Source organism: Arthrobacter sp. CG_A4, assembly GCF_035985125.1.
Classification (GTDB): Bacteria; Actinomycetota; Actinomycetes; order Actinomycetales; family Micrococcaceae; genus Arthrobacter.
The window spans coordinates 1-57,671 of sequence record NZ_JAXCID010000012.1; the positions used below are offsets into that span (position 1 = coordinate 1).

General features: G+C 68.2%; 43 protein-coding genes and 1 pseudogene (1 of these 44 running past the window's edge). 33 read left to right on the plus strand and 11 right to left on the minus strand.

Annotated features, from left to right (window positions below):
• A partial coding sequence (locus RCH07_RS07090; protein WP_326966760.1) for an HNH endonuclease occupies nt 1-923 on the plus strand: 923 nt, incomplete at its 5' end.
• 273 nt (nt 924-1,196) lie between these two features.
• Here the strand turns inward: RCH07_RS07090 and RCH07_RS07095 are convergent.
• The 3 genes from RCH07_RS07095 to RCH07_RS07105 form a co-directional block, all read right to left on the minus strand.
• Entirely contained in the window at nt 1,197-3,749 is a 2,553-nt protein-coding gene (locus RCH07_RS07095; RefSeq protein WP_326966761.1) for an MMPL family transporter, read from the minus strand.
• 1 nt (nt 3,750) lies between these two features.
• The gene (locus RCH07_RS07100) at nt 3,751-4,446 is read right to left on the minus strand and encodes a TetR/AcrR family transcriptional regulator (protein WP_326966831.1); all 696 of its coding nucleotides are present in this window, start codon (nt 4,444-4,446) and stop codon (nt 3,751-3,753) included.
• Between the two features lie 258 nt (nt 4,447-4,704).
• Nucleotides 4,705-5,157: a YbjQ family protein gene (locus RCH07_RS07105; protein ID WP_326966762.1), complete on the minus strand. Its 453-nt coding sequence runs from the start codon at nt 5,155-5,157 to the stop codon at nt 4,705-4,707.
• A 272-nt stretch (nt 5,158-5,429) separates the two neighbouring features.
• On the opposite strand from RCH07_RS07105, the gene RCH07_RS07110 reads away from it, so the two are divergent.
• Nucleotides 5,430-6,008 (plus strand): hypothetical protein, encoded by a 579-nt coding sequence (locus tag RCH07_RS07110; RefSeq protein ID WP_326966763.1) that lies wholly within the window; start codon nt 5,430-5,432, stop codon nt 6,006-6,008.
• A 92-nt stretch (nt 6,009-6,100) separates the two neighbouring features.
• Here RCH07_RS07110 and RCH07_RS07115 read toward each other — a convergent pair whose 3' ends face one another.
• From RCH07_RS07115 to RCH07_RS07130, 4 genes are all read right to left on the minus strand, one after another.
• A complete protein-coding gene (locus tag RCH07_RS07115; RefSeq protein WP_326966764.1) occupies nt 6,101-7,594 on the minus strand; it encodes a dicarboxylate/amino acid:cation symporter in 1,494 nt (497 codons plus the stop codon).
• Nucleotides 7,595-7,872: 278 nt separating this feature from the next.
• Entirely contained in the window at nt 7,873-9,567 is a 1,695-nt protein-coding gene (locus tag RCH07_RS07120; RefSeq protein ID WP_326966765.1) for a DUF885 domain-containing protein, read from the minus strand.
• 81 nt (nt 9,568-9,648) lie between these two features.
• Complete coding sequence (locus RCH07_RS07125; RefSeq protein ID WP_326966766.1) at nt 9,649-9,900, minus strand: acyl-CoA carboxylase subunit epsilon; 252 nt, start codon at nt 9,898-9,900, stop codon at nt 9,649-9,651.
• Nucleotides 9,897-11,480 (minus strand): acyl-CoA carboxylase subunit beta, encoded by a 1,584-nt coding sequence (locus tag RCH07_RS07130; RefSeq protein ID WP_326966767.1) that lies wholly within the window; start codon nt 11,478-11,480, stop codon nt 9,897-9,899. The genes RCH07_RS07125 and RCH07_RS07130 overlap by 4 nt, the downstream gene beginning before the upstream one ends.
• Nucleotides 11,481-11,826: 346 nt before the next feature.
• Here RCH07_RS07130 and RCH07_RS07135 point away from each other — a divergent pair, with 346 nt between their 5' ends.
• From RCH07_RS07135 to RCH07_RS07150, 4 genes are all read left to right on the plus strand, one after another.
• A complete protein-coding gene (locus RCH07_RS07135) occupies nt 11,827-12,732 on the plus strand; it encodes an SDR family oxidoreductase (RefSeq protein WP_326966768.1) in 906 nt (301 codons plus the stop codon).
• A gap of 73 nt (nt 12,733-12,805) precedes the next feature.
• Nucleotides 12,806-13,774: a biotin--[acetyl-CoA-carboxylase] ligase gene (locus RCH07_RS07140; RefSeq protein ID WP_326966769.1), complete on the plus strand. Its 969-nt coding sequence runs from the start codon at nt 12,806-12,808 to the stop codon at nt 13,772-13,774.
• Nucleotides 13,767-14,363 carry a PH domain-containing protein gene (locus RCH07_RS07145; protein WP_326966770.1) on the plus strand — a complete coding sequence of 199 codons (597 nt, stop codon included), beginning with the start codon at nt 13,767-13,769 and terminating at the stop codon, nt 14,361-14,363. The genes RCH07_RS07140 and RCH07_RS07145 overlap by 8 nt, the downstream gene beginning before the upstream one ends.
• Complete coding sequence (locus RCH07_RS07150; RefSeq protein ID WP_326966771.1) at nt 14,353-15,702, plus strand: adenylate/guanylate cyclase domain-containing protein; 1,350 nt, start codon at nt 14,353-14,355, stop codon at nt 15,700-15,702. Before RCH07_RS07145 ends, RCH07_RS07150 begins: the two co-directional genes overlap by 11 nt.
• 306 nt (nt 15,703-16,008) lie before the next feature.
• Here the strand turns inward: RCH07_RS07150 and RCH07_RS07155 are convergent, their stop codons facing one another.
• From RCH07_RS07155 to RCH07_RS07165, 3 genes are all read right to left on the minus strand, one after another.
• A complete protein-coding gene (locus tag RCH07_RS07155; protein WP_326966832.1) occupies nt 16,009-16,653 on the minus strand; it encodes a GOLPH3/VPS74 family protein in 645 nt (214 codons plus the stop codon).
• On the minus strand, nt 16,538-17,056 hold the full coding sequence (locus RCH07_RS07160) for a serine hydrolase (protein WP_326966772.1): 519 nt from the start codon (nt 17,054-17,056) through the stop codon (nt 16,538-16,540). The genes RCH07_RS07155 and RCH07_RS07160 overlap by 116 nt, the downstream gene beginning before the upstream one ends.
• 428 nt (nt 17,057-17,484) lie before the next feature.
• A complete protein-coding gene (locus RCH07_RS07165) occupies nt 17,485-18,297 on the minus strand; it encodes a MerR family transcriptional regulator (RefSeq protein WP_326966773.1) in 813 nt (270 codons plus the stop codon).
• 407 nt (nt 18,298-18,704) lie between these two features.
• On the opposite strand from RCH07_RS07165, the gene RCH07_RS07170 reads away from it, so the two are divergent.
• From RCH07_RS07170 to arsA, 12 genes and pseudogenes are all read left to right on the plus strand, one after another.
• Nucleotides 18,705-24,773 (plus strand): Ig-like domain-containing protein, encoded by a 6,069-nt coding sequence (locus tag RCH07_RS07170; protein WP_442784784.1) that lies wholly within the window; start codon nt 18,705-18,707, stop codon nt 24,771-24,773.
• Nucleotides 24,774-24,861: 88 nt separating this feature from the next.
• Nucleotides 24,862-25,833, plus strand: coding sequence for an AAA family ATPase (locus RCH07_RS07175; protein WP_326966774.1), 972 nt, complete (start codon nt 24,862-24,864; stop codon nt 25,831-25,833).
• A gap of 73 nt (nt 25,834-25,906) precedes the next feature.
• Nucleotides 25,907-27,238 (plus strand): DUF58 domain-containing protein, encoded by a 1,332-nt coding sequence (locus tag RCH07_RS07180; protein WP_326966775.1) that lies wholly within the window; start codon nt 25,907-25,909, stop codon nt 27,236-27,238.
• Nucleotides 27,235-29,856: a transglutaminase family protein gene (locus RCH07_RS07185; RefSeq protein ID WP_326966776.1), complete on the plus strand. Its 2,622-nt coding sequence runs from the start codon at nt 27,235-27,237 to the stop codon at nt 29,854-29,856. Before RCH07_RS07180 ends, RCH07_RS07185 begins: the two co-directional genes overlap by 4 nt.
• Nucleotides 29,853-31,436, plus strand: coding sequence for an RDD family protein (locus RCH07_RS07190; RefSeq protein ID WP_326966777.1), 1,584 nt, complete (start codon nt 29,853-29,855; stop codon nt 31,434-31,436). Before RCH07_RS07185 ends, RCH07_RS07190 begins: the two co-directional genes overlap by 4 nt.
• Nucleotides 31,433-32,312, plus strand: a pseudogene (locus RCH07_RS07195) (PP2C family protein-serine/threonine phosphatase); the annotation flags it as partial. The gene RCH07_RS07190 and the pseudogene RCH07_RS07195, both read left to right, overlap by 4 nt.
• A gap of 246 nt (nt 32,313-32,558) precedes the next feature.
• On the plus strand, nt 32,559-34,283 hold the full coding sequence (locus tag RCH07_RS07200) for an FHA domain-containing protein (RefSeq protein WP_326966778.1): 1,725 nt from the start codon (nt 32,559-32,561) through the stop codon (nt 34,281-34,283).
• Nucleotides 34,280-35,929, plus strand: a complete 1,650-nt coding sequence (locus RCH07_RS07205) for a serine/threonine-protein kinase (protein ID WP_326966779.1) — start codon at nt 34,280-34,282, stop codon at nt 35,927-35,929. The genes RCH07_RS07200 and RCH07_RS07205 overlap by 4 nt, the downstream gene beginning before the upstream one ends.
• Before the next feature lie 25 nt (nt 35,930-35,954).
• Nucleotides 35,955-36,689 (plus strand): hypothetical protein, encoded by a 735-nt coding sequence (locus RCH07_RS07210; protein WP_326966780.1) that lies wholly within the window; start codon nt 35,955-35,957, stop codon nt 36,687-36,689.
• Nucleotides 36,686-41,131, plus strand: a complete 4,446-nt coding sequence (locus tag RCH07_RS07215; protein WP_326966781.1) for an FtsK/SpoIIIE domain-containing protein — start codon at nt 36,686-36,688, stop codon at nt 41,129-41,131. The genes RCH07_RS07210 and RCH07_RS07215 overlap by 4 nt, the downstream gene beginning before the upstream one ends.
• A gap of 93 nt (nt 41,132-41,224) precedes the next feature.
• On the plus strand, nt 41,225-41,617 hold the full coding sequence (gene arsD / locus RCH07_RS07220) for an arsenite efflux transporter metallochaperone ArsD (protein WP_326966782.1): 393 nt from the start codon (nt 41,225-41,227) through the stop codon (nt 41,615-41,617).
• Between the two features lie 7 nt (nt 41,618-41,624).
• On the plus strand, nt 41,625-43,388 hold the full coding sequence (gene arsA, locus RCH07_RS07225) for an arsenical pump-driving ATPase (RefSeq protein ID WP_326966783.1): 1,764 nt from the start codon (nt 41,625-41,627) through the stop codon (nt 43,386-43,388).
• A gap of 30 nt (nt 43,389-43,418) precedes the next feature.
• On the opposite strand, the gene RCH07_RS07230 is transcribed toward arsA, so the two are convergent.
• Nucleotides 43,419-43,769, minus strand: coding sequence for an ArsR/SmtB family transcription factor (locus RCH07_RS07230; RefSeq protein WP_326966784.1), 351 nt, complete (start codon nt 43,767-43,769; stop codon nt 43,419-43,421).
• A 109-nt stretch (nt 43,770-43,878) separates the two neighbouring features.
• Between RCH07_RS07230 and arsB the strand changes: the two genes are divergently transcribed.
• The 15 genes from arsB to gatB form a co-directional block, all read left to right on the plus strand.
• Entirely contained in the window at nt 43,879-44,976 is a 1,098-nt protein-coding gene (arsB, locus tag RCH07_RS07235) for an ACR3 family arsenite efflux transporter (protein ID WP_326966785.1), read from the plus strand.
• Between the two features lie 34 nt (nt 44,977-45,010).
• Entirely contained in the window at nt 45,011-45,433 is a 423-nt protein-coding gene (locus RCH07_RS07240) for an arsenate reductase ArsC (protein ID WP_326966786.1), read from the plus strand.
• Between the two features lie 10 nt (nt 45,434-45,443).
• Nucleotides 45,444-46,451, plus strand: coding sequence for a thioredoxin-disulfide reductase (trxB, locus tag RCH07_RS07245; RefSeq protein WP_326966787.1), 1,008 nt, complete (start codon nt 45,444-45,446; stop codon nt 46,449-46,451).
• Nucleotides 46,452-46,519: 68 nt separating this feature from the next.
• Nucleotides 46,520-47,845: an FAD-dependent oxidoreductase gene (locus tag RCH07_RS07250; RefSeq protein ID WP_326966788.1), complete on the plus strand. Its 1,326-nt coding sequence runs from the start codon at nt 46,520-46,522 to the stop codon at nt 47,843-47,845.
• A 1-nt stretch (nt 47,846) separates the two neighbouring features.
• Entirely contained in the window at nt 47,847-48,524 is a 678-nt protein-coding gene (locus RCH07_RS07255; RefSeq protein WP_326966789.1) for an arsenate reductase ArsC, read from the plus strand.
• On the plus strand, nt 48,521-48,943 hold the full coding sequence (locus RCH07_RS07260; RefSeq protein WP_326966790.1) for an arsenate-mycothiol transferase ArsC: 423 nt from the start codon (nt 48,521-48,523) through the stop codon (nt 48,941-48,943). The genes RCH07_RS07255 and RCH07_RS07260 overlap by 4 nt, the downstream gene beginning before the upstream one ends.
• Before the next feature lie 501 nt (nt 48,944-49,444).
• Nucleotides 49,445-49,708, plus strand: coding sequence for a hypothetical protein (locus tag RCH07_RS07265; protein ID WP_326966791.1), 264 nt, complete (start codon nt 49,445-49,447; stop codon nt 49,706-49,708).
• 119 nt (nt 49,709-49,827) lie between these two features.
• Nucleotides 49,828-52,206, plus strand: coding sequence for an NAD-dependent DNA ligase LigA (gene ligA, locus RCH07_RS07270; protein WP_326966792.1), 2,379 nt, complete (start codon nt 49,828-49,830; stop codon nt 52,204-52,206).
• Nucleotides 52,203-53,051 carry an inositol monophosphatase family protein gene (locus tag RCH07_RS07275; protein WP_326966793.1) on the plus strand — a complete coding sequence of 283 codons (849 nt, stop codon included), beginning with the start codon at nt 52,203-52,205 and terminating at the stop codon, nt 53,049-53,051. The genes ligA and RCH07_RS07275 overlap by 4 nt, the downstream gene beginning before the upstream one ends.
• Nucleotides 53,052-53,160: 109 nt before the next feature.
• Nucleotides 53,161-53,664 carry a GNAT family N-acetyltransferase gene (locus tag RCH07_RS07280; RefSeq protein ID WP_326966794.1) on the plus strand — a complete coding sequence of 168 codons (504 nt, stop codon included), beginning with the start codon at nt 53,161-53,163 and terminating at the stop codon, nt 53,662-53,664.
• 49 nt (nt 53,665-53,713) lie between these two features.
• Entirely contained in the window at nt 53,714-54,451 is a 738-nt protein-coding gene (locus tag RCH07_RS07285; RefSeq protein WP_442784788.1) for a formylglycine-generating enzyme family protein, read from the plus strand.
• Nucleotides 54,452-54,628: 177 nt separating this feature from the next.
• Nucleotides 54,629-55,150, plus strand: coding sequence for a hypothetical protein (locus tag RCH07_RS07290; protein ID WP_326966796.1), 522 nt, complete (start codon nt 54,629-54,631; stop codon nt 55,148-55,150).
• A gap of 223 nt (nt 55,151-55,373) precedes the next feature.
• A complete protein-coding gene (gatC, locus tag RCH07_RS07295) occupies nt 55,374-55,670 on the plus strand; it encodes an Asp-tRNA(Asn)/Glu-tRNA(Gln) amidotransferase subunit GatC (protein WP_326966797.1) in 297 nt (98 codons plus the stop codon).
• 4 nt (nt 55,671-55,674) lie between these two features.
• The gene (gene gatA / locus RCH07_RS07300; protein ID WP_326966798.1) at nt 55,675-57,228 is read left to right on the plus strand and encodes an Asp-tRNA(Asn)/Glu-tRNA(Gln) amidotransferase subunit GatA; all 1,554 of its coding nucleotides are present in this window, start codon (nt 55,675-55,677) and stop codon (nt 57,226-57,228) included.
• Nucleotides 57,228-57,671: the beginning of an Asp-tRNA(Asn)/Glu-tRNA(Gln) amidotransferase subunit GatB gene (gatB, locus tag RCH07_RS07305; protein WP_326966799.1), read on the plus strand. 1,062 nt of this gene lie beyond the right edge of the window; the window shows 444 of its 1,506 coding nt (coding positions 1-444); the start codon lies at nt 57,228-57,230; its stop codon lies beyond the right edge, outside the window. Before gatA ends, gatB begins: the two co-directional genes overlap by 1 nt.

Genomic DNA, 57,671 nt, shown 5'->3' on the forward strand with positions numbered 1-57,671 from the left:
GCGTCGCCGTGTACACCGCCCTGACCCGGCACGCCGACACCCTGCGCGCCGCCGGGGACCCCCGCACCAAGGGCCAGCTCATGGCCGACGGCCTCGTCGAACGCACCACCGGCACCCCCGGCGGGATCACCGGAATCGAACTCCAGCTCATCATGACCGACCGCACCCTCCTCCAGAGCGACTCCGAACCCGCACGCCTCCCCGGCTACGGCATCGTCCCCGCCGGCTGGGCACGAAACATCCTCACCCACACCCCCAAAGGAAAACACCCGGTCAACGATGACGCGGCGTTCAACCTCTTCCTCCGCCGGCTCTACACCGCCCCCGGCACCGGGGACCTGATCGGCATGGACTCCCGCGCCCGGCTCTTCCCAACCGGGCTCCGCCGCTTCCTCCAGACCCGCGACGACACCTGCCGCACCCCCTACTGCGACGCCCCCATCCGCCACTACGACCACATCATCCCCTGGCACCACGGCGGCACCACCACCCGGACCAACGGCGCAGGACTCTGCGAAGCCTGCAACCACACCAAAGAAAACCCCGGCTGGACCGCCAAACCCCGCCCCGGGCCCGACGCCGCCTCCCACCACAGGCACACCATCGACCTCACCACCCCCACCGGCCACACCTACCACTCCACCGCCCCACCACTCCCAGGAACAGCACTCCCAGGAACACCACTCCCGGAAACACCGCCGCCGGGAATGAAGCTGCCGGGAACAGATCTGAACCGGACGAAGGCAGTGCGGGGGACGAAGGTGCCGGGAACGAAGGTGCGGAGATCAGGTCTGGGCCGAACGTCACCGGACCCGCCCCCGCCCCGCCGCCGCCGCCGCCGTCGCAACCACCACCGCCAACACAGCCAACGGGCCGAGATCCTCCGGAGCGCCAGCCGGGGCCGACAACAGCCTGACCACTGACGCCCCCAAACGCCCCGCCAGCAGCAACGCCAACAGCAACGCGGGGTCATATACGGCCCATGATCGGGTGCCGGATGGGCCGTATGTGACCCCGCGTTGCAGTCAGAAGCTTGTCCTCGCGCCGCAACCCTGCTGCCGCAACCCTGCTGCCGTCGTGCGGGTCCGGACGCAAGAAATCGTCGCCGTCGAACGCCTCAAGACGCAGGAAGCCGCCCGCTGATCAAAGTAATCAGCGGGCGGCTTGGAAAATCGGCGCGGGGGAGCCTGCGGCTGTCAGCGCGCAGTGGCCCCGGCGACCCCAGCCGGTTCGGCTGCGGAGCCTATACCCGTCGTCGCCCCCGGCTTGCGGAGCTGGGCACCTTCGACGTCCACGTCCGGCAGGAACCGGTCCAGCCAGCGCGGGAGCCACCAGGCCTTCTCGCCGAGCAGGTACATAACGGCCGGAACGATCGTCATCCGCACCACAAACGCGTCGATCAGCACGCCGAAGGCCATCGCGAAGCCCAGCGGCCGGACCATGTTCAGGTGCGAGAAGATGAAGCCCGAGAACACGCTGACCATGATGATCGCTGCCGCGGTGACCACCGCGGAGGCGTGGCTGAAGCCGGAGCGAACCGCGTGCTTGGCCGGTTCGCCGTGCATATACGCCTCACGCATGCCGGAGGCGATGAACACCTGGTAGTCCATGGCCAGGCCGAACAGCACACCGATCAGAATGATCGGCAGGAAGCTCAGCACGGCCCCCGGGTTCTCGACGCCGAAGATGGCCCCGAGCCAGCCCCACTGGTAAACCGCGACGACGGCGCCGAACGCGGCGGCGAGTGACAGCAGGAAGCCGCCGGTCGCCAGCAGCGGCACCCAGATGGAGCGGAACACGAGCAGCAGCAGGATCAGGGAGAGCCCCACCACAATCGCCAGGTACGGCGGCAGGGCGTCGCCGAGCTTGGTGGAGACGTCCACGTTGCCGGCAGTCTGGCCGGTGAGGCCGATGCTGACCCCGGTGGCGTCCTTGATCTGGCCCTTTTCGGCGCGCAGCTCGGAGACCACCTGGACGGTGCTGGCACTGGCGGGGCCTTCCTTCGGGATGACCTGGAACACTGCGGTGCGGCGGTCCGCGCTCACGGCCAGCGGGACGGCGGTGGCGACGTTCTTGGTGTCCCGGAGAATGTCGGCGACGTCGAGCTGTTTGGCCTGGGCCCCGGCTTCGCTGAGGCCGGACGGGAGGTCACCGACCACGATGATCGGTCCGGTCATGCCCTCGCCGAAGCTGCGCTTCGTGACGTCGTACGCCTTGAAGGCCTGCGAGGCGACCGGCTCGGAGCTGGCGTCCGGCAGCGCGAGCCGGAGCTGGCTGGCGGGCAGTGCCACGATGCCGAGTAATAGGACGCCGGCCAGCAGGGCCAGGACGGGGTGTCGCGTGACGAGTCCGCCCCAGCCGTGGCTGCCGCGGTACTCGTCCTTGGCCCGGTCCTCGGTCTCGTGGCCGGGGGCTGCGTTGTGCTTTTCGGCCTTGGCCCAGGCCCGTTTGGAGATGAGCCTCCGGCCCATGAGGGACAGGACAGCCGGCGTCAAAGTCAGGGCGACGACGACGGCGACAGCCACCGTGGCGGCCGCCGACAGGCCCATCACGGCCAGGAACGGCAGCCCCGGGACCACCAGGGCAGCCAGGGCGATGATAACCGTCAGGCCGGCGAAGAGCACGGCATTGCCGGAGGTGCCGGTGGCCAGCGCCACGGACTCCTCGGGATCCATGCCGCTGAGCAGCTGGCCGCGGTGCCGGTTGACGATGAACAACGAGTAGTCGATTCCGACCGCCAGGCCGAGCATCAGCGCCAGCATCGGGGAGATGGAGCTCATGTCGACGGCGCCGCTGAGGGCAAAGGTGCCGCCGACGCCGACGGCCACGCCGACGATCGCCATCAGCAGGGGAAGCCCGGCCGCAATCAGGGTGCCGAGCATGATGATCAGGACCAGGGCTGCGACGGCGATGCCGATGATCTCGGCGGCACCGAAGAGCTCGGAAATGTCCTCACTGATTTCTTTGCTGGGCAGGGCAGTGACGTTCGCGGAAGAGACTTCCTTGACGATGTCCTGGACTTCCTGGCGGACTGCGGGTTCGAGACCGTTGATGGAGGTCTTGAACTGGACCTGCGCGATGGCGGCCTTACCGTCCTCGGAGACGAAACGCAGCCCCGTCGAGGCCTCCAGCTGACGCTTGCCGAGTGCCATTTTCGTGGCGCCAGCCGCGAGGTCCTGGGTGCCGGCGTCGAGCTTTGCCTGACCTTCGGCGAGGGCCGCCTTCTGCTGGCCGAGCTGAGCGTCGACGGCGGCGGGCGACATCCCGGCGTCGGTCATCTGCTGTTCCGCGGCGGTCAGCCGGGCCTTGCCGGCCGCAAGCTCCGCGGCCGACTGGTCCAGCCGGGCCTTGCCGGCGGCTGCCTGCTGTTCACCGGCGGCAAGATCCGTGGCGGCCTTGTCCAGGCGGGCCTGGGTTTCGAAGGGATCAACCGTTCCCTGCACGTCCGGGAGTGCCTTGAGCTTGGCCAGGGCGGCGGACACGGCGTCCCTGCCGGCCTGGCTGAACTGGGCCTCGTCGGCTTCAAAGACAACGCTCGCGGAGCCGCCGGAAGAGGAAGGAAGCTCCTTCTTGAGCTTGTCCGCCATCTGCTGGGTCTCGGTGCCCGGGATCTGGAAGTTGTTGGAGAGTGTGCCGTGGAAGGCCACTGCCGCGCCGCCGACGGCCACCATAACGGCGAGCCACAGGGAGATCACGAGCCAGCGGTGTCGATAAGAGAATTTGCCGAGGCGGTAGAGCATCAGTGCCATGTCAGTGCCGTTCTGGGGAAGTAGTGGCCGGGGTGACCGGGGGAGCCGGGGCGGCGTCGGGGCTGGCGAAACCGGAGCCGAGGAGACTCATGGAATCGATGAGGAGTTGGCGCAGGGTGGCGAGGGAGCCGGCGGTGAGGTCGCCGCCGCAGCGGGCCAGCCAGAGATCCATGGCGGCCCGCCCGCACGCGATGACGGAGCCGGCCAGGGCGCGGAGGTAAAGTTCATCGATTTCCGTGCCCGGCGCGAAGCGTTCGCGGGCGGCCTCGATGATCTGTTCGGTGCAGTGGTCCCACGCCTCCAGCTCGGAGCGGCCCAGCTGGGGGTTGGCCTGGCCCAGGCTGTACAGCTCGGCGATCGGGGCTACAGCCATCGGTTCGGCGAGTTCAACGAGAGCCGCCCGGGCGGATTCCATAAAGGATTCGCCGGCCGGGCGCAGCCGGAACTGCTGCAGCGCGTTGTCCAGGAAACCGTGGGTCACCGAGGCGATGGCTGCTTCGGTGCTGCCGAAGTAGTTGAAGAAGGTGCGGCGGGAAATGCCGGCGGCGTCGGCGATGTCCTCGACCGTGAAGTTGCCGGGTCCGTTGGACCGGAGAAGAGTTAGGGCTGCGTCTGTGATGGCCTCGCGGGTGGCCGCTTTGTTGAGCTCACGGCGCGACGGTCCCTCGGGCTGGGCAGCGGGTGGGGCTCCGGGCAGGGCGCCGGGCGGGGTGTTGGACGGTGCCCCGGGCGGGATATTGAACGGTGCCCCGGACGGCACGTCGGGGACCGGGGGCGCGGATGCGCGGGGGGAAGAGGATATGGGCACGTATTTACACTACGTGCATTTTTGCACACAGGGCAACTTTTTCGCCGGGGGTAAAAACTGAGGGCAGACGCGGAGGGCAGACGCGGATACTGAGCGCCGGAGGGAAACTGCCGGGAGCAGACGTGGGGAGCAGACGCGGAGGGCAAATCAGGACAGCGGATCCGGCCGCAGATCAGCCCTAGCCTGGTCCGCCCCTGGCCCCGGACCGCGGCCGGAACCTGTGCCCGCCGCGGACTTCGTCAGGAAGACTGACTGTCCAGTGGCGCCCGGTTGGTTTTCCGCGAGCGGGATGGCGAAGACGGCCGTGCCGTAAGCACAGACCTCGGTCCAGGTGGTCCCCAGCTGCGAGCTGTCGAAGCGCATGGCAACGATGGCATTTGCCCCCCGCTGCTCCGCCTCGGTGACCATCCGGGCCATGACCTGTTGCCTGCTCTCATAGAGCATGCGGGTCATCTCCGGCAATTCCCCGCCGCCGATCGAACGGAAGCCGGCCATCACCTGCCCGCCGATGTCCCGGGCGCGGACAGTAAGCCCCATCACCTCGCCGAAAACGGCGTCGATCCGGTGGCCGGGGATGTCGTTGGAGGTTACGATCAGCATGACCCGAGCCTACCCACTCGCCGGCCCGCTGGGCCGAACACCATGCGGTAAATTGCCGCCCGTGAATCCGCCGTGAACCCGCCGGAACCAGTCCGGAAGCCGCCGGGAATCCGCCGTGAATCCGCCGTGAATCCACCCGGAACCTTTCACAGGAAGATGAAAGGTTCCGAACAGCTCCGCACGAACTCCGCGCAGCAGACTTGGACCACGTCTTGAAAGAGACCAACCACCACGACGGAGCCGTCACGCACGGCAGATCCAGGAGACATCAGATGTCACGTACGAAGAGAATCACGCTCGGCATGTCGGCCGCTGCACTGGCACTTGGCGCCGGCCTTGGGGTCACCGGGATGGCGTCCGCGGCCACCACTCCGAGCCCCAGCCCCAGTTCCACCGCTTCGCCGGACAGCTCCACCGGCTCCACACCCGGTGACGGCCAGGGCATGCGCGGCGGCCACGGACATAAGGGCGGGGAACGCGGCGGCCCCGGCGGCGTCCGGGCCGCCGAGCTGGCCACCAAACTCGGCGTGGACGAGGCCAAGCTGACCGAAGCACTCAAGGCATTCCGCGATGCCAACAAGCCGGCCACCCCGCCGGCTGACGGCACCAGGCCGGACCGTGCAGCCAGGGATGCGGCCCTCGCCAAATCGCTCGCATCCTCGCTGGGCATCGAGGAGTCCAAGGTCACCGCGGCTCTTGAGGAACTCCGCACCGCGGCCCAGACGGAACGTGCCGCCGCGCTGAAGACCAGGCTGGACAAGGCCGTCACCGACGGCACGCTGACCCAGTCGGAGGCCGACGCCGTCACCAAGGCCGTCGAAAAGGGCGTCATCGGCGGCGGCAGACACTAGGCCCGGCTTCATAGCCGGCGCAGAAAGAAGTCCCCGGGGGTTCCCGGGGACTTCTTCCGTGTGGTGTGTCAGGCTGGTGCGTCAGGCGAGGGCTATGCCTTGGCGGCGGCCAGTTCGCGGCCTTCGGGCGTCGCTCCGGCAGACGCAGCAGGCGCGGCAGTTGCGGGAGCGGAGGCAGCCGAGGGGTCGACGGCGGTGGTGCCGTCGTCGTCCGCGGTGTCGTCACTGAAAGGGTCACCGGTGCGCGGCGCGTTGTACAGCGACTCGTCCAGGATGCCATGGCGCTTGGCCACGATGGTGGGAACCAGGGCCTGCCCGGCCACGTTGACCGCAGTGCGGCCCATGTCCAGGATCGGGTCAATGGCCAGCAGGAGGCCGACGCCGGCCAGCGGCAGGCCCAGCGTGGAGAGCGTCAGGGTCAGCATCACGACTGCGCCGGTGGTGCCGGCGGTCGCGGCGGAGCCCAGCACGGAGACGAGGGCAATCAGCAGGTACTGGGTGAAGTCGAGCTGGATGCCGAAGAACTGGGCCACGAAGATGGCCGAGATGGCCGGGTAGATCGCGGCGCAGCCGTCCATCTTGGTGGTGGCCCCCAGCGGCACGGCGAACGAGGCGTAGGCGCGGGGGACGCCGAGGCTGCGCTCGGTCACGCGCTGGGTCAGCGGCAGGGTGCCCACCGAGGAGCGGGAGACGAAGGCCAGCTGAACGGCGGGCCAGACGCCGGAAAAGTACTGCCTGACGGACAGGCCGTGGGCGCGGACCAGGACCGGGTAGACCACGAACAGCACCAAGGCCAGGCCCACATAGATGGCGAAGGTGAACTTGCCGAGCGAGCCGATGGTGTCCCAGCCGTAGATCGCCACGGCGTTGCCGATCAGGCCGACGGTGCCGAGCGGGGCAATCCGGATGATCCACCAGAGGACCTTCTGGATCACGGCGAGGGCGGAGGCGTTGAGGTTCAGGAACGGCTCGGCGGCCTTGCCCACCTTCAGCGCTGCGATGCCGACGGCGATCGCGATCACCAGGATCTGGAGCACGTTGAAGCTCACGGCGGTGGTGGCGACGCCCTCGGTAACGGTGGTGGTGGCGCCGAGGCCCAGGAAGTTCTTCGGGAACAGGCCGGTCAGGAAGGCCCACCAGTCGCCGGACTTGCCGGCGTACTTGGCGTCCTGGCTGATGCCGGTGTTGGCGCCGGGCTGCAGCAGCACGCCCAGTCCGATGCCGATCAGGACGGCGATCAAGGAGGTGATGGCGAACCAGAGCAGCGTGTTCCAGGCCAGCCGGGCGGCATTGGAGACCGCGCGGAGGTTGGAGATGGAGCTGATGACGGCGGTGAAGATCAGCGGCACGACGGCGGTCTGCAGCAGGGAGACGTAGCTCGAGCCGATGGTCTGCAGCGTGGCGCCGAGGGCGTTGGGGCTCGCCTTGGTGCTGCCCGTGTACTTGGCCAGCAGGCCGAGTCCCAGGCCAACGATCAGGGCGGCGATGATCTGGAAGCCGAACGAGCCGGCCCACTTGGGCAGCTGGAAGCCGGGCTTCCCGGCGGGTGCGGGGGTGTTTCTCTGAGTGCTTGTCTGAGTGCTCACCAGAACACGCTAGGACCGGGCCGCCTAGCACGACGAACGGATGTTGAGAAATATGACGGGGCAGGATTTTATGTCGGGTCGCACAGTCCCGGGAAATACGCCGGAAGACTACCCGTTTGTGAAGTTATTCCAGCCCCCGGTGTGGCGATTGTCTCTTGAGGCGAGGCCCGGAGGCCGGGCATCCACGGCCCGGGGGAGCCCGCCGAGGTGAGACTTCGCGCCCATGTGCCGGGGCACGATGGGCGCGAAGTCTTACCTCGGCGAAGGGGATCGAGGGCCTACTCCAGCAGCGCGCGCTTGAGCGTGTCGAGGCCTACGGAGCCGATGTTGAGGGCCTTGGTGTGGAAGGCCTTCAGGTCGAAGCCGGGGCGGGATTCGAGCTCGGCGCGGATCTGCTCCCAGAGCCGCTGGCCCACCTTGTACGACGGCGCCTGGCCCGGCCAGCCGAGGTAACGGGTGAACTCGAATTTGAGCTGGCCTTCGCTGATCGCGAGGTTCTGCTTCAGGAACTCGTAGCCCTTGTCCGGGGTCCAGGTGCCGGAGCCCCAGCGCTCGGGCACCGCCAGCTCCAGGTGGACGCCGATGTCGAACACCACGCGGGCAGCCCGCATCCGTTGCATGTCCAGCATGCCCATGTGGTCACCCGGGTCCTTGAGGTAGCCCAGTTCCTGCATAAGCTTCTCCGCGTATAGCGCCCAGCCTTCGCCGTGCCCGGACGTCCAGCATGCGTTGCGGCGCCAGTTGTTGAGCAGCTCGCGGCGGTAGGTGGCGGTGGCGACCTGCAGGTGGTGGCCGGGGACCCCCTCGTGGAACACCGTGGTGGTCTCGGACCAGGTGGTGAAGGTGTCCTCGCCCGGCGGCACGGACCACCACATGCGGCCCGGCCGGCTGAAGTCGTCCGAGGGGCCGGTGTAGTAGATGCCGCCTTCCTGGGTGGGCGCGATCTTGCACTCCAGCGTCTTCATCACATCGGGGATGTCGAAGTGCACCCCGGCCAGCTCGGCCACAGCCTTGTCGGAGAGCTGCTGCATCCAGGCCCGGAGGGCGTCGGTGCCCTTGAGCTGGCGGGCGGGATCGCTGTTCAGGATCTCCTTGGCTTCCTCCACCGAAGCGCCGGGACGGATCTCGCCGGCCACGCGCTCCTGCTCGGCGATCAGGCGGTCCAGTTCCTGCACACCCCAGGCGTAGGTTTCCTCAAGGTCCACGGTGGCGCCGAGGAAGTCGCGGGAGGCCAGCGCGTAGCGCTCGCGGCCCACGGCGTCCTTTTCCGGGGCAGCCTGCAACAGCTCGGACTCCAGGAAGCCGGCGAGCCGGGAGTACGCAACCCGGGCGGCGGCAGCACCGGCGTCGAGCCTGGACTGCACCTCCGCCGGAAGCGGCCCGTCCGAGGTTTTTGCCTCGGCGGCCAGTTTCGCGAAGAAGCCGTCGTCCGCGGCGTGGTTGGTGGCCTGTTCGATCACGATCGACACCTGGCGGGCCGCGGCAATCCGGCCGTCCTTACGGGCCGAACGCAGCGACTCGATGTAGCCGTCGAGCGCGGACTGGACGTTCCGCGCGCGGCCCGCGATGTGGTCCCAATGCCCGGCGGTGTCCGTCGGCATGAGGTCGAAGATCGCGCGGATCTCCTGGGCGGGGGAGGCGATGTTGTTCAGCTGGGCCGCGTCCCAGCCCGATCCGTGGATTTCCAGCTGCAGGCCCAGGCGTTCGCGCATAGCGTCGAGGGTGACGGCGTCGACGTCGTCCGCCGGCTCCAGCCCGTCCAGCGCGGCCAGCGCCCCGCGCGCGGCGACGGCGAATTCCTCTTGTCCGGCGGGGGAGAAGTCCTGGTATTCGGTTTCGTGGCCGGGGAGCCCCAGCTCGGTGGCGAAGCTCGGATTGAGCCGGATCAGGGTGTCCGTGTAGGCATCGGCGACCGCGTCGATGGCCGTCTTCGGGCGCACAGGGGCAGTATTTTCAGTGGTTTCGGTAGTCACCCGAAAAAGACTAGCCGGGCGGCGCCGGATATGAAAGGGTTACTGAACTTTTCCCGCGGGACCCCCCGGACGCCGTGAAGCCTAGCCGCGGCTGCGCTTCCACGAGCCGGGGCCGGGCTTCGGCGCCAGCTGCAGTTGCTGCCGCCGGATCCAGTGCCGCGCTCCCGGCTTCTGGGGACTGGCGGGTTCGCCGCTGCCCAGGGCGAGGACGACGGCGGTCAGCGCCGCCAGTTCCTCCGCCGTCGGTTCGCCCTTGACGACAGAGAGCAGGATTTCGCCAGACGGCGCGGCCGGCTCCGCCCCCGGGGTGTCGACGGGCTCAGTGGAGGTCACAGCGGGATGTTTCCGTGCTTCTTGGCGGGCAGGCTGGCGCGCTTGTCGCGCAGGGCGCGCAGGCCCTTGATGATCTGCACCCGGGTCTCGGACGGGGCAATAACCGCATCCACGTAACCGAGCTGGGCGGCCTGGTAGGGGTTGAGGAGCTCATCCTCGTACTGCCGGATGACCTCGGAGCGCTTCGCCTCGACGTCGCCGCCGGACTCCGCCACCGCGGCGAGTTCGCGGCGGTACAGGATATTGACCGCGCCCTGGGCACCCATGACGCCGATCTGCGCGGTGGGCCAGGCCAAGTTGAGGTCGGCGCCGAGCTTTTTGGAGCCCATCACGATGTACGCTCCGCCATAGGCCTTGCGGGTGATGACAGTCAGCTTCGGCACGGTGGCCTCGGCGTAGGCGTAGAGCAGCTTCGCGCCGCGTCGGATGATGCCCTGGAACTCCTGGTCCTTGCCCGGCAGGAAACCCGGCACGTCCACCAGCGTGATGATGGGGACGTTGAAGGCGTCGCAGTGCCGCACGAAGCGGGCGGCCTTTTCCGACGCGGCGATGTCCAGGGTGCCGGCGAACTGGATCGGCTGGTTGGCCACGATGCCCACGGTGTGCCCCTCGATCCGGCCATAGCCGATCATCACGTTCGGGGCATAGAGGGACTGCATCTCAAGGAAGTGGGCGTCGTCCACGATCTGCCCGATGACCGTGCGCATGTCGTAGGGCTGGTTGGCGGAGTCCGGGATCAGCGTGTCAAGGGCGAGGTCGTCGTCGTCGAGCTCCAGCTCCTGGGTATGCTCCAGCACCGGAGCCTCGGCGAGGTTGTTGGAGGGCAGGAAGTCGAGCAGCTCGCGGACGAACTCGATCGCGTCGGCTTCGTCGGAGGCGAGGTAGGTGGAGGTACCCGTGTTCGCGTTGTGCTGGCGTGCGCCGCCGAGGGTCTCCATGTCCACGTCCTCGCCCGTGACGGTTTTGATGACGTCCGGGCCGGTGATGAACATGTGCGAGGTCTTGTCCACCATGACCACATAGTCGGTCAGGGCGGGGGAGTAGGCCGCGCCGCCGGCGGAGGGGCCCATGATGAGGGAAATCTGCGGGACCACTCCGGAGGCGTGGACGTTATTGCGGAAGATATCCGCGAACATCGCGAGCGAGGCTACGCCTTCCTGGATGCGGGCGCCGCCGCCGTCGAGGATGCCCACCACGGGGCAGCCGTTGCGAAGCGCGAATTCCTGGACCTTGACAATCTTCTCGCCGTTGACCTGGCTCAGCGAGCCGCCGTAAACCGAGAAGTCCTGGCTGTACACGGCCACCGGGCGGCCGTCGACGGTGCCGTAGCCGGAGACCAGGCCGTCGCCGAGCGGCTTCTTCTTCTCCATCCCAAACGCGGTGGAGCGGTGCACGGCCAGCGCGTCGAATTCGACGAAAGATCCGGCATCCAGCAGCAGGCCGATGCGCTCGCGGGCCGTGTTCTTGCCGCGTGAGTGCTGCTTCTCGATCGCTTCCGGGCCGGAGGGCTGCTCAGCACGGGACTGGCGGTCGCGGAAGTCTGCAATCTTTCCCGCAGTCGTGGTCAGATCGTGGCTCATCAAGTGTCTCCGGCTCTGTCGCTGATTGTCCTGGGCTGGTACTTCTGAGGTTCGCTGGCCCTGTCCCGCGTGGCGGTTTAGCTGGAATCCACAAAAGCAAGGCCTTGATGGCAAGTCTAATGACGCTATTGGCCCATACCGCTGTAGAAAACCTACAATATTCGCGCCGAGTCTCGCCGTGACCGCGATGGGCGGAAGTGTAGTTCGGTGGTGCTAGCTCGTGTGCAGAGTGGTGGTGCAAGCCCGTGCGGTGGGTGGCGGCGTAGCCCGTGCGGTGGATGGCTGAGTAACCCGTGGCGGTGAGAAATGTTACTCGTCGGTAACATGAGTCCGCTAGAGTGTGTCCATGACTTCGAGCAATGATGCTGCGGGCACCGCCCCTTCCTCCCAGCAACCAGGGCCGTACCAGGCGGCCGGTTCCCTCCATGGCCGCACCATCCTCATCTCCGGGGGAAGCCGCGGGATCGGACTGGCGATTGCCACCCGGGCCGCGCGCGATGGCGCCAATATCGTCCTGATGGCCAAGACCGGCCAGCCGAACGCCAGGCTGGAAGGAACGGTCTACTCCGCCGCCGAGCAGATTGAGGCGGCCGGCGGCCAGGCACTGCCGCTGGTAGGGGATGTGCGCAACGACGACGACGTGGCCGGCGCGGTTGCCGCCGCGATGGAACGCTTCGGCGGGATCGACATCGTCATCAACAATGCCTCCGCGATCGATCTGTCCACGACGGACGCAGTGGACATGAAACGCTACGACCTGATGCAGGACATCAACGTCCGCGGCACCTTCCTGCTCTCCAAGCTCGCCCTGCCGGCACTGCGTGAATCCGACGCCGGTCAGATCCTGACACTGTCCCCGCCGCTGAATCTGGACCCCAAATGGGCCGGCCTGCACCTGGCATACACCATGGCCAAGTACGGCATGAGCCTGACCACCCTTGGCCTCGCCGAGGAACTCAAGGTCGACGGCATCAACGTCAACTCGCTGTGGCCCTGCACCCTGGTCAACACGGCCGCCATCCGGAACATGCCGGGCGGGGACATGATGGTCAAGGGCGCCCGCGGCCCCGAGATCATGGCGGACGCCGCGCATGCCGTGCTGACCGCCAGCAACGCGATCCCCGAATCGGGCAGCTGGAGCGGAAACTTCTACACCGACGAGCAGGTCCTGGCCGCAGCCGGCGTCACCGACTTCACCCCCTACAGCCTGGGCGCCCCGGAGAACCGGCTGGTGCCTGACATTTTCCTCTGAGTCTCCTGCGGATCGGGGCGCCCGGCCCACCCGGCCGGGACTACCGGAGCCGTGACTCGGTAGGATTCAAAGCATGGAAGCCGCGCAGGTAACACCGGAACGTCCGCCCCTTGACCTGAATGCCCTCAGCGATGAGGTGTTTCTCTCCGCCAACGGCATTCCGCGGCTCACAGTGGTGGAGACCACCGGATCCACCAACGCGGATCTGCTGCGTGGGGTTACCGAGGACCCCCGCGCGTACCCGGACCTCACCGTGCTCGCCGCCGAATACCAGAACGCAGCCCGCGGCCGGCTGGACCGCCGCTGGGAAGCGCCGGCGCGCAGCTCCGTCTCCGTCTCGCTGGTGCTCCGGCCGCTCAATGCCGAAGGCCGGCCGCTGCCCACGCAGAGCTATTCCTGGCTTTCGCTACTCGCGGCGCTTGCCCTGCGCGAGGCGCTTCTGGAGACGGCAGGCCTCCCGGCCGAGCTCAAATGGCCCAACGACGTGCTGGTCCGCGGCAAAAAGATCGCCGGAATCCTCGCCCAGCTTGGACCGCTGGAGGGCGGCGCCGTACCGCCCATCGTGCTGGGCACCGGCCTGAACGTGACGCTCACCGCGGCCGAACTGCCGGTACCCACCGCCACTTCCGTGCTCCTGGAACATCCGACGACGGCGGACCGGACCGCGCTGCTGAAGAGCTACCTCTCCCGTTTCGCCACGCTCTACCGCAGTTTCTGCAACGCCGACGGCGACCCCACCGCGGGGATGGCCGGCGGCCCCTCGCTGCACAAGCGCGTCGAGCATCTGCTGACGACGCTCGGCAAGCAGGTGCGCGCCCAGCTTCCCGGCGACCATGAAATCATCGGCCACGCCACGCGCCTGGACGATTACGGCTCCCTCATGGTGGTAGACGCCGCGGGCCACGAACATGTGGTGACCGCCGGCGACGTGGTGCACCTGCGCCCCTGGACCCCGCCGGGTGACAGCGCCGCCACGGGCAGTAGCGGTGGCAACAGCGCCGGCAGCCAGACTCCAGACGGCGCCGAAAGCGGCTATGCGTAAAGAGCTCCTCCCGGGCGAGCAGGTGATTGTGGTGACCCGGCCGCAGCCCCGGACCCTGATTGTCCCGGCGCTGCTGTTCATCGTTGTTCCCGCCCTGGCCGCCTATGCCTGCGCCTGGATTGTGAAGGGCGGCCCCGCCAAGCTGGTCCCGCTCATCACGAAGGAGTGGACGCCGTGGCTGATCGGAGCCTGCGTGGCTCTGGCAGCCTGGGTGCTGCTGGGTTACTGCCTGCCGCGGGCCATGACCTGGCACGCCACCCGGTACACACTGACCAGCCAACGATTAGTTGCCCGATACGGCATGTTAAGGCGTCGCGATCAGCAGATTTCGCTGGCCGCGGTCCGGAACGTGGACATCCACCAGTCGTTGCTCCAACGGGTAATGCGCTCCGGGAATATATCCTTGGATACCGGGTACCCCGCCGGGACGGTGGTCCCCGACGTCCCGGAAGCCGCGACGTTCCGAAACTTCATCCTTGACGCCGTCGATGACCTCCCGCAGGAGGCCCGGGGAGCCGAGGGCATAGTGCACAACCCCGATGCGGCGTGGCCGTGGGAGACGAGAGAAGGTGGAAGAGATGAGCGCTGAGAACGTCCACCATAGGACCGGTCTCCTGGCCGAAGAACCGTCGCAGGTTCCGGACGCCGTCGTCGAGACCGCCAGCCTCGAAGCAGCCGTCCTCGACTCCGTGGCCGCCTCCGCGGCTGCGGCAGAGTCCATGGCCGGGACCGGGAGCGCCGCCGAACCGGGCCCGCCGCCGGATGTGGAACCCGCTGCCCACTCCGCCGACGCCGTTGGGACGGACTTGGAGCCGTCCGACGCCGACGCCGACGCCGGCGATGCGGCGCAACCGGTTCCCGCCGTCGTGCCCCCCACCGGGACGATGTCGGCCGAACGCTTTGCGTTGAGGGCCCTCGAGCACCGGCTGCTGGGCGGGGAGCGCAAGCTTCGCCGCCGCGAAGTGGCCGCCGGTGCGGGGCTGTCCCTGCTGTCGGCCCGGAAACTGTGGCGGGCCCTGGGCTTTCCGAACATCGGCGATGAGGACGTTGCCTTCACCGAACGGGACCAGGCCGCGCTGAATACCGTGGTGGGCCCGGTCCGTGCCGGCAAGCTCACCGAGGAAGCCGCGATTTCCGTCACCCGCGCCATCGGCCAGATGACGGACCGCATGGTGGTGTGGCAGATCGAGGCCCTTGTGGAGGACATGGTCCACCAGCAGGGCGTCACCGACGCCGAGGCCCGCAAGCGGCTGGTCAGCGAGCTGCCGACGCTGGTGGACGCGCTCGAGGAAATCCTGGTCTACTCCTGGCGCCGCCAGCTCAACGCCGGGGTCCAGCGCCTGGCCGTGCGCGCCGAGGCCGGTCTGGCGTCCAGCGAGGAAGGCCGCGAGGGGGACGAGGACGACGCCCCACTGCCGCTGGCACGGGCTGTGGGCTTTGCGGACCTGGTCTCCTACACCAGCCTGTCGCGCCGGATGAACGAGAAGACGCTCGCCCAGCTGGTGCAGCGCTTCGAGAACACGTGCGCCGAGATCATCTCGGTCGGCGGCGGACGCCTCGTAAAAACGGTGGGCGACGAAGTCCTCTACATCGCCGAGACGCCGGCGGCCGGTGCCGAGATCTCGCTGGCCCTGTGCCAGGCCTTCACCGAGGACGAGATCCTCCCCGAGGCCCGCGTCGCGATGGTCTGGGGCCGCATCCTCTCGCGCTTGGGTGACATTTACGGCCCCACCGTGAACCTGGCCGCGCGGCTCACCGCCTTGGCCGATCCGGGGACGGTGCTGGTGGACTCGATGACCGCCGCCGCGCTGGAAAAGGACGAACGCTTCGTCCTGCTGCCGCGACCGGCGGAGGACGTCCGCGGCTTCGGCGAAATCCATCCGGTCCAGCTCCTGCGCGGCAGCGGCCGCGGCCTGGTCCTGGACTAGCCGCCCGGGTGTAACGGTCTGGCCGTGCTGTGGAAGTTTGCGCACGCCGAATCCTGCTCCTGCTTGGGTGAACTCCGTGTGTCTCGCTGGTCCCGCGTCGATAGCAGGCAGTGGCGACAAACCGGCGGTAAGCAGCGCCGTTGCCGCCCTGGCTCCGATTGCGGCAACCACTTGTCGTGGAGTGAGCATGGAGGTTCCTCACACTGAATGCCTTGTTGGGACGGTTTCGGGGGTGTCATAGGTCTGCAGCTGGCGCAGTCAGGCTGGAATCATCATGTCGGGCCGGCAATCGACTGGTGATAGGCGTCAGTTTCTCAAATTGATTGCGGTTGAGATGGCGATCGCGCTCCCGGCGGAGGCCGCAGCAGCAGCGCGGTTCATCGCGAGACTGACTGCCTCGGCTGCCCAGTTGCCGCTCTCAAGTTCCTTGCCGCGCGTGTAGACGTTGCCTGACCACGTGATGCGCGGATCGAATTGAGGCAGCGTGCCAGTCGACGACAAAAGTGCAGCCAGAGCGGCGGTGCGGGCGTCCGTTTCCGCACCATCCTCGAGCACGGCACGCATCGACTCCAACAAGGCGGCTTCGTACTGCGGGTTGTCCGCGGGCATCCTCATTGTGGGAAAAAGCCCCAGAAAGCGCTTGGGCTCACGTCGGAGGAAGGCACGGCCGAGGAGCCGGTCGAGAACCTGCCCGCGGAGGTCGCACTTTCCGCATAGCCCCTCCGCTGACGAGCACGGAGCGCGAGATCGCCTTGGGCCTCGAAATGCTCGACCAGGCGATCGGGGAGGTCGTTGCGGGACGCTGACGGACGGGTTCGGAACGCTCTCTGTACAGCTAGGCCGGACGTCCGCGCAATTCGGCAGCGAACGGCTGGTGGAAGCCGGTCCGGTGACGTCGTTTCGGATTGCCCCGGCACCGCCAGAAGTGTCGGCGACCCCGCCCCCATCCAGCGGGTGCTCCTGCGCGGATCAGGGTGTCGCCGGTGGCGTTCCCGCTCATCCACTCTACGAGGGTGTCGCGCTCACGATTGTTGAGTACATCCCCGCTAGGGATCACTTCAAGATTTGCGGTGAACGCTGCCGGGGTAGTGGTATCCGCTGTGCTCCCGGGACTGATCTCATTCAGCGCGGACTCGACGTTGACGGGGTCCGTCGGGTCATCACCGATCTGACGCAGCGCGGTGCCCAGCGCCCGCGGACCCCCGAGCTTCTCCAGCAGCAGGTTCAGCGCGGTGTTGTCGCTTTCGCGGACCGCCGCCTCTGCGAGCTGGTCCGAAGTCAGACCGGTCCCGACGTGCTCGCTGGTCACCGGCGAGTATCCCGCGGCGCGCAGGTGGTCCTCGGTCCAGTGCACTCACGTCGCTCGCTCCCCGGGGGTGATGGTCCTGAGAAGTGTCGCCGCGGCGAGGCACTTAATGGTCGAGGCGTACCCGAACCGCTCATCGGCGCGATACTCGAGCGTTCGATCGGTGCCGGAGCGACGGCCCCCCGGGTGGTGGAGAGGGTGCGCATTGATGCTCCTGAGTTGAGAGATGCGGATTGGCTCATGTCGAGCACCTGCAGGGGCGGGGTTACATGCTGCAGCGCGCGTCGACGGGTGCCGTGATATCGATGCGGTCAGCGTATTGCTGCCCCTGGCCGAGCGTCAGGCCGCGCCCGCCGCCGCGATGATTAGTGGCTGCAGGAATTCGGGTACCTGCCCTACGAGGTCATGGAATCCGGCGATCAGATTGCTGATGGGGTTGGGCATTCGTGCCCCGGGCGTGCTGGTGGCGGTTGGTGTCAGTCCTCGCGTGGGGCGGGCAGGGCGGCGTCGAGCGCGGTTTCCAGGGCATTGAGCTGCTCGGTCGCCCCTGTGTTGATGAGGTGCGCGCGGTACATTACCTCCAGCTGGGCCGGGTTATAAAGATCCCGCAGCGCCGCCACCATCGTGTTTTCGGCGAAAGCGGCGCCCCGCGGCGCTTTAGAACCGGGATCCCGGAGCAGCGGGTACTCTTCGTGGCTTCGGTTTATCACCGGGGCGAGAAGCTCGCCGAGCCGCCGGCGGGTGGCGCGGTCAGCGTCGGCCGAGAGCTTCTGGAACTCGTCGTCCGCGCCTGTCCGCGGCTCATTTTGGATCATCCGCTTCAGTTCGTTCGTGGTCGATTCGTCGAAGACTCGTGAGTAGATCATGACGAGCGACCGGTCGGCGTCGGAAAGCTCACCCGCGACCTCGCTGAATCCTGCTGGCAATTCGGCCGGGGCGCGATGCCGAAGTATCAGGGCGAGTTCGCCGCGGATCCGCTGCAGCCGCCCGACCGTGGCCTCGAGTTCAGCATCCAACACACGGATCGCCTCGTCGGCGCGACCCAATGACGCGATTTGCGCGAGCGGCACACCCAGCTCGACGAGCCGTGTGATCTGCAGCAGGCGCAGGAGGTGCGCAACCTGGTACTGCTTGTACCCGTTCGTCCTGCGCTCGGGCTCGTCGAGGAGACCGAACTTGTGGTAATGCCGGACGGCTTTGATGGTGGTGCCCGCGAGATCCGCAAGCTGGCTGGTGCTCCACGCCATGATTTGTTCCTCTCGATCAATCGGCGAACGGCCGATATCCATGATCCAAGACCATGCCCTCGGGGCACAGTCCAGCCGTTCGCTCGGACATCGCTCGACACCAGCAATTCCGGGGATTGACCCGGCCCCAGGGCATGGTGTCTACTCCGTCGGAACGTCAACTACAACTATGCAGACTCGGTGCCTAGGAGAAATCAGTGAGATCACGTCGAGCCCGGTCGATACTCGTGGTGGTGGCAGCGCCGCTGCTAATGGTGGGATAAAGGTGTCCCGACACCGCAGTAGGCAATCGGCGGGGAGTCCTCCCCATCGCGCGGTCCCGGAACATTCGGTAGGCTGTCGCGGGGAGTGGGCGGCCTTGTCTCGGGCCTGCCGGGGGAAACACGATGCAATGTTGAGGGAAATCTGAAGCTGTGGGACGTCTGTTTGGCACGTTGGGGAAGCCGGGATTGACGAAACGGCGCAAAAAGCTCATCACCGGTACCGCCATCGCCTCCGTGGCGGCGGTGCTCATCACCGGCGCCATCATCTACCCGGGGTTCAAGACCACCGAGGTGGAGTTGAACGACGGCGGCGTGTGGGTGGTCTCTAAGTCCAAGAATGCGGTGGGCCGGCTGAACTATCCCTCCCGCGTCCTGGACGGTGCCGTCACGCCGGCGAGCTCCACCTTTGACGTGCTCCAGGACGCCGGGACCGTGTTTGTTGACGACAGCTCCGGGTCCACCCTGAACCAGGTGTCGGCAGCCCAGATGCGGCTGGGCGGGGACAAGAAACTTCCCGGCTCGGCGGAGGTGAGCTTCGGCTCGAAGGTCATTTCCCTGACGGATGCGGCCAAGGGCACGGTGTGGGCACTCTCGCCCGCCACGGTCAACGGCTTCGACGAGGAAAATTCCGAGCCGGTCCTGAAAGGCTCGGAGGGGACCGTCTCGGCGGTGGGGTCTGATGACCGGATCTACAGCGCGGATCCGAAAACCGGACAGATCACGGTGACCTCGGTGGACGCCGACGGCACGGCCAAAGAGACGAAAGCCAGCACCTGGGACGGGCTTAAGGGCACCGGGGATCTGCAGCTGGCCGTCGTGGGGGACCAGCCGGTGGTGCTCGACGCCGGCCGGGGGAAGTTGTTCCTGCCCGGCGGCCGGGAACTGGCCCTGGCCGACGCCCGCGAAGCGAAGCTGCAGCTCTCCGGCCCGGCGGCGGACGCCGTCGCGATTGCCACACCCAAAGCGCTGTTGAAACAGCCGCTGGACGGTTCGACGGCGAAGACCGTCACCTTCGGCGGGCAGGGTGTTCCCGCGGCGCCGGTGCAGCTGGGCGGCTGCATCCACGCGGCGTGGTCCGGGGCAAACAAGTATGTCCGCGATTGTGTAAATGACGCGGATGATAAGACCGTCGCGGTTCCCAAGGCGTCCGCGTCGCCGTCGTACGCTTTCCGGGTCAACCGGGACCTAGTGGTCCTCAACGACGTGAACTCCGGCAACGTGTGGCTGGTCAACCAGAACATGCAGCTGGTCAACAACTGGGACGACGTTGTCCCGCCCAAGAACCAGTCCAATGATCAGGACCAGGAGTCGGCGGACAACAACACCATCAACATCCTGCCGGACCGCACCAAACCGAACCGGCCGCCGGAAACCAAGCCCGACGCCGTCGGCGTCCGCCCGGGACGCACCACCATCCTGTCCGTCCTGGACAACGACTCGGACCCCGACGGCGACGTCCTCACGGCCGGCGTCGGCAACGCCGGCCCGAAGGCGGGCAGCCTCGAAAATATCTACGGCGGCACGGCCTTCCAGATCACCGTGCCGGCGGAGGCCAAGCCCGGCACCGAAACCTTTGCCTACAACGCCGCCGACGGCCGCGGCCTCACCGCCGCAGGCAGCATCACGCTCAATGTGGTGGGCCCCGACGAGAATAAGCCGCCGCTGTTCAAACGCGGCGACCCCACCACCATGCTGGTGGAGCAGGGCAAGTCCGTCAGCCAGAACATCCTCACCGACTGGACCGACCCCGACGGCGACGACCTGGTGCTGATGGACGCCAAGGCCGACAATGACCAGGACCAGGTCAAAATCCGCCGCGACGGGCTCCTCACCTACCAGGACTCCGGTGCCGCGCCGGGCAAGAAATCCGTCACCGTGTCCGTCTGGGACGGCCGCGCCACCACCACCGGCAAGGTTGTGGTGAACGTGCAGCCGCCCGGCGCCCTGCAACCGGTGGTCAATGCGGACCACGTGACCGCCGTGGCGGGCCAGGACCTGGTGATCGCTCCGCTGAAGAACGACGTCGATCCCAACGGCGGCGCGCTGCGCCTCGCCCAGGTGGAAGCGGCCGGCACGGCGCAGCTGGGCCCGGTGACCGACGGCGGCACGTTCACTTTCCGCAGCGACACCCCCGGCCCCGTCTACCTGACGTACATCGCCAGCAACGGCCCGCAAAGCAGCCAGGGCCTGATCCGGGTGGACGTCGAATCCGGCAAGGACACCGGCAACCCGGTCGCCGTACACGATGTGGCCCTCCTGCCGGTGGGCGGCAGTGTCCTGCTGGACCCGCTGGCCAACGACTCCGATCCCTCCGGGGGTGTGCTGGTCCTGCAGTCCGTGCAGCTCCAGGAAAACTCCACCGCCTCGGTCAGCGTGATCGATCACAGCGTCCTGCGGATCACCGATGTGGTGGGCACCAAGGACCCGTTCACCTTCCGCTACACCATGTCCAACGGCACCAAGTCGGCCACCGGCAGCGTCTCGGTGGTCCCTGTCCCGGCCCCCGCCGTCGTCGAGGCCCCGCAGCCCAAACCGGACGAGGTGAATGTGCGGGTCAACGACGTGGTCACCATCCCGGTGCTGGCCAACGATACCCATCCGCAGGGCGAGAAACTGACCGTTGACCCGGTGCTCCCGCAGGGCGTTCCGGCGGCCGACGGCAAGAGCTTCGTCTCCGAAGACTCGCTCCGCTTCATCGCCGGCCCGGTCCCCAAGACGGTCCGCGCCATCTACAACGCGGTGGACCCGCAGGGGCAGAAGAGCGCGGCGGCCGTCACCATCCACATCCTGCCGCTGGAAGGCGCCGAGAACTCCCGGCCGCAGCCAAAAAACCTCACGGCGCGGGTGGTGGCCGCCGGTTCCGTGCGGATCCCGGTGGAACTGGACGGGATCGACCCTGACGGCGACTCGGTCCAGCTGACCGGCATCGACAGCACGCCCGCGCTGGGCACCGCCACCGTGGGCAGCAATTTCATCGACTTCACCGCCGCCGGCGACGGCGCAGGCACGGACACCTTCCGCTACAAGGTGGTGGACCGGCAGGGCGCCGTCAACACCGGCACCGTGACCGTGGGCATCGCCCCGCGCGGGGACACAAACCAAAAGCCCACCCCGGTGGACGACGAGGTCAAGGTTCGGCCGGGCCGCCAGATCGCCGTCGATGCGACCGGCAACGACACCGATCCAGACGGCGACCCCATCCGGATCCTCGGCGACGGCATCGAGGCTGCCGCCGGACTCCAGGCCGCCGTCAGCAAACAAAGCGGCCGCATCATCCTGCAGGCGCCGGGCGAGGAAGGCACCGTTAACGTCCGCTACACCGTGGCCGATGACCGGGGCGCCACGGCCCAGGCCGCCATCGCCGTCAAAGTGCAGCAGGACGTGCCGCTGCTGGCCCCGATCGCCCGGGACGACCGGGTGACGTCGGCGCAGACCCTCGGCAGGACCGCCGTCGACGTGCCCGTGCTCAAGAACGACGAGGACCCCGACGGCGTGGGCGAAAACCTCAAGATCGCCACCGAAGCCAAGACCGCCCGGCCCGGTACCGAGGGCACCATGATCGTGGAGCTGACTGAACAGCCGCAGCTCATCCCTTACACCGCGGAAGACGTGGACGGGCAGAAGTCCACCGCGATCATCTGGGTCCCGGGACTGGGGCAGCAGGTGCCCACCCTGGCCAAGGACGAGGTCATCGAGGTGGTGGCCGGAAAGTCCGTCACCGTGGACCTCAAGGAATGGGTCAAGGTCCGCGACGGACGCTCGCCCCGCCTGACCCAGACGGACCGGATCAAACTGATCGGCGCCGACGGATCGGACCCGGTGGCCAACAACGGCTCCGCGCTGAAGTACACCGCGGGCAAGGACTACGTGGGCCCGGGCTCGCTCAGCTTCGAAGTCACGGACGGCTCAGGCCCGGACGATCCCGCCGGCCTCAAGGCGACCCTGAGCATCCGCACCAAGGTGTTGCCGGACCCCAACCGGAACAACCCGCCCGTGTTGCTGGGCAGCCAGGTGGAGGTACCCAAGTGGGACTCCACCACCACCGACCTGGCCCGGCTCACCACGGACCCGGACGACGGCGATCTGGACCGGATGAAGTACGAGCTGGTGGGCAATGTCCCCGCAGGGTTCGACGCGGGCCTTGACGGAAAGACGCTGAAGGCCTCGGCGAAGGACGGCACCGCCGCCGGAACCACCGGCGCCGTCCAGGTCAAGGCCAAAGACCCGCGGGGGCTGGAGGCGACTGCCACCTACCAGCTGGCCGTGACGGCCTCCAACCGGCCCAAGCCGGTGGCCAACGACGACCTGGAACCCAACGCCGCCGCCGGCAAGCCCGTCACCGTCCGGGTGCTGGTGAACGACGCCAACCCGTTCCCGGATTCAGCGCTGAAGATCATCTCCGCCGTCACCGAGACGGGCCAGGGGAGCGCAGCGGTCAACGGCGACGCCGTGACGGTAACCCCCGCTGCGGGCTTCTCCGGAACCCTGATTGTTGCGTACACGGTTTCCGACAAGACCGCGGAATCCTCCCGTTACGCGACGGCCCGGGTCCGGCTGACGGTCAAGGACAAGCCCCTTGCTCCGGCCACACCCCAGGCGCAGAGCGTGGGGGACCGGACCGCCCTGCTGAACTGGAGTGCCCCGGCGGACCGCGGCTCCCCGATCACCAGGTACACGGTCTACGGCGAAGGCGGCTACCGCCAGGACTGCCCGGCCAACTCGTGCACCCTCAACGGGCTGAGCAACAACGCCAAGTACCACTTCCAGGTCACCGCCAGCAACGAGTTCGGCGAATCGGAGCGCTCCCCGGCCTCGGCCGAGGTGCGCCCGGATGTCAAGCCGGACACCCCGGCTGCGGCGGCATTGAAGTTCGGCGACCAGCAGCTCACGGTCACGTGGGTGGCCCCGGCGTCCAAGGGCTCGCCCGTGAAGAGCTATGACCTGGAGATCTCGCCGGCTCCGGCCGGGCAGAACGCCCAGGTCCAGAACCTCACCGCGGTGAGCTACGCCTGGAAGGGCCTCAGGAACGGCGTGGCCTACAAGGTCCGCGTCCTGGCCCGGAACGACGCGAAGGATCCGTCCGAATGGAGCGCCTACTCGGCCGCGGAAATTCCGGCCGGGGTGCCGGTGACCCCGGCGGCGCCCAGCGCCAGCGGGGCAGGTTCCGTGGGCGCGCAGAGCCAGCTCAAGGTTTCCTGGCCGGCGCCGAACAACAACGGCGACGCCATCTCGGCGTACACCCTGACCACGTTGCGCGGCGGGGCCGCCGTGGGGAGCCAGCAGGTTTCCGGCACCTCGCAAAACGTCACGGTGGACAACTCCGAGGCGGACTACACGTTCACCGTCTCGGCCACCAACAAGGCCGGCACGTCCGGCGTGAGTCCGCAGTCCGCGCGGATCCGGGCAGCAGGCAAGCCCGGCACCGTCACGAGCGGGACCGTAACGGCGCCGGGAAGCAACGGTCAGCTGACCGTGACGTTTACGCCGCTCACCCCGGCCCAGCGCAACGGCTCCCAGGATACGGAGATCAGCTACCGCTGGTCCACGGCCCATGGCTCGGGCCCGATCAACGCCGGCGGCGGCACCATCACCGGCCAGCCGAACGGCCAGAACGTCACCGTCAACATCATTGCCACCTCCACGAAGAACAACGTGGCCGGCGACGGGAAGGCGATCGGGTCGGCCGTGCCCTATGGCCCGCCGGAAGCGCCCAGGGTCACCGGCGGTACCTCCGGCGTAGGGGACGGCCAGGTGCACTGGACCTGGACGGAGCCGAATGCCAACGGGCGGCCAATTAACCGGTACGAAGTGAATTACGACAACACCGGCTGGACGAGCGTCGGCCTGGACCGCCGCTACGACCGCAACGCTGGCGGCTGGAGCCAGGACCACAGCTTGAAGGTCCGCGCCTGCAACGGTACGGACGGGATCAAGGATTGCAGCGGTAACGATACCGCCACGGCCCGTTCCGGGGCAGATCCCACACCGCCGCTGTCCCAGATCCAGGTGGAAGCCTCCACCGTCCGGACGTGCCCCGGCCAGCCGGGCGTCAGGGATTCCTACAGCGACGGCCCGCCCAAGGATTGCGGCGCCGGCTGGGTGGAACGGACCGAGGGCAGGCTCAACATCAACTGCACCAAGGACATCTACAACAACGGCACCCCCTGGTACCGCGTGACTCAGGGCAGCCACCCGGGCTGGTTCGTCAAGTCCACCACAGTGGATCTTTACGGAACGCGGCCCGGCGGCTGCTGATGTCAGCCCTCCCCACAACACCGGACATCGCGGCCCCCCGGCGGCGGCGCACTAAGAACCTTCACCAGAAACAGAACAGGACCACCCCATGACCATGACCACCGAACAGGCCGAATGGTTTTCCGGCACCTTCGAGAAACTCGTCGACAACGTGGGCCAGGCCGTGCTCGGCAAGGCCCATGTCATCCGGTTGACCTTCATGGCGATGCTGGCCGAGGGTCATGTCCTCTTCGAGGACGCACCGGGCACCGGCAAGACCTCGCTGGCGCGCGCCCTCGCCGCGACTGTGCAGGGCTCCAACAACCGCATCCAGTTCACCCCGGACCTGCTGCCCTCGGACGTCACGGGCGTGACTATCTATGACCAGAAGACGCAGAAGTTCGAGTTCCACAAGGGCCCCATCTTCAACAACATCGTCCTAGCCGACGAAATCAACCGTGCCTCGCCCAAGACCCAGTCGGCGCTGCTGGAGGTCATGGAGGAATCCCGCGTCACGGTGGACGGCACCACCTACGAGGCGGGCCGGCCTTTTATGGTGATGGCCACCCAGAACCCGATCGAGCAGGCCGGCACCTACCGGCTGCCCGAGGCCCAGCTGGACCGCTTCCTGATCAAAACCTCCATCGGCTATCCGGACCACGCCTCCACCGTGCAGCTGCTCGGCGGCGCCAACCTCAAGGACCGGTCCAAGGACATTACCGCCGTCATCACCACCCAGGCGATCGCGGACATGGCGGACCTCGCCGCCACCGTGCACGTGGATACCGCCGTGCTGGAATACATCTCCCGGCTTTGCGAAGAGACCCGCAGCGCCCCGGAAACCCGCCTCGGCGTCTCGGTCCGCGGCGCCCTCGCCATGGTCCGCGCCGCCAAGGTCTGGGCCGCCAGCCAGGGCCGCAACTTCGTCCTGCCGGACGACATCAAGGACATCGCCGCCGTTCTCTGGACGCACCGCCTGGTGATAGACCCGGAAGCGGAGTTCGCCGGCGCCACCGCCGACGCCGTGCTGACCCGCGTCATGGCCGACGTCGCCGCGCCGCAGCAGCGCGCTTCCGTGTAGCCGGATCCCCACCGGCCACCGGCTCCGTCGGCACCGCGGCACCCACGATTCCCAGCACGAACGAAGGCACCCAATGTCCACCAGCACTCCGTTGACCCGGCTGGCTGACCGCCTGAAACGTCCCTTCCACCGGGACGGCAGGCCCACCCGGCTGCATCCCGCCTCCCTCTGGTCCGAGGCCGGCAGCACCGCCGGCCTCGCCCTGGCGCCCGCCTGGGGCGCGGTCCGTGGTCTCTGGCTGCGGTACGCGTGGCCGGTGCTGGCGGTGGTCAGTGTCCTGGGCTGGTCCGTGCTGGCCGCGTCGATCCTGCTCTGGACGGTGGGCCAGGCTTTCGGCTGGCAGGAAGCCAAGGCCGCCGCGATCGCCGCCTTTGTGCTGTTCGTCCTCGCCGTCGGCTTCATCCTGGGCCGCTCCTCCTACGGCGTGGTCCTGGACCTGGCCCGCACCCGCGTAGCAGTGGGGGACAGCGCCGTCGGAAGCATCGCCGTCGCCAACACCTCCGAGCGCCCGCTGCTTCCCGCTGACCTTGAGCTTCCCGTCGGGGGGAGCACCGCCGTGTTCCACCTGCCCCGGATGAAACCGCAGCAGGTCCACGAGGACCTGTTTACCATCCCCACCGCACGCCGCGCCGTGATCGTGGTGGGCCCCGTCCGCTCCGTCCGCGCGGATCCGCTGCACCTGCTCCGCCGCCAGGTCCTGTGGACCGAACCGGAGGACCTTTTTGTGCACCCCAGGACCGTGGCGCTGGCCGGTTCGGCCGCCGGGTTCATCCGCGACCTCGAGGGTATGCCCACCACCGAGCTCTCCAGCGCGGACGTGTCCTTCCACGCACTGCGCGACTACGTTCCGGGCGATGACCGGCGGCACATCCACTGGAAGACCACGGCCCGGACCAACAAGCTGATGGTCCGCCAGTTTGAGGAAACCCGCCGCGCCCACCTCGCCATCTCGCTGTCCATCAACACGGACGAATACGCCTCGGAACAGGAATTCGAGCTGGCTATCTGCGCCGCCGCCTCGATCGGACGGCAGGCCATCCGGGAACAACGCGACCTCGACGTGCTGACCCAGAAAGGCCCGCTGCGCTGCGAAACCGGCCGCAACCTACTCGATGACATGACCCGGATCGTCGGGGCGCCGATGCGTAAGACCGCCGTCGACCTTGCCCGGACGCTCGCGGACACCGTCCCCAACGCCTCCGTGGTGTTCCTTGTGGTGGGCAGCAACATCACCCCCGGCCAGCTGCGCTCCGCCTCGGCCTCGGTGCCGGTCGGAGTGCGCAGCCTGGCCGTCCGGCTCGAGCTCGGCGCCGCGCCGGCCCGGGCCAACATCGGCGACCTGACCGTACTGACCCTCGGCGACCTGTCGGACCTGGCGATCGTGCTGCGGAAGGCGGCCGCATGAGCACGGCACCCCGGACCTCCCGGCGTGCCGCCAGAGGTGCCGCCGCCGGCAATCTCCAACCGACGCCTTCCGGCTTCGCGGACGGCCAGCCGCTCTGGCATAGCGCGCTCGACGCCGGCGCCCTCACCCTGCTGCTGGGCCTCGGCGTGCTCGGATTCAGCCTCAGCTTCGGCGGCGACCCCTACTATCTGATCGCGGGCTTCGGCGGCATCCTGCTGGGCCTGGCCGTCGCCGCGGCCAACGTGCACTTCCGCCTGGGCCTGCTCATCACCAGCGCCCTGGCCCTCGGCGCCTACCTCGTCCTCGGCACAGCCCTGGCCGTCCCGGACGCGTCGATCGCGGGCGTGCTGCCCACGCTCGACTCGCTGCGCACCCTCCTGCTGGGCGTGGTGCTCGCGTGGAAGGACATGCTCACCGTGGGTGTGCCGGTGGGGACCGCCGGCGGCACCCTGATTGTGCCGTTCCTGAGCTCGCTCATCACCGCCCTCGCCGCCGGACTGCTGATCTGGCGGCTCAAGAACCCGTACTGGCCGCTGCTGCCGGTGCTGGTCCTGTTCGTCACCGGCATCGCCTTCAGCACCAACGCAGGCTTCCTGACGGTGGAACGGGGCATCTCGCTCACCGTCGTCGCGATCGCCTGGGCCACGTTCCGCCGTGACGTGCTCCGCCGCAGCGACACCCGCAAGGTCTCCGTCAACCGGCTGGAGGCGGACCAGGCCACGGCCCGCGCGGCGAAGCTCCGCCGGCTGGGGACAGCCGCAGCGGTGATCGCGGCCGCCGTCGGGATCACCGCCGTCGCCTCCCCGCTGGTCACCGCCGGGGATGACCGCCGGGTGCTGCGCAACACGATTGTCCCGCCGTTCGATCCCAAGGACTACGTCACCCCGCTGGCGAGCTTCCGCACGTTCGTCAAGGACCAGAAGGATGACAGCCTGTTCGTAGTGAAGGGCCTGCCCAAGGACGCCCGGGTGCGCCTCGCAGCCCTTGATTCCTTCAACGGGACCAACTACAACATGGACCCGAACGGCTCCGGCAGCTTCAGCAAGGTGGGAGACGCGAAGTCCATCAACACGCCCGCGGACTCCACCGGGATTGTGCAGAGCACCAACTACGCCCTCGACATTACGATCGAGGACTACCAGGGCTACTTCCTTCCCGGCGGCAGCAGGACCACCGGAATCAGTTTCGCCCGCGACGGATCGGGCGCCGCCGCGGGGCTGTACTTCAACGCCGGAACGGACACCGCCGTGACCACCAAGGGACTCGCCAAAGGCGATTCCTACCGGGTCCAGGTGGCCGACCCCGCCAGGCTGGGCCACGGACAGCTCACCCAGTACGACTTCGCCAGGCTGTCCCTCCCGGACCCGGCCGAGGTCCCGCCCGTGATCGGTGCCCAGGCCAATGACCTTGCCGCCGACGCGCCCACCGCGATCGACCGGGTGCGCCAGGTTGAGGCGCATTTCCAGAAAAAGGGCGCCTTCAGCAACGGCCTGATAGCCGACGGCCAGCTGCCCAGCGTCTCCGGCCACGGCGCCAACCGCATCCGCAGCCTGCTCACGGCCAAGCAGATGCTCGGCGACGACGAACAGTACGCCGTCGCGATGTCGCTGATGCTGCGCCACCTGGGCATCCCGTCGCGTGTGGTGATGGGCTTCTACCCGGATCCGAAGAGCCCGGAAAACGGCGCCGGCGAGGTAAAGATGACCGGCAAGGACGTCCACGCCTGGGTGGAAGTGGCGTTCGAACGCGTGGGCTGGGTGTCTTTCGACCCCACACCGCCCAAGGACAACGTGCCCATCCCGCCGGATCCGGAGAACAAGTCCAAGCCCAAGCCGCAGGTGCTGCAGCCGCCGCCCCCGCCGCAGGAACCCGCGGACCTCCCGCCGGATTCCGCGCCGGATGCGCTGGACGCCGACGAGAAGAAGAACAACCCCTGGCTGTTCTGGGGTCCTCTCCTCGCGGCGATCGGCTTCGCGCTGATCCCCGTGGCGATCCTGGCGCTGCCGCTGCTGCTGATCGCGCTGCTCAAATCACGGCGCCGGAAGGCCCGCTTCAGCGACGGCCACCCGGCCCAGCGGGTGGGCGGCGGCTGGAACGAGGTTCTCAGCCTGGCCACCGACCTCGGCGCCGGGATGGACCAGCGCGCCACCCGGCGCGAGTCCGCCGCCGTCCTCGCGGATGCGTTCCCGGCGACGCAAGGCACCACCACTCTGCTGGCCCGCCGTGCCGACGCCGCGATCTTCGGCGCCGGCCAGCCGAGCGAGGACGAGGTGACGCAGTACTGGGAGATCGTGGACGGCTCGCTCAAGGAGATGACCGGGACGCTTGGTTTCTGGGGCCGGCAGCGGGCCCGGTTCTCGCCGCGCTCCCTGCTGGCCGATGGCCGGGCCGCGCTCAAACGGCGCGGACTCCGGCCCGTGCTGCCCGGCCGGAGACGATCCGCGGCGCCGTCGGGCGAGCCCGCTGGTACCGTGCCCGCCGGTACGGGGACTGCCGGTAGAGTGTCCGCCGGTAGAGTGGAGACCGATCCGGTGCCGGCGGCCCGCATCAATGCCGCCGCCGCCGCTGCTGCAGCCGCCGCCAGCCAGACCGCCAGGAAGAACCGCAACGAGCCATGACCGACGACGCCGAGCGCTGCCCGCGCTGTCAGCAGCCGCTCCGGCCGGGAGCCGCCTTCTGCACCTCCTGCGGTGCGCCCCTGAGCAACCGCTCCGCGCGGAGTTCCCGGAACGCGCGGGACCTTCCCCAGCCGCAGGGTGCAGACACGACTGCTGAAGGGGCCGCGGGCGGCGGGAACCCCGGCGTCGGGCGCTCCGGCCCGATCCCCGGTAGTATCCCCGTAACGCAGGGCCCGGTCACGGGCCATGGACAAGGGGGAGGTCCTTTGATGCCAAGCAGGCTTGAGCTGGTTCCCGCCGACACCGGAAAACGGTTCGGTGCCGCGGTGCTGGACTGGCTGCCGGCCCTGGTGGTGCTCACGGTGCTGTTTGCGAGCGGATTCGCCGGCATCACCCGCAGCCAAAGCGGCGGCATGATCGTGTACGACACGTCCGCCGTCGTGCTTCTGGGCGGCATCGGCGTGGGGCTGACCCTCGTGTACATCGGCGTCCTCGCGATGCTCGAAGCCCGTTCCGGCGTGACCCCCGGCAACCGCCTGATGGGGATCCGCAGCACCGATGCCGACGGCGACGCCCCCGGCGGGGGAGCCGTCTTCCTGCGCGGCCTCATCACCGGCGCCGGCATCCTGCTGGCCGTCGTCGCGGCCGCCATTCTGGTTGTTTTCCAGTGGTTCGGCGTCGCCTTGGTGGTGCTGGGACCGCTGCTGGTCCTTGGCTCGGCGTGGGCCGTCCTTGTGGTGCTGTCCAGCGCGTGGGACCGCAACGGCAAACTCCGCGGCTGGCACGACACCGCCGCCAAGACCCTCGTCTTTAACGTGGTGGCCGGCCGCAATCCGATCACCACCGGCGGCATCCAGGGCCCGTACAGCTTCGCGCCCCTTGACCTCCCGGCGGTCCAGCAGGTCGCCTCGCCGCTCGCGGGCGCCGGGCTCCGGAACGGCGGCGCCCGTGGGAACGGCGGCGGTCTTGGGAGCGGCGCCGGGCCAAACAACAGTGCTGCGCCGGGCGCTGCCGTGCACAACCCCAACCAGTGGCAGCCGCCCGCGGCACCGCAGCCGATCACCGCGCAGCCGATCACCGTGCAGCCGATCACCGCGCAGCCGGTTGCGGCGCAGCCCGCGCCCGTCGCCTTCCAGCCTGCCTCCTTCGCTCCTCCCACGCAGCCGGCTGCGCTTCCGCCGGCAGCCCACCCCGATGATGACCACGACCGCACCCAGGTCCGCGGCGACACCCATGCCCCGGTCACCGTGGCCATGCTCCGGATCCGGCTCGACGACGGCCGCGACGTTGAGCTGGACCGCACGGTGCTGGTCGGCCGGAACCCCGCCGGACACCCCGGCGAGGCTTTGGTGCAGCTCATCCCGGTCGCGGATCCCGGCCGGTCCATTTCCAAGACCCACCTCCATCTCGTCGCCGGAAACGGGGGAGTATGGGTCACTGACCGGAACTCCACCAACGGCAGCGCCGTGACCACCCCGGACGGGATCCGTACCGCCCTGGCGGCGGGGGAGCCCACCCACGTCCGCCCAGGTTCCACCGTCCACTTCGGTGACCGCTCCTTCTACCTAGGACAGGCATGAATTCCCATCCGGCCGCCGTTCCCCCCTCCGCTGAGTCAGAAGCGCCCGCCGTGGGGACACCCGCCGCCGGCGCACCCCTGGGCCTGCGGCTTAACTGCGGCTACGGCACCGACCGCGGCCTGCGCCGTGAGATGAACGAGGATTCCTACATCGCCTCCGATCCCGTGTTCGCCGTCGCCGACGGCATGGGCGGGCACGAGGCCGGCGAGATCGCGAGCGGCATCTGCGTCCGGACGCTCGCCCGGATCCCCCAGCTGGCGAGCGGGAAGCGGGACGCCACCGCCGGCGTCGTGCAGGATTACCTGCTGATGGCTGACGAGAGCATCCGCGAGGCCACCGGTTCCCGCGCCGGCACGACGCTGTCCGGCGTCGTGGTGGTGGAACAGCTGGGGGTCCCGTACTGGCTGGTCCTGAACATCGGCGACTCGCGCACGTACCGGCTCAGCCACGGCAGGCTCAGCCAGGTCAGTGTGGACCACTCCGAGGTGCAGGAACTGGTGGACGCCGGGCAGATTACCCAGGCCCAGGCCGCGGTGCACCCGCGCCGCCACGTGGTCACCCGGGCCCTGGGCGCCGGCGGAGGGGCCGAGGCCGACTACTGGCTCCTGCCCGTCGATGAAGGAGACCGGATTCTGGTCTGCTCCGACGGGCTCAACGGTGAGCTGAGCGACCACCACATCACCCGGATCCTGCGCTCCCAGGCCGACCCCCAGGCCGCTGTGGACGAACTCATCCAGGCGGCCCTGCGCAGCGGCGGCCGGGACAACGTCACCTGCATCGTGCTGGACGCATCCAACGTCACGAACGACGACGACGGCGCCGCCCTGACAGCGCCGCGCACTGCGGCGGCGGACGAAGACACTCTGCCGCGGACCGATGTGCTGGAAATCGTCCCCGACGGGGAAGCGGCGGCCGGGATCGACGCGGTTGACGGGATCGACGCGGTGTCCGTGAACTGGCCACTACCGGACACCGGGCCTGCCGTCGACGCCGATCCTGCCGCCGACACGGAGCGTGGCTCCGGTATCAAACCTCGCGCTGGCTTCGAACCTGGCGCTGGCTTCGAACCTGGCAAGGACGTCGAGCCTGGCAAGGACGTCGAGCCTGGCAAGGGCGCGGATGATGGCAAGCGTTAACGCCCCGGCTGCGGCCCGGTACACGCCCGGGACCTGGCTCGGGGTGGTGCGCTCCGGAACCGTGGTGCTGCTGCCCCCGGACACCACTCCCGCGCTGGTCGAATCTCTGTGGGAGCTGCTGGCCACCGGGCCCGAAGCTCACGAGGTGCTGGACGCCGTGACCTCGGCCTCGGGCGTTTCCCTGTCCCGGATGCCGTGGTTTGGGATCGTGGACGCCAGGAACGCGATGCACGTGTTCCTGCGCGGCGATATCGATCTCAGGGTCCAGATGCCCGCCGGGCCGATGGAACTGAGCGGACGCGACGTCACCACCTGGACGGAACGCCGCTTTGTCTCGGCCGCCGGCTATGCCGTGGGCATTCCCGGCGCGGGTGCGGATACCGTCGTTTCAGGTGGATCTACCCTGGACTTGCCGCTGGGCGACGGGGTGGTCCGGCTGCAGGGGCTGCGGATGGACGTCTCCGGTTCGGCGGCGTCTGATGTGGCGCCTGCGCCAGCGTCTGCTGTGGCGCCCGCCTCACCGCCGGAAGCCGACGCCGCGGTCGAGGTGGTCCCGACTCCCGAACTACCCACCGTTGCCGAGGTTGACATCGCTGCCGTACCGGGCGAGCACGGAGCCTCCGCCGATACCATGCTGGAGCTCGACGAGGAGGACGAGGAATTCGACCCTGACCTCCGCGGGACCATGCAGGAATCGGAACCGGAGGCCGAACCCGAACCGGAAGCCGATCCGGAAGCCGATCCGGAACCGGAACCGGCTGACAGCTACGACCACCTCTGGGAACAGACGGTGATGCGCACCATCGAGGAAGCCGCCGTGCGCGAGGACCCCGACGCCGGCGCGGAATCCGCCGTCGGAAGTTCCACCCCGGCGCCATCTGCTCCGGAACCCGCGACCGCCCAGCCGGCCCCGGCCCCGGGCGAGGGATCCGCGGAATCCGACGCCGCTCCGGGACCGACGGCCGCGCCGCGCCCGGTGGTACCCGCCGGGCTGATCGACTCCGTGCCGTGGCACACCGGAGGCAACGGCTCGTCGTCGTCGGCGTCCCGGACAGCAGTGCGCCCAAAAGCAGTGCCCCCAAAAGCAGTGCCGCCAAAAGTGGTGCCCGGCCAGCTGCAGGCATTAGCCGCGCAGTCGGAGCCGGATGCGGACCACGACGGCCAGACGATCATGAAGGGCGACCTCGCCGCAGGCCCGCTCCGGCCAGCCGGAACCGCGCCAGGGGCTCCGCGCATGCCGGAACCCACCACCGGCCCCATGGTGCTGGCCCGGGTTTGCCCGCAGGGCCACGCCAACCCGTCCACCTACTCGAAGTGCGGCCGCTGCAGCCTGCCGCTGCCCGGCGACGGGGTCCAGGTCCGTCGGCCCCGGCTGGGGCGGATGAGGTTGTCCACCGGCGAACTGATCAACCTCGACCAGTCGCTCATCGTCGGGCGCCAGCCCTCGGTATCCCGTGTCCAGGGTGCAGTGATGCCCAGGCTGGTCCAGGTGGCCAGCCCCGGCGGTGACATCTCCCGCTCGCACGTTGAGGTCCGGCTGGAAGGCTGGCACGTTATGCTGTGCGACCTCAAGGCCACCAACGGAACCGTCCTGGTGCGCGAAGGCCAGCCCCCGCGGCGGCTGGCCCAGGGCGAAATGGCGATCCTGCTCGACGGCGACATCGCAGACGTAGGCGACGGCATTTCGCTGCGCTTTGAGGAGATTCCGTGAGTTCAAAACGGTCTGTAGCCCCGCCGCCGGTCATTCCGGGCTTCACCTACATCAGCCTGCTCGGGTCCGGCGGATTCTCCGACGTCTACCTCTACGAGCAGGACCGGCCCCGCCGCAAGGTGGCCGTCAAGGTGCTGCTGGCGAGCCTCCTGGCCGAGGGCGCGCGCCGCCGCTTCGAATCCGAAGCGAACCTCATGGCGCAGCTGTCCTCGCACCCGTATATCGTGACGATCTTCGAGGCCCAGATCACCGACGCCGGGCACTCCTACCTGGCCATGGAGTACTGCTCCCGGCCCAGCCTGGATGTCCGCTACCGCCGGCAGCGCTTCAGCGTGGACGAGGCACTGACGGTAGGCATCCAGGTGGCGTCCGCCGTCGAGACCGCCCACCGGGCCGGCATCGCGCACCGCGACATCAAGCCTGCCAACATCCTGGTCACCGATTACAACCGGCCCGCGCTCACCGACTTCGGCATCTCCGGCACCCTTGCCGGGGACACGGACGAGGACGCGGGCATGTCCATCCCCTGGTCCCCGCCCGAACAGTTCACCGACCAGCACGTCGACGGCGTCCTGGTGGACGTCTGGGCGCTCGGCGCCACGCTCTACACACTGCTCGCCGGGCGTTCGCCGTTTGTGCTGCCCGGCGCGGACAACTCCCAGCGCGAGCTGATCTCGCGGATCACCAACACGCCGGTGCCCGCACTGGGACGCGCCGATGTGCCGCAGTCCCTGGAACTGGCCCTGGCGACGGCGATGGCCAAGTCAGCGTCCGCCCGGTACTCCTCGGCCCACGCTTTCGCCCTGGCCCTGCAGCGGGTCCAGGCCCAACTTAACCTCGCCGTCACACCCTTCGAGGTCCTGGAAGAGCCGCGGCCGGAAGAACACCACCCCGACGACGGTTTCGAGGAAACCCGCGTCCGCAGCATCGCCTCGATCGACCCGGATGCCACCGGCCAGGCCCCGACCTTCCCGGCCCGGATCCTGAATGACGCTTCGGGCTCAACGGGCTCCACCGTTGACCACAACACCACCAGCAACCACGCAACCGTCCGGCGCCCACCGGCGCTGCCCGGCTTCGACGCTCCCGGACCTCCCGGGACTGCCGCCCGGACGGCCGCGCCCGACGACGACCTCGCCGCGACGGTCAACCGCGCCAGCGCGGCGGCTCACCTAGGCGACAGCGGCGGGAGCACCGGTGCGGAGCACCCGGCCGGGCACGGGCGCCGGAACCTGATGCTGTCAGTCGTCGGCGGCACCGTGCTGGTGACCGCCGTCGTGCTGGGCATCATCGCGGGCGCCACGCGGTCCGAGCCGGCACCCAAGGCCGCTGACCAGGTCAGCAAGCCGCCGGCGGATGCCCTGGACAGCGGCACCGTTCCCGACGCGGTGAACCTCGTGGGCGTGGCCGGGCCCTCGGGAAAGATCCTGTTCAGCTGGACCAACCCGCAACCGAAACCCGGCGACAGTTACAAGTGGCGGGTCCACACGCTCAAAGCCGACGGGACGTACCAGGCCACCGCCGAGCCCAGGGCCGAAATGGCGGCCAATCCGGCGGAGCCCAGCTGCATCCAGGTCATGATTGTCCGCAGTGATGGGGCATCCTCCCCGCTGGGTGAAGACTCCATCGGCTGCGTCAGCAAATGAGCAACAAGTCAGGGAGGCACGGCTGATGGGGGATCTGGCAATAGATTTCTGTGGCGAGTGGCACGAGCCCTCGGACGAGGACGTTTTCAGCATCGGCCGCGAAGGCGACCTCGAGGTGGATGACAACCCGTACCTGCACCGGCAGTTCCTGCAGATCGCGCGGTACGACGGTATCTGGTGGCTCAGCAACGTTGGCAGCATGCTCTGCGCGACCATCGCCGATGCCTCCGGCGGGATGCAGGCCTGGCTCTCGCCCGGCGCCCGGATCCCGCTGGTCTTCAGCCACACCAACGTCATCTTCACCGCCGGCCCCACCACCTACGAGTTCGCCGTGCACCTAAAGACGCCCGCGTTCCGGCAGGAAGCCCGCGACAAGGACAGCGGCGGGGATACCACCATTGGCCCGGTCATCTTCACCGACTCGCAGAAAGCCCTGATTGTGGCCCTCGCCGAACCGATACTGCGCCGCGACGGGACCGGTTTCAGCGCCATCCCCTCGTCCTCGGACGCCGCCAGGACACTGGGCTGGGCGCTGACCCGGTTCAACAGAAAGCTGGACAACGTGTGCGACAAGCTGGACAAAGTAGGCGTCGCCGGCCTGCGGGGCGGCGGCGGAAAACTCGCCACGAACCGCCGCGCACGGCTCGTGGAACATGCCGTCACCTCCCACCTTGTGACGGCCGCTGACCTGCATCTGCTTGACAAGCACAATACTGAAAAGCCCGCCGCTGACAAACTGAACGGAACCGACGACGCGTGAGAATCCGACTGACGCTGCGCCGCGACCCGGCCGCCGCCAAAGACCTTGCCGTCACCGTCGACGGGCTCGCCACAGTGGCGGACATCGCCACCCAGCTCTGGGCGGCGGACCCGGCACGGCGGGGGACCCTGCCGCCGTCCACCCTGTCCCTCAGTATCGAGGAGGCCTTCGCCGCCGGCGGCATGAAGGGCACTGTTCTGGACCGCAGGGACAACCTGCTCGAATCCGGGCTGCGCCCGGGGTCCATCGTGTCCCTGACCCAGGTGAGTGAGCAGTTCGGGACGCCCGGGGCGAACCGGGGTCCCGCGGCGGCGACGCTGCGGGTGCTCTCCGGTCCCGACGTCGGGCGTGAATTCTCGCTGCCGTCAGGCACCAGCTACATCGGCCGGGACCGCGACGTCGACCTCCGGCTGACGGATCCGCTCACCTCCAAGCGGCACGCCCGCATCACGGTGGGCGAGACGGTGGAGATCGTGGACACGAATTCGGCCAATGGCCTGCTGATGGACGGCCTCCCCGTGACCCGCGCCACGCTGAACTCTTCGGACACCGTGACCCTCGGCGACACCACTGTCTCCGTGGTCTCGCTCGGCACCGGGCACAGCTCCGCCCCGAGCTCCCCGCTGATCGACTTCAACCGCTCGCCCCGCGTGGTGCCGCGGTTCGAGCCGCAGAAACGCATGCTGCCGGCCGGGCCGAAGCGCCAGGAACCCCACGCCTTCCCGTACATCATGCTGCTCGCGCCGCTGATGATGGGCGGCATCCTGTTCGCCGTCACCCAGAACGTGCTCTCCGTGGTGTTCATGATGATGATGCCGTTGTTCATCGTGGGGCACTACGTGGACCAGTTGCTGCAGACCAAACGGGAGACCAAAATACAGCTCAAGCAGTTCCGCGAGTCGATGGCCGCGTTCCGGCAGGACATCACCCGGCTGCAGAACGTGGAACGCTCGGTCCGGCTGCAGGAAGCGCCCTCGGTCAGCGACACCGTGGACTCGATCTACCAGCTGGGACCGCTGCTCTGGACGCACCGCCCCGAACACACCGGCTTCCTGGGCCTGCGGTTCGGCCTCGGCACCTCGCCCTCGCGGATCCTGTTCGAGGAGCCGAACAGCAACGACACCGAAGCCCAGTACATGCAGGAAATCCAGGAGTGTATGGCGCAGTTCCGGGATGTCGAGGGCGTGCCCGTTGTTTCGCAGCTGCGCTCGGCCGGTTCCTTCGGGCTGGCCGGGTCCCGCGGCCTGGTGGACGATGTGGCGCGCGGCATGATCCTGCAGCTCGTGGGGCTGCACTCGCCGGCGGAAGTGGTCCTGACCGCCATCACCTCGGCGCAGTCCAAGGAACGCTGGGGGTGGTTGCAATGGCTTCCGCACGTCGGCTCCGGCCACAGCCCGCTGGCCGGCGACCACCTCGCGGCGGGTCCCGCGGGCGGTTCCGCCCTGCTGTCCCGGATCGAGGACCTGATCGAGACGCGCGAGGCGGCCGCCCAGGGACCGCGCCCGGCGCTGCGGCCCGGCGTCGACCCGCTCGCCGCCGAGGTGTCGGCGCCGCTGCTGCCCACCGTACTGGTGATCGTCGAGGACGACGCCCCGGTGGACCGCGGCCGGCTCACCCGGATGCTGGAGCGCGGCCCGGACGCCGGCGTGCACGTCATGTGGGTGGCCAGTTCCGTCCAGCAGCTTCCCGCCGCGTGCCGGGACTTCATGGCGGTCGACGGCGAACATGGCACCACCACCGGGCAGGTCCGGCTCGGCCGGCACACGTTCCCGGTGAGCTGCGAAAGCCTCGACGCCGGGCTCGCCGGCCAGCTCGCCCGGATGCTCTCACCGGTCATCGACGTCGGCAAGCCGCTGGAGGACGACTCGGACCTGCCCCGCGCGGTCTCCTACGCCACACTGATCGGCAAGGACTTCCTGGACAGCCCGGCGGCCGTGGCCGAACGCTGGACCGAGAACAACTCGGTCCGCGCCTCCGCCGTGCCCAACCGCAAGGACAACGGCACGCTGCGGGCCCTGGTCGGCTCCAAGGGCATCGAACCGCTCTACCTGGACCTGAAGAACGAGGGGCCGCACGCCCTCGTCGGCGGCACCACCGGCGCCGGCAAGTCCGAGTTCCTGCAGTCCTGGGTGATGGGGATGGCCGCGGCCTACAGCCCGGACCGGGTCAGCTTCCTGTTCGTGGACTACAAGGGCGGCGCCGCGTTCGCGGACTGCCTGCAGCTGCCGCATACCGTGGGCCTGGTCACCGATCTGTCCCAGCACCTCGTCCGCCGCGCCCTCACCTCGCTCCGGGCCGAGCTGCACTACCGGGAGCGGCTGCTCAACCGGAAGAAGGCCAAGGACCTGCTGGAACTCCAGCGCGAGGCGGACCCCGACGCGCCGCCCTACTTGGTCATCATCGTGGACGAGTTCGCTGCCCTGGCCACCGAGGTGCCCGAGTTCGTCGACGGCGTGGTGGACGTCGCCGCCCGCGGACGATCCCTGGGCCTGCACCTGATCCTGGCCACCCAGCGCCCGGCCGGCGTGATCAAGGAAAGCCTGCGCGCCAACACCAACCTCCGCGTGGCGCTGCGGATGGCCGATGAGGACGACGCGGTCGACATCCTGGGCGTGCCCACCGCGGCCTACTTCGACCCGTCCATCCCCGGCCGGGGCGCGGCGAAAACCGGCCCCGGCCGGATCCAGGGCTTCCAGACCGGCTACGCCGGCGGCTGGACCACGGAGAAGCCGCAGCGGCCGCAGATCGAGATCGTCGAGATGGCGTTCGGCTCCGGTCCCGCCTGGGCGGCGCCGGCTCCCGGGACCCCGGTCAAGGAAGAACCGGCCGGACCCAACGACATCGCCCGGATGACCGCCAACATCGTCAGGGCCGCCGATGTGCTTTCCATCGAGCCGCCGCGCAAACCCTGGCTAGACGAACTGGCCACAAGCTACGACTTCTCCCGGCTGCCGAACCCCCGCACCGATGAGCGGCTCCTGCTCGGTGTGGCGGACGACCCGGCGCACCAGGACCAGCCCACGGTGTTTTATGAACCGGACCGGGACGGCAACATGGCCGTCTACGGCACCGGCGGCTCGGGCAAGTCCGCGGCCCTGCTCGGGATCGCCATCGCCGCCGCAATCACCCCGCGCGGCGGCCCGGTCAACGTTTACGGCATCGACTGCGGTTCCGCGGGGCTGAAGATGCTCGACGAGCTCCCGCATGTCGGCGAGATCATCAGCGGCGACGACGTCGAACGCGTGGGCCGGCTGCTGCGCTGGCTGCGCGAGCTCGCCGACGACCGGTCGGCACGGTATTCGGAAGTCCGTGCGTCCACCATCGTGGAGTACCGCACACTGGCGGACCGGCCGGCGGAGAAGCGGATCTTCGTGCTGGTGGACGGTATGTCAGCCTTCCGCGAAGCCTACGAATACAGCAGGCTCTCGGCGCTGTGGGACATCTTCCTGCAACTCGCCACCGACGGCCGGCCGCTCGGCATCCACCTCGTGGTCAGCGGGGACCGGCCCAACTCGGTGCCGGCCTCGCTGCTGGCCTCGATCCAGCGCCGGCTGGTGCTCCGGCTCTCCTCCGAGGACGACTACCTGTCGATGGACGTGCCCAAGGATGTCCTGGGGGCGGCCTCGCCTCCGGGCCGCGGCCTGCTGGGCAACCTCGAGGTGCAGCTCGCGGTCCTCGGCGGCAACTCCAACCTGGCCGTGCAGGCCCGCGAGGTGCACAAGCTCAGCGAGGCCATGCTGCGCCAGGGCGTGGAACGCGCCCCGCAGATCGAACGCCTACCGGACCAGATCGACCTCGAGATCCTGCCCGCGGGCGGCCCGGACCTGCCGGTGATCGGCGTCGACGACGAGACGCTCCAGCCGGCCGAGATCCTGGCCAAGGGCCCGCTCCTGCTCGCCGGTCCGCCGGGCTCGGGCCGCACCGTGGCGCTGGTGACCCTGGCGTACGCACTGCGGCGGTCCAACCCCGGCGTCGAACTGATCTATGTCGGTTCCCGGCGTTCCGCCGCGGCGACGCTGAAGATCTGGGACCGTTCCGTGGTGGGCGCGGACGACGTCGAGGAAGCGATCGACGAACTGGTGGACTACTCGACCGGGACACCGGGCAAGCTGGCCATCTTCATCGAGGGCCTGACCGAGTTCACTGACACCGGCGCGGAGTCCGGGATCGAGCGGCTCGTCACGGCCTCCATCAAGGCCGAGCAGTGGGTGGTGGGCGAATCCGAGACGTCCACCTGGTCCTCGGCCTGGTCCCTCGGTCAGCCGTTCAAGTCCGGTCGCCGCGGGCTGCTGCTCAACCCCGGCGACATCGACGGCGACAGCCTGCTCAGCACCCCGCTGGGCCGGATCAGCACCGAGTTCATCCCCGGCCGCGGCTACATCGTGGGCCGCGGCAAGGTCCGCAAGCTGCAGATCGCCCTGCCTCCCGGGAACCGGAACTAAGCGGAACGGGTCGCCGATGTCACTCCCGGCACCCCTTATATGTATCGATGATTATCGATACACTGATGGGAACCGCAATCCAAGGAGAACCACATGCCTGCTATCCGAATCTACGAATCCGCCCTCTGCTGTGATACCGGTGTTTGCGGTCCCGACGTGGACCAGTCCCTGGTGGATGTGACCGCGGATGTGCGTTACCTCCAGGGCCTCGGTGCCGACATTGCCCGTTACAACCTCGCCAGCGAACCGACCGCCTTCGCGGATGACGGGACGGTCCGTGGATTTATGCACCTGGTCGGATCCAAGGGCCTCCCACTCACCATCGTCGACGGCGTCACGGTCGCCACCGGGACCTATCCGAGCCGGGGAGAGTTGCTGGGGTTGGCCGGCTTGGCCGGAGCCGGCGTCGAACCGCAGTCCCGCCCGGAACTCGGCGTGAGTGAAAAGTCCGGCGGCTGCTGCGGCGGCTCAACGAGCTGCTGCTAGGTCCGGCGTGAAGTTCCTCCAAAACGCGCCCCGGTTCCTGTTCTTCACCGGCAAGGGCGGGGTGGGCAAGACCTCCGTAGCGTGTGCAACAGCGCTTACCCTGGCTAAGACCGGTAGGAAGGTCCTGCTGGTCAGCACCGACCCCGCATCCAATGTCGGGCAGGTTTTCGGTCTGACTATCGGGAACACCGTCACTGCCATCCATGATGTTCCGGGCCTCTCTGCGCTGGAAATTGACCCGGAGCAGGCAGCCGAGGCCTACCGGGAACGGATTATCGGACCCGTCCGGGGACTCCTGCCCGAGACTGAACTGGCCGGCATCGCCGAGAGCCTCTCGGGGTCCTGCACCACGGAGATCGCCTCCTTCGACGAGTTCACCAACCTGCTCACCGACGGGACCGCCTACGGGGAGTATGACCACGTCGTCTTCGATACCGCCCCGACGGGTCACACGATCCGCCTTCTGCAGCTGCCTGGCTCATGGACCGATTTTTTGGCGGCAGGCAAGGGGGACCCGTCCTGCCTGGGCCCCATGTCAGGACTTGAGAAGCACAAGCGGGTATACGCCAAGGCAGTCCAGGCCCTCACGGACCCGGCCCGTACACGTCTTGTGCTGGTCAGCCGTGCGCAGACATCGTCACTGAGTGAGATTGAGCGGACGTATTTCGAACTCAACCAGATCGGCATCGGGGGCGGTTACGTCGTGGTCAACGGCGTCCTGCCGGAAGCCGCCGGTGGAGAGGAGCTGGCGCAGGCCCTCCGGGCCAGGGAAGCTGCTGCCATCGCTGCCATCCCCGCCGCGGTCGCTGGCCTTCCCCGCGATGTTCTGGAGCTGAAGCCGGGCAATATGGTCGGCATTCCGGCGCTTGAGTCCCTGTTCGCGGCCACGTCCGGCGCCGGTATCACTGCTGACGCGGCGCTGGTCACCGAAGTGGAGGACGCTCCGCTGGCTGTCCTGGTGGACGAAGTGGAGCTCGACGGTCACGGCCTGGTGATGTGCATGGGCAAGGGCGGGGTGGGGAAGACCACCATTGCTGCCGCCATCGCGGTTGCCCTGGCCAAACGCGGGCATGCGGTCCACCTCACCACGACTGATCCGGCAGCGCACCTCACCGAGACACTCCACGGTTCCATCCCGGGCCTGACGGTTTCGCGCATCGATCCGGAAGCGGCCATCCAGGAATACCGACGCCATGTGATGGAGACCAGGGGCCGGAGTCTGGACGATGACGGACGCGCGGCCCTCGCCGAGGACCTGATGTCCCCGTGCACGGAGGAGGTGGCTGTGTTCCGGCAGTTCTCCAGGGTGGTCCAGGAATCGCGCCGCCACTTCGTGGTGATGGACACGGCACCGACCGGACACACGCTGCTGCTCCTGGATGCCACGGGTTCCTACCACCGCGAGATCTCCCGCCAGGTGGGCGACACCATGGGGTTCGTGACGCCGCTGATGCGGCTTCAGGATCCGGCGCAGACCAAGGTTGTTCTCGTCACGCTTGCCGAAACGACACCCGTGCTTGAGGCCGAAGAGTTGAAGAGTGACTTGGAAAGGGCCGGGATTCACCCGTGGGCCTGGGTCATCAACAACTCGATCGCCGCCGCACACCCGCAGACGCCGTTCCTGCGTGCCCGCGCCGCGAGCGAAATCGAACAGATCGCCAAGGTGCACACCCTGACGGGCCGGGTTGCCCTCATCCCGTTGCTGCCCGAAGAGCCCGTCGGTGAAGGGAAGTTGTCGGCCCTGACCGCCCTCAGCTGCCTGCCTGCCTAACGCGGAACCACAGCCCCGCCGCCCTGTGACCTACAGGGACGCCAGAAGCCCGGCTGTCTGCTCAATGGCGCCGGGGACGAGGGAGTAATACGCCCAGGTGCCGCGCTTTTCGCGGTGCAGCAGGCCGGCGTCGACCAGGATTTTGAGGTGGTGCGACACGGTGGGCTGCCCCAGATCCAGCGGTTCGGTGAGGTCGCAGACGCACGCCTCCCCGGCGTCGGCGCCCTTGACAATGGAAAGCAGGCGCAATCTGTTGGGGTCGGCAAGCGCCTTGAAGACGGCGGCTTTGCGCAGCGCATCCTCTGCGCTGAGGGCAAGCTGACCTGACGGTGCACAGCAGGCGGCGTCGAGGGCCGTCCCAACAGTTTGCAGAGAATTCATGTTTCTATTATGCATGCAGATTGACATTCATCGATATAGTTGGGAATACTTCATATCGACACTTATCAATCTTTCGTCCGGCAGCACAGCCGGGCAGCACAGGAGCCCCGTGAGCACCCAAACCACCCCGTCACCCGTCCTTGACGGTGAGGCTGCCGTCGTCGGCAGACTCTCCATCCTGGACCGTTTCCTGCCGGTGTGGATTATCGCCGCGATGGTCCTGGGCCTGCTTCTGGGCAGCTTCATCCCGGGGCTGAACACCGCCCTTGAGGCGGTCAAGGTCGGCGAGGTCTCCCTGCCGATCGCCGTCGGGCTGCTGGTGATGATGTACCCGGTGCTCGCCAAGGTCCGCTACGACCAGGCCCGCCGCGTCATCGGTGACCGGAAACTGATGATCACGTCACTGGTGCTGAACTGGGTGCTGGCGCCGGCGTTGATGTTCGCCCTGGCCTGGATCTTCATCCCTGACCTGCCCGAGTACCGCACCGGCCTGATCATCGTGGGCCTCGCGCGCTGCATCGCCATGGTGATGATCTGGAACGACCTCGCCTGCGGGGACCGCGAGGCTGCGGCGGTCCTGGTGGCCATCAACTCCGTCTTCCAGGTTATTGCCTTCGGGGCCCTCGGCTGGTTCTACCTGCAGCTGCTTCCCGCCTGGCTGGGCCTGCCCACCACCAGCGCCGATTTCTCCTTCTGGTCCATCACCGCCTCCGTGCTGGTGTTTCTGGGCATTCCGCTGCTGGCCGGCTTCCTCACCCGCACCATCGGCGAAAAAGCGAAGGGACGCGACTGGTACGAGGGCGCTTTCCTGCCGAAGCTGGGCCCGTGGGCCCTGTACGGTTTGCTCTTCACCATCACCCTGCTCTTTGCCCTGCAGGGCGGGACCATCACCTCCCGCCCCCTGGGCGTGGTCCGGATCGCCCTCCCGCTGCTGGTCTACTTCCTGGTGGTGTTCGCTGCCGGCATGCTGATCGGGAAGTGGCTGGACCTCGGCTACGCCAAAACCACCACGCTCGCGTTCACCGCGGCGGGAAACAACTTCGAACTAGCCATCGCCGTGGCGATCGGCACCTTCGGCGTCACCTCCGGGCAGGCCCTCGCCGGCGTCGTCGGGCCCTTGATCGAAGTCCCCGTTCTTGTTGCACTGGTATATGTCGCCCTGTGGGCCCGCACACGCTACTTCGCTTCTCCTGCCGCCGTCCGCTAATCGCCCGTCCCGTCACGATCTTCAGGAGAAACTTTTGAACACCGAAACCGCCCGGAAGCCCTCCGTCCTCTTCGTCTGCGTCCACAACGCGGGACGGTCGCAGATGGCTGCCGCCTTCCTCACCACCCTGTCCCAGGGCCGGATCGAGGTCCGCTCCGCCGGGTCCCAGCCCGCCGACACGGTCAACCCGGCCGCCGTGGAGGCCATGGCCGAACTCGGCATCGACATGTCCGCCGAGATCCCCAAGGTCCTTACCACCGAGGCCGTCAAGGAATCCGACGTCGTCATCACCATGGGCTGCGGGGACACCTGCCCGATCTTCCCGGGCAAGCGCTACGAGGACTGGGAACTCGAGGACCCGGCCGGCCAGGGCGTCGAGTCCGTCCGCCCCATCCGCGACGACATCAGGTCCCGCATCGAGGACCTGATCGCCTCCCTCACCCCCGCCGCCAAATAGGAGTACGACCATGAGCGCCGACACCGGAAACGCCGACACCGGAAACACTGACCAGCTGATCATCATCGGGTCCGGCCCCGCCGGCTACACCGCCGCGATCTACGCCGCCCGCGCCGGTCTGGAGCCGCTCGTCATCGCCGGAGCGGTCACCGCGGGAGGCGCCCTGATGAACACCACCGAGGTGGAAAACTTCCCCGGCTTCCCCGCCGGCGTCCAGGGCCCCGAACTCATGGACGGGCTCCAGGCCCAGGCCGAGAAGTTCGGCGCCCGGGTGGTGTTCGACGACGTCACTGAAGTGACGCTGACCGGGCACCTCAAGCGCGTCGTCACGGCTGCCGGCACCACCCATGAGGCCCCCGCGGTCATCCTCGCCACCGGCTCCGCCTACAAGGAACTCGGCCTGCCCGAAGAGAAGAAGTTCAGCGGCCACGGACTCTCCTGGTGCGCCACCTGCGACGGATTCTTCTTCCGCAACCAGGACATCATCGTCGTCGGCGGTGGCGACTCGGCCATGGAGGAAGCAACCTTCCTGACCCGCTTCGGGAAAACCGTCACCGTCGTGGTCCGCAAGGGCGAGCTCCGCGCCTCCCGGATCATGGCCCAGCGAGCCAAGGACAATCCGAAGATCCGCTTCGCCTGGAACTCCGCTATCACCCGGATCCACGGCGATGCCAAGGTCACCGGCGTCACCCTGACCGACACCCGCACCGGCGAAAACCGGGAACAGGGCGCCACCGGCATCTTCGTCGCGATCGGCCACGTCCCGCGCACCGAACTGCTCACCGGCCAGGTGGACCTCGACGCCGAGGGCTACATCAAGGTCGATTCCCCCACCACTGTCACCAACCTCACCGGCGTCTTCGCCTGCGGCGACGCCGTGGACCATCGCTACCGCCAGGCCATCACCGCCGCCGGCACCGGCTGCGCCGCCGCCCTGGACGCCGAACGCTACCTCGCCGCGCTCGACGACGCCGACAGCATCGCCACCGCCCTCGTGGAAGAACCCACACACGCCTGACACACACGGAAGAGGAGGCAGGCCCCCGTAATGTACCGCCACCCGCACTGGATGGAACAGAGGAAACCATGGATATAACCGCCAACCTTCCCGTAGCTGTCATCGGAGCCGGGCCCATTGGCCTCGCCGCCGCAGCGCACCTGATCGAACGCGGCATCAAGCCACTGATCCTCGAGGCCGGCCCGACGCCGGCCGCCGCCGTCGAGCAGTGGCGCCATATCCGGCTGTTCTCGCCGTGGCAGTTCAACACCGACGCGGCCGCCGTCCGCCTTCTTGCCGGGACCGGCTGGGAATCTCCTGAGCCGACCGCGCTGCCCACCGGCGGCGAACTCATCGACCAGTACCTCGCACCCCTGACGGCACTTCCCGCGATTGCGTCCCGCCTGCGCACCGGCGCCCGGGTCGTCGCCGTGACCCGCGCCGGCCTGGACAAGACCCACAGCCGCGACCGCGACACCGCACCCTTTGTGGTCCGGGTCGAGCACATCGACGGCGAAGTCCGCGACTACCGGGCCGCCGGTGTTATCGACGCGTCAGGCACGTGGTCCACCCGCAACCCGCTCGGTACCTCCGGCCTGCCCGCCCGCGGCGAAGCCGCCGCAGCTGACTTGATTTCCGCACCGCTGCCTGATGTCCTGGGTCGCGACCGCGGGACGTTCGAGGGACGCACGGCACTCGTGGTCGGCGCGGGCCACTCTGCCGCCAACACGCTGATCAACCTCGCCGAACTGGCCAGCCAGTCACCGGACACCAGGATAATCTGGACTATCCGCGGCGCGTCCGCCGCCAAGGTCTACGGCGGCGGCGATGCCGACGGCCTGGCCGCCCGCGGCCAGCTCGGCAGCCGGCTCCGCAGCCTCGTCGAGTCCGGCGCAGTCGAACTGCACACCGGCTTCGGGATCGCCGCCGTCACCGCGGCCGGCGCCGCCGTCACCTTGACCTCCACGGACGGCCGCACCCTCAAAGCCGACGTCGTGGTTCCGGCCACCGGCTTCCGCCCCGATCTGGGCATCCTCCGGGAACTCCGGCTGGAACTGGACCCGGGCGTCGAGGCCCCGCGTGGGCTCGGCCCGCTGATCGACCCGGAATTCCACTCGTGCGGCACCGTGGAGCCGCACGGCGCGGGGATGCTGGCCCACCCGGAGCCGGACTTCTATATCGTCGGCATGAAGTCTTACGGGAGGGCACCGACCTTCCTGCTCGCCACCGGCTACGAACAGGTACGCTCCGTCGCCGCAGCCCTGGCCGGGGACCGGGAAGCGGCCGATACCGTCCGGCTCGAACTCCCCGCAACCGGCGTCTGCTCCTCGGACCTCGGTACCAGCTGCGACGTCCCCGAGGCTCCGGCGGGAAATGACCCTGTTTTTCTTCAACTGAACCTTTTGGAGCGCTGACATGACTGACCACCCTGACCACGGCTTGGGCCTGCAGGACAACACCGAACTCCTCCACCGGATCAGCGCCCGACTGGCCGACCGGTTTGCCGGGGTGTTCGCCGCTGAGACGGTGGAACGCTATGTCTTCGAGTCCTACACCGCCCTGGCCCGGACCGCGAAGATCAAAACGTACCTGCCATCCACCACCGAGCACTTCGCCAGCGACCGGCTCAACGCCCTCGCCAAATCCAAGGGCGCCTTCATCAGTGATGTCCCGGAAGTGCTGTTCGTCTGCGTGCAGAACGCCGGCCGGTCCCAGATGGCCGCCGCGCTGCTGACCGTCGAGGCCAAGGGCAGGATCCGCGTCCGGTCCGCCGGATCCCTCCCGGCCGCCGAACTGGACCCCGCCGTCGTCGCGGCGATGTCCGAAATCGGCTTGGACCTCACCAGGGAATACCCGAAGCTGCTCACCGACGACGTCGTGCGCGCCTCCGACGTCGTCATCACCATGGGATGCGGCGACTCCTGCCCCATCTACCCCGGCAAACGCTACGAAGACTGGGAGCTTGCCGATCCGGCCGGCCTGCCCGTTGCGGCCGTGCGGATCATCCGCGATGAGATCCACGACCGGGTCAAGGCACTGGCAGCGTCACTGCTCAACCACCCCGACACCGTCAAGGAAGAGTCAAAGGCATGAACGAGACCACCAAAACGCCCAGCATACTGTTCGTCTGCAGCAAGAACGGCGGAAAATCCCAGCTCGCCGCCGGACTTCTGAACCAGCTCGCAAACGGGACGGTCACGGTGCACTCTGCCGGGACCAAACCCGGCCAGTCGTTGAACCCCCAGTCCGTGGAAGCACTGGCAGAACTCGGCATCGACATCACCGGCGAGCACCCCAAACACGTCACCGCCGAAGTACTGGACGCGGTCGACGTCGTCATCGTTCTGGGCAATGAGGCGAAAGTCGAACCCCCCGAGGGCAAGCGGCTGGAGGTCTGGGATACGGATGAGCCCTCCGAGCGCGGCATCGAAGGGATGGAACGCATGCGCCTGGTCCGGGACGACATCAAGGCCCGGGTCCGGAAGCTGTACGCGGAGCTCACCGGGAGCTAGTGGTCATTTTGCTAGTTCGTCGGGGGTCAGACGGAGGCTGGACGTTTTCGCGCCGGTGTCCAGCCCCGGGGGACATGCCCATTCTTCGCACCCGCGACCGGGCAAAATGGCACTATGTCCATCCGCTGCCCCCTGCGCGGCGCATGTCCTTTTGGGCCGGTGTCCAGCCCAGCGGGACATGCCCATTCTTCGCGCCCGCGACCGGGCATAATGGCACTATGTCCATCCGCTGGTCCGGGCGCGGGGCATGTCCCGGAGCCCGGCGATCGCGCCCCTGGACTCAGCCACCGGACCCGGGCGAACTAACGTAAATGCCCACTAGGCCGTGCCCGCACCGCGACCATCCTCGCAGTCCGGCGGCGGGATGGGGAGGGGTGCCCATCGACAGTTTTTCGCGGCGCAGGGTAGGTTCTAGGCAATGGATCTTCCGGAACAGCCGGGGGCCGCTGGGGGACACCGATCTGGATCGGGTCCGTTTCAATTGCTGAAGGAGATTTTCGAATGGCTATTTGGGGTGCAGACATTGTTCAGCTCAAGACTCTTGGGACGAAGCTGCAGGCGGGTTCGTCGGAGATCGACAAGCAGAAGTCGATGCTGACCAAGGTGCTCGAGGGCACCGACTGGAAGGGGCCGGACGCCGACAAATTCCGCAGCGAATGGAACGGCCAGCACGTTGCCTCGCTGGCGAAGGTCTCGCAGGCGCTGCAGGAGGCCGGCAAGCAGGCCAGCCGCAACGCCACCGAGCAGGAAAGCGCCTCCCGCTAGTCGGAGGTCACTGCCTTGGCCCGGACGCACGAAGCGTCCGGGCCAAGGCTGCTTAACGCCGGCGCCCCGGCCCACACTCCTGACCGGACAATGTCGGCGATCTAGGGCACGATAGGTCTGTGAGCACAGGGAAGACTGCAGCAGGCAGCGAAACACCGACCCCGTCCGAGGACATCCGCGAAGAGTACGAAAACCTGGTTGAACAGGTCCGCAAGCACCGCTTCGCGTACTACCAGGACGACGCGCCGATCATTTCCGACCCCGAGTTCGACGAACTCTACCGGCGGCTGGAAACGATCGAGGCCCTGCACCCGGAACTCGTGGCCAACGATTCACCCACACAGGAGGTGGGCGGCGAAGTGTCCGCCGCCTTTGCCGCCGTCGAACATCTGCAACGTATGTACAGCCTCGAGGACGTCTTCTCACTCGAAGAGCTGGAGGCCTGGATCGTCAAGGCGGAAGCCAACATCACCAAGCTCGGCAACGGGACGCCGGCGTGGCTGACCGAGCTCAAGATAGACGGTCTGGCCGTCAACCTGCTCTACCGCGACGGCGTGCTGATCCGCGCCGCCACCCGCGGTGACGGCACCACGGGGGAGGACATCACCCACAACGTCCTCACCATCAAGGAAATCCCGCAGCAGCTCAACGGCGACGGCTTCCCGGCCGAGATGGAGGTCCGCGGCGAGGTCTTTATCCCCTCCAAGGATTTCGCCGCCTTCAACGAGGCCCTGATCGAGGCCGGCAAGGCGCCGCTCGCCAACCCGCGCAACGCCGCCGCCGGCTCGCTGCGCCAGAAGGACCCGGCAGAGACCGCCAAACGGCCGCTGCGGATGTACGTGCACGGCATCGGCGCGCGCGAAGGCCTCGAAACGGCCAGCCAGTCGGACACCTACCGCCAGCTCGCCGAGTGGGGCCTGCCCACCAGCCCCTACTTCGAGGTCCTACCCACCCTCAAAGACGTGCTGGAATTCATCACCCGCTACGGCGACAAACGGCACAGCCTCAGCCACGAGATCGACGGCATCGTGGTCAAGGTGGACCACTTCGCCACGCAGCGTGCCCTCGGCCACACCTCACGGGTGCCGCGCTGGGCCGTGGCGTACAAGTACGCGCCGGAGGAAGTGCACACCAAGCTGCTGGACATCTTGGTCAATGTGGGCCGCACCGGCCGCGTGACCCCGTACGCCTTGATGGAACCGGTCAAGGTGGCCGGCTCCACGGTGGAAATGGCCACCCTGCACAACCAGGAAGTGGTCAAGGCCAAGGGCGTGAAAATCGGCGACATCGTGGTGCTGCGCAAGGCTGGGGACGTCATCCCGGAGATCGTGGGCCCGGTCCTGGCCCTCCGGGACGCCCAGGATCCGCCGGTCCGCGACTTCGTGATGCCCACCGAATGCCCCGCCTGCGGAACGCCCCTGGCACCGGCGAAGGAGGGCGACGTGGACATCCGCTGCCCCAACTCCCGCTCCTGCCCGGCCCAGTTGCGCGAACGCGTGTTCCACCTCGCTGGCCGCGGCGCCTTCGACATCGAGGCGCTCGGCTGGGAGGCGGCCATCGCCCTCACCCAGCCGGCGGAGCCCGACGTCGGGCCGCTCACCACCGAGGCGAACCTTTTCCGGCTCACCGCCGCGGACCTCGCGGACGTCCGGATCCGGCGGGAAAAGCGCTCCAAGGGTGTGGCCACTGGCGAGTTCGAGCTGGTTCCGTACTTCTACAGCAAGGGCACCGCCAAGATCGCGTCCAGGCCGACGGCCACCACGGACAAGCTTTTCCGGGAACTGGAAAAGGCCAGGAGCCAGCCGCTTTGGCGCGTCCTCGTGGCTTTGTCCATCCGGCACGTCGGCCCGCGGGCCTCCCGCGCCCTCGCGACCGCGTTCGGGTCCATGGATGCGATCCGGAAGGCATCCGAAGAGGAGCTCGCCAACGTCGACGGTGTCGGCCCGGTGATCGCCGCGGCCCTGACCGAATGGTTCGCCGAGGACTGGCACCGCGAGATCGTTGACACCTGGGCGGCCGACGGCGTCCGGATGGAGGACGAGCGCGACGAGTCCATGCCGCGGACCTTGGAGGGGCTGACCATCGTGGTCACCGGAAGCCTCGAGGGCTTCAGCCGGGACGAGGCGAAAGAGGCCATCCTGATCCGGGGAGGCAAGGCGGCCGGCTCTGTCTCGAAGAACACCAGCTATGTGGTGGCCGGCGAGAACGCGGGCACCAAGCTGGACAAGGCCGAACAGCTCGGCGTTCCCGTGCTGGATGAGGACGGCTTCCGCGCACTGCTGGCCGACGGGCCCGACGGCGGTCCGGGGGCGGCTGCGGAGCCGGCGGCTGCGGACCCGGCGGCTGCGGACCCGGCGGCTGCGGACCCGGCGGCTGCGGACCCGGCGGCTGCGGACCCGGCGGCTGCGGACCCGGCGGCTGCGGACGCTGAGAACGGCGACGGGGAGGGCGCTCCTGAGGGTGCCGACGAAGACCACCAGGACGTGGTGACCGAATGAGCGCCGATCCCACCGCACCGCTGGACGCGGGAGCCGGGCCGGATCTGGTCGCGCTGCTGGAACTGGCGCAGACGGCGGCGGCGGCCGGGGCGGCCGTCCTGGCCGGCAGGAACGCGGCCGGGCTGGGCGTCAGCAACAAGGGCGACGCGGGTGACTGGGTAACCGCCTTCGACCTCGCTGCGGAAACCGCCGTGCGCAACGTCATCACCGCGGCGCGGCCGTTCGACACCATTACCGGGGAGGAAGGCGGCACCATCCTCCCGGCGTCACCCAGCGGTTACCGCTGGTCCATCGACCCGCTCGACGGCACCACCAATTTCATCCGCAACATTCTCTACTACGGCACCTCCGTGGCCGTGGCGGATCCCGACGGCGCCTGGCTGGCTGGCGTCGTCAACGCCCCTGCGCTGGGTCGGACGTATTACGCGTCCCGCGGCCATGGCGCCTGGCTTGAAGAAAAAGGCCGTCTGACGCAGTTGTTCGGCCCGGCCGCGGGGCGGGCCGGCCAGATCCTGGCGACCGGGTTCAGCTACGACCCGGCGGTCCGGGCCGAACAGGCCGCCGGGCTGGGCAGCATCATGGCGGGCTTCGCGGATGTCCGCCGGCTTGGCTCCGCGGCGCTGGACCTCTGCCTGGTGGCCGATGGAACCCATGATGCCTACGGTGAACGGGGCCTCAACGAGCACGACTTCGCCGCCGGCGCCCTGATCGCGGAGGAGGCCGGCTGCTGGGTGCGCCGTCCCCGGTTCACCAGCGTGCTCGACGGCGGGCCCTCCGACGAGGAGCGGCTCGCGGCCTGGACCTGCGCCGGGACGCTGGAACTCGCTGGCAAGTTCCCGCTGTGAGGCGCTGAGGCGCTGGGCGTGAGACTCAGAGGCAGGCCGATCTGATAGTTCAGTCACGGAAACGGCCCGTTGGTGTGTGGCCCGGCGCGCCCGCCCGTAACATGGACAGGTGCATCCCCAGATCATCATTCGCCCCGCCGTCGCGGCCGACTACGACGCCGTCGCCCGCATCACCCGGGACGCCTACCTGGCCGCGGGCTACTTTGAGAGCGCCGACCACCCCTATATGCGCCAGATCCAGGACGTGCCAAAGCGGGCCGCGAATGCCACTATCTGGGTGGCGGAACGCGCCGGGACGATTGTCGCCTCCGTGACGCTCGCCGTCGCCGGCGAACCCTACGCGGACATTGCCTACGGCGATGAGCTTGAATTCCGCATGCTCGTGGTGGATCCGGCCGTCCAGCGCAGCGGAGCCGGCAAGGCCATGGTCCACGCCATCCTGGAGCACGCGAGGTCGCTGCCCGGTATCCACGCTGTGGCCCTGACCACCGGCGTGACATGGGAAAGCGCCCACGGCCTCTACCAAAAGACCGGCTTCCAACGCGCCCCCGAGCGCGACTGGGTGGTCCCGGACACGGACATCAGGCTACTCGTCTACCGCCAGGAGCTTTAGTCCGGCCGCTGCTGCAGACAGGCCCCGTCATACTGGAGGCGTGGCGCGGATGGAAATGGTGAGTGTCTCGGGGGGAGTCGTATCGCTGCATGACGCGCGCCGGAAGCGCCGGTGGGCAGTAGAACTTCAGCCCTTCGAGATCGGAAAGTTTCCGGTCACGGCACATCAGCTTGGCGCGCTGTCCGGTGGAAAGCCGGGAGCCGGGCCGCAGCACCCCGCTGTCAGTGTGAGCTGGATTGATGCCATTGAGCTCTGCAATGCTGCATCGAAATCCTACGGACTCGCCCCGTCCTACGTTGTGCACGGCACCGATGTGCGGTGGACTGTCTGCGCGGAGGGCTTCCGGTTACCCACCGAAGCCGAATGGGAGTTTGCCTGCCGGGCAGGGTCCAGCACACCGCACTACGGTCCGCTCCCGGAAGCGGCCTGGACCAGCCACGACCGTGTGTCGTCGCCTCAACCGGTCGGATTGAAACTCCCCAACGAGCTTGGACTCTTCGACACCCTCGGAAACGTCTGGGAGTGGTGCTGGAACCTTTTGGACCCGGCCCGCTACAACGACTACAGGGTCTTCCGCGGTGGCGGATTCGCCGATCCCTCATGGAGCGTGCGCGCATCCGCCCGCCGGGGAGGAGCACCAGGGACCCGTCTCGACGATGTTGGATTCCGGGTTGCGCGGGGAGGATTCCGGTGCGTTGACGAAGCGCAGGGGTGGTCGGCAGCCGAGGATCACGAGCGGGCCGCGGGCCAGGGCCTGCTGCCATTTGGCTGGACTCCGCTCCGCTGAACGGACTTCCTCGACAGCCGTGGAGCCGGAACCGGTGCGAGCCGCCATCGTCCGCCGGCGGGCTGTGATCCCGGCCAGTGGCCGCAGCGCCGTAGATGCCGGCTCCGGGTAGGGTTGGCGGTCAGGGCACAATTCCTGATGCACGCTGGGAACGGCACGAGTACAGCTGGAGGATTCATGGCACCGCACATCCCCGATTCGATCGACGAGAAGCTCCTTGGTCTCTATCTGTCGGACCACCTGACCGGTGCCACCGCCGGTGTTTCCCGGATCGGACGGATGGCCGAGGCCTTCTCCGACACCCCGGTGGCCAAGGAACTCGCAGAGCTGAGCGCGGACATTCACCGGGAACGGGACATGCTCCGCCGGCTGATCCATGACCTTGGTGTGCGCCAGCGTCCGCACCGCCAGGCGGCGGCGTGGCTCGTCGAACGCGCCGGACGGCTCAAACTCAACGGCCGCATTGTGAGCCGTTCGCCCATGACCATGGTGCTGGAAGCCGAGCTGATGCGCGCCGCGATCCTGGGCAAGCTCGGCGGCTGGCAGACCCTCGAAGAACTGGCACCCGATCTTGGTCTCGATCCGGCCAGGTTCGCGGCGCTTGGCGACGAGGCGCGTTCGCAGATCAACGTCCTCAGCCGGGTCCACGAGCACGCCCGCCGCAACGCATTCCGCAAGCGCGGGGACATCACCACCTAACTACAACGCGGGGTCACCTACGGCCCATCTCGGCCCTCCGGATGGGCCGCAAGTGACCCCGCGTTGCTTGGTGGCCAGGTGGGTGTCGACGGCGCCGTCGACGGTGAGCGCGGACAAGCACCCCTGCGGGCAGACGCCGTCGGACAGTAACAGTCGGGCAGTAACAGCAGTTCAACCCACGTAGACTGGGACGGAAAATATACCGAACCTGCAGGGGAGATCCATGGCTGCGATCAACCGCGACGACGTCGCGCATCTCGCGCGTCTCGCGCACATCGAGATGAGCGCTGAAGAGCTGGCCAGGATGGCCGGCGAACTGGCCGTCATCGTCGATTCGGTGAAATCCGTCAGCGAAGCCGCCGGTGACGACGTCCCGGCCACGTCCCACCCGATCCCGCTGACGAACGTGTTCCGCGACGACGTTGTGGGCCACACGTTCACGGCCGAGCAGGCACTCTCCGGCGCCCCCGACGCGTACGAAGGCCGCTTCAAGGTCCCGGCAATCCTGGATGAGGGCTAAGAACATGACTGAGAACAACGAACTGATCCGATCCTCCGCCGCGGTGCTCGCCGGCAAGCTGGCCGCCCGCGAAGTCTCCGCCGTCGAGGTCACCCAAGCCCACCTGGACCGCATCGCCGCCGTCGACGGCAAGGTCCACGCCTTCCTGCACGTCAACACGGACGAGGCGCTCGCCGTCGCCGCCGAGGTGGACGCGATCCGCGCCGCGGGCGGGGCCGCCGCCGAAGAGCTGCACACGCTCGCCGGTGTGCCGATCGCCGTCAAGGACCTGATCGTCACGATCGGCCAGCCCACCACGGCCGGCTCGAAGATCCTCGAGGGCTGGCACAGCCCCTACGACGCCACCGTCGTCGAGCGCCTCCGCGCCGCGAAGATGCCGATCCTGGGCAAGACCAACCTGGACGAATTCGCCATGGGCTCCTCCACCGAGCATTCCGCTTTCGGCCCCACCCGCAACCCATGGGACCTGGACCGGATCCCCGGCGGCTCCGGCGGCGGTTCCGCTGCCGCTGTCGCGGCCTTTGAAGCGCCGCTGGCCCTCGGCACCGACACCGGCGGTTCCATCCGGCAGCCCGGCGCCGTCACCGGCACCGTGGGAGTGAAGCCCACCTACGGCGGCGTATCCCGCTACGGCGCCATCGCCATGGCCTCCTCGCTGGACCAGATCGGTCCGGTTTCCCGCACGGTGCTGGACTCGGCGCTGCTGCACCAGGTCATCGGCGGGCACGATCCGCGCGACTCCACCTCGCTGCCGGACCCGTTGGAGGACCTCGTCGCCGCCGCGTCGATCGGCAACGTGCGCGGCATGAAGATCGGCATCATCAAGGAACTCCACGGCGAGGGCTACCAGGCCGGCGTCGAAAACCGCTTCAACGAATCCCTCGAGCTGCTCAGGGGCGCCGGCGCCGAAATCGTCGAGGTCTCCTGCCCCAACTTCAAGTACGCCCTGGGCGCCTACTACCTGATCATGCCCTCCGAGGCATCCTCCAACCTGGCCAAGTTCGACGGCGTCCGCTACGGCCTGCGGGTGCTCCCCGAAGAGGGCCCGATGACCATTGAACGCGTTATGGCGGCCACCCGCGCCGCCGGCTTCGGCGACGAGGTCAAGCGCCGCATCATCCTGGGCACCTACGCCCTCAGCGCCGGCTACTACGACGCCTACTACGGCTCGGCCCAGAAGGTGCGCACCCTGATCCAGCGCGACTTCGAGGCCGCGTTCAGACTCGCCGATGTGCTGATCTCCCCGACTGCGCCCACCACGGCCTTCAAGCTCGGCGAGAAGCTCAACGACCCGCTGGCGATGTACCTCAACGACGTCGCCACCATCCCCGCCAACATGGCAGGCGTGCCCGGGCTGTCCCTGCCCGGCGGCCTGGCCGACGAGGACGGGCTGCCGGTGGGCGTCCAGCTGCTGGCCCCGGCCCGCCAGGACGCCCGCCTCTACCGCGTGGGCGCTGTGCTCGAATCCCTGCTCGAGGCGCAGTGGGGCGGCCCGCTGCTGGACCGTGCACCCATACTGACCGATGACGCCGTCGCGAGCCACGGAGGTTCCCACTAATGACTGACGCAACCCTCAGCTTCGAAGAGGCGATGGAGAAGTACGATCCCGTCCTGGGCTTCGAGGTCCACGTGGAGCTCAACACCAGGACCAAGATGTTCTCCTCCGCGCCGAACGTGTTCGGCGACGAGCCCAACACCAACGTCAACGAGGTGGACCTCGGCATGCCGGGCGTGCTTCCCGTGGTGAACAAGACCGCGATCGAGTCCTCGATCAAGATCGGCCTGGCGCTGAACTGCACGATCGCCGAGACCTGCCGCTTCGCCCGGAAGAACTACTTCTACCCGGACACGCCGAAGAACTTCCAGACCTCCCAGTACGACGAGCCCATCGCGTTTGACGGTTACCTGGACGTCGAACTCTCCGACGGCACCATCTTCCGCGTCGAGATCGAACGCGCGCACATGGAGGAGGACGCCGGCAAGCTGACCCACATGGGCGGC

Bases quoted from the DNA above. Each gene is read 5' to 3' on its own strand.
- RCH07_RS07190 (WP_326966777.1), top strand. From the start codon at position 29,853: ATGACCGACGACGCCGAGCGCTGCCCGCGCTGTCAGCAGCCGCTCCGG.
- gatA (WP_326966798.1), top strand. From the start codon at position 55,675: ATGACTGAGAACAACGAACTGATCCGATCCTCCGCCGCGGTGCTCGCC.
- RCH07_RS07110 (WP_326966763.1), top strand. From the start codon at position 5,430: ATGTCACGTACGAAGAGAATCACGCTCGGCATGTCGGCCGCTGCACTG.
- RCH07_RS07185 (WP_326966776.1), top strand. From the start codon at position 27,235: ATGAGCACGGCACCCCGGACCTCCCGGCGTGCCGCCAGAGGTGCCGCC.
- trxB (WP_326966787.1), top strand. From the start codon at position 45,444: ATGAGCGCCGACACCGGAAACGCCGACACCGGAAACACTGACCAGCTG.
- RCH07_RS07200 (WP_326966778.1), top strand. From the start codon at position 32,559: ATGGCAAGCGTTAACGCCCCGGCTGCGGCCCGGTACACGCCCGGGACC.
- RCH07_RS07275 (WP_326966793.1), top strand. From the start codon at position 52,203: ATGAGCGCCGATCCCACCGCACCGCTGGACGCGGGAGCCGGGCCGGAT.
- arsD (WP_326966782.1), top strand. From the start codon at position 41,225: ATGCCTGCTATCCGAATCTACGAATCCGCCCTCTGCTGTGATACCGGT.
- RCH07_RS07210 (WP_326966780.1), top strand. From the start codon at position 35,955: ATGGGGGATCTGGCAATAGATTTCTGTGGCGAGTGGCACGAGCCCTCG.
- RCH07_RS07255 (WP_326966789.1), top strand. From the start codon at position 47,847: ATGACTGACCACCCTGACCACGGCTTGGGCCTGCAGGACAACACCGAA.
- RCH07_RS07095 (WP_326966761.1), bottom strand. From the start codon at position 3,749: ATGGCACTGATGCTCTACCGCCTCGGCAAATTCTCTTATCGACACCGC.
- gatC (WP_326966797.1), top strand. From the start codon at position 55,374: ATGGCTGCGATCAACCGCGACGACGTCGCGCATCTCGCGCGTCTCGCG.
- RCH07_RS07140 (WP_326966769.1), top strand. From the start codon at position 12,806: ATGGAAGCCGCGCAGGTAACACCGGAACGTCCGCCCCTTGACCTGAAT.
- RCH07_RS07250 (WP_326966788.1), top strand. From the start codon at position 46,520: ATGGATATAACCGCCAACCTTCCCGTAGCTGTCATCGGAGCCGGGCCC.
- RCH07_RS07265 (WP_326966791.1), top strand. From the start codon at position 49,445: ATGGCTATTTGGGGTGCAGACATTGTTCAGCTCAAGACTCTTGGGACG.
- RCH07_RS07260 (WP_326966790.1), top strand. From the start codon at position 48,521: ATGAACGAGACCACCAAAACGCCCAGCATACTGTTCGTCTGCAGCAAG.
- RCH07_RS07105 (WP_326966762.1), bottom strand. From the start codon at position 5,157: ATGCTGATCGTAACCTCCAACGACATCCCCGGCCACCGGATCGACGCC.
- RCH07_RS07130 (WP_326966767.1), bottom strand. From the start codon at position 11,480: ATGAGCCACGATCTGACCACGACTGCGGGAAAGATTGCAGACTTCCGC.
- RCH07_RS07230 (WP_326966784.1), bottom strand. From the start codon at position 43,769: ATGAATTCTCTGCAAACTGTTGGGACGGCCCTCGACGCCGCCTGCTGT.
- RCH07_RS07175 (WP_326966774.1), top strand. From the start codon at position 24,862: ATGACCATGACCACCGAACAGGCCGAATGGTTTTCCGGCACCTTCGAG.
- RCH07_RS07135 (WP_326966768.1), top strand. From the start codon at position 11,827: ATGACTTCGAGCAATGATGCTGCGGGCACCGCCCCTTCCTCCCAGCAA.
- RCH07_RS07285 (WP_442784788.1), top strand. From the start codon at position 53,714: ATGGAAATGGTGAGTGTCTCGGGGGGAGTCGTATCGCTGCATGACGCG.
- RCH07_RS07150 (WP_326966771.1), top strand. From the start codon at position 14,353: ATGAGCGCTGAGAACGTCCACCATAGGACCGGTCTCCTGGCCGAAGAA.
- RCH07_RS07145 (WP_326966770.1), top strand. From the start codon at position 13,767: ATGCGTAAAGAGCTCCTCCCGGGCGAGCAGGTGATTGTGGTGACCCGG.
- RCH07_RS07290 (WP_326966796.1), top strand. From the start codon at position 54,629: ATGGCACCGCACATCCCCGATTCGATCGACGAGAAGCTCCTTGGTCTC.
- RCH07_RS07180 (WP_326966775.1), top strand. From the start codon at position 25,907: ATGTCCACCAGCACTCCGTTGACCCGGCTGGCTGACCGCCTGAAACGT.
- RCH07_RS07165 (WP_326966773.1), bottom strand. From the start codon at position 18,297: ATGGATATCGGCCGTTCGCCGATTGATCGAGAGGAACAAATCATGGCG.